The sequence below is a fragment of the Labrys okinawensis genome (assembly GCF_047345005.1).
Taxonomy (GTDB): domain Bacteria; phylum Pseudomonadota; class Alphaproteobacteria; order Rhizobiales; family Labraceae; genus Labrys; species Labrys okinawensis.
In genome coordinates, this window is sequence record NZ_CP178864.1 from 3,121,708 (window position 1) to 3,176,320 (window position 54,613).

General features: G+C 62.8%; 59 protein-coding genes (1 of these 59 cut by a window edge). 14 read left to right on the top strand and 45 right to left on the bottom strand.

Going from position 1 to position 54,613, the window contains the following annotated elements; translation table 11 throughout:
- The 6 genes from ACMDCR_RS14525 to ACMDCR_RS14550 form a co-directional block, all read right to left on the bottom strand.
- Positions 1 to 141 carry the start of an HIT family protein gene (locus ACMDCR_RS14525; protein ID WP_413993189.1) on the bottom strand. 276 nt of this gene lie to the left of the window's left edge, so 141 of the gene's 417 nt are visible here — the first part of the coding sequence; its start codon is at positions 139 to 141; its stop codon lies off the left edge, out of view.
- 4 nt (positions 142 to 145) lie between these two features.
- Positions 146 to 1,396, bottom strand: a complete 1,251-nt coding sequence (locus tag ACMDCR_RS14530) for a GNAT family N-acetyltransferase (protein ID WP_413993620.1) — start codon at positions 1,394 to 1,396, stop codon at positions 146 to 148.
- A gap of 312 nt (positions 1,397 to 1,708) precedes the next feature.
- The gene (locus ACMDCR_RS14535) at positions 1,709 to 2,176 is read right to left on the bottom strand and encodes a RidA family protein (RefSeq protein WP_413993190.1); all 468 of its coding nucleotides are present in this window, start codon (positions 2,174 to 2,176) and stop codon (positions 1,709 to 1,711) included.
- Positions 2,177 to 2,301: 125 nt separating this feature from the next.
- The gene (locus tag ACMDCR_RS14540) at positions 2,302 to 3,513 is read right to left on the bottom strand and encodes an NADP-dependent isocitrate dehydrogenase (RefSeq protein ID WP_413993191.1); all 1,212 of its coding nucleotides are present in this window, start codon (positions 3,511 to 3,513) and stop codon (positions 2,302 to 2,304) included.
- Positions 3,514 to 3,629: 116 nt separating this feature from the next.
- Positions 3,630 to 4,274: a glutathione S-transferase family protein gene (locus tag ACMDCR_RS14545; RefSeq protein WP_413993192.1), complete on the bottom strand. Its 645-nt coding sequence runs from the start codon at positions 4,272 to 4,274 to the stop codon at positions 3,630 to 3,632.
- Between the two features lie 65 nt (positions 4,275 to 4,339).
- Positions 4,340 to 4,588, bottom strand: coding sequence for a hypothetical protein (locus tag ACMDCR_RS14550; RefSeq protein WP_413993193.1), 249 nt, complete (start codon positions 4,586 to 4,588; stop codon positions 4,340 to 4,342).
- Positions 4,589 to 4,798: 210 nt separating this feature from the next.
- Here ACMDCR_RS14550 and ACMDCR_RS14555 point away from each other — a divergent pair, with 210 nt between their 5' ends.
- The 3 genes from ACMDCR_RS14555 to murI all read left to right on the top strand — a co-directional run bounded on the left by ACMDCR_RS14555 (position 4,799) and on the right by murI (position 7,260).
- On the top strand, positions 4,799 to 5,545 hold the full coding sequence (locus ACMDCR_RS14555) for an RNA methyltransferase (protein WP_413993194.1): 747 nt from the start codon (positions 4,799 to 4,801) through the stop codon (positions 5,543 to 5,545).
- 164 nt (positions 5,546 to 5,709) lie between these two features.
- Entirely contained in the window at positions 5,710 to 6,210 is a 501-nt protein-coding gene (locus ACMDCR_RS14560) for a CYTH domain-containing protein (RefSeq protein WP_413993195.1), read from the top strand.
- 228 nt (positions 6,211 to 6,438) lie between these two features.
- Complete coding sequence (murI, locus tag ACMDCR_RS14565; protein ID WP_413993196.1) at positions 6,439 to 7,260, top strand: glutamate racemase; 822 nt, start codon at positions 6,439 to 6,441, stop codon at positions 7,258 to 7,260.
- Positions 7,261 to 7,270: 10 nt separating this feature from the next.
- Here the strand turns inward: murI and ACMDCR_RS14570 are convergent, their stop codons facing one another.
- Positions 7,271 to 7,636, bottom strand: coding sequence for a hypothetical protein (locus ACMDCR_RS14570; RefSeq protein WP_413993197.1), 366 nt, complete (start codon positions 7,634 to 7,636; stop codon positions 7,271 to 7,273).
- 306 nt (positions 7,637 to 7,942) lie between these two features.
- Here ACMDCR_RS14570 and rpsD point away from each other — a divergent pair, with 306 nt between their 5' ends.
- On the top strand, positions 7,943 to 8,560 hold the full coding sequence (gene rpsD / locus ACMDCR_RS14575) for a 30S ribosomal protein S4 (RefSeq protein ID WP_413993198.1): 618 nt from the start codon (positions 7,943 to 7,945) through the stop codon (positions 8,558 to 8,560).
- Positions 8,561 to 8,988: 428 nt separating this feature from the next.
- On the top strand, positions 8,989 to 9,627 hold the full coding sequence (locus tag ACMDCR_RS14580) for a glutathione S-transferase family protein (protein WP_413993199.1): 639 nt from the start codon (positions 8,989 to 8,991) through the stop codon (positions 9,625 to 9,627).
- A gap of 21 nt (positions 9,628 to 9,648) precedes the next feature.
- Here ACMDCR_RS14580 and ACMDCR_RS14585 read toward each other — a convergent pair whose 3' ends face one another.
- On the bottom strand, positions 9,649 to 10,575 hold the full coding sequence (locus ACMDCR_RS14585) for a LysR substrate-binding domain-containing protein (RefSeq protein WP_413993200.1): 927 nt from the start codon (positions 10,573 to 10,575) through the stop codon (positions 9,649 to 9,651).
- An 87-nt stretch (positions 10,576 to 10,662) separates the two neighbouring features.
- Here ACMDCR_RS14585 and ACMDCR_RS14590 point away from each other — a divergent pair, with 87 nt between their 5' ends.
- Positions 10,663 to 11,568 (top strand): DMT family transporter, encoded by a 906-nt coding sequence (locus tag ACMDCR_RS14590; protein ID WP_413993201.1) that lies wholly within the window; start codon positions 10,663 to 10,665, stop codon positions 11,566 to 11,568.
- 132 nt (positions 11,569 to 11,700) lie between these two features.
- Here ACMDCR_RS14590 and grxD read toward each other — a convergent pair whose 3' ends face one another.
- The 3 genes from grxD to purL form a co-directional block, all read right to left on the bottom strand.
- Positions 11,701 to 12,042 (bottom strand): Grx4 family monothiol glutaredoxin, encoded by a 342-nt coding sequence (grxD, locus tag ACMDCR_RS14595; protein ID WP_284316656.1) that lies wholly within the window; start codon positions 12,040 to 12,042, stop codon positions 11,701 to 11,703.
- Positions 12,043 to 12,160: 118 nt separating this feature from the next.
- Positions 12,161 to 12,391: a BolA/IbaG family iron-sulfur metabolism protein gene (locus ACMDCR_RS14600; protein WP_413993202.1), complete on the bottom strand. Its 231-nt coding sequence runs from the start codon at positions 12,389 to 12,391 to the stop codon at positions 12,161 to 12,163.
- A 16-nt stretch (positions 12,392 to 12,407) separates the two neighbouring features.
- Entirely contained in the window at positions 12,408 to 14,630 is a 2,223-nt protein-coding gene (gene purL, locus ACMDCR_RS14605) for a phosphoribosylformylglycinamidine synthase subunit PurL (RefSeq protein ID WP_413993203.1), read from the bottom strand.
- A 182-nt stretch (positions 14,631 to 14,812) separates the two neighbouring features.
- On the opposite strand from purL, the gene ACMDCR_RS14610 reads away from it, so the two are divergent.
- Positions 14,813 to 15,049 (top strand): Lrp/AsnC ligand binding domain-containing protein, encoded by a 237-nt coding sequence (locus ACMDCR_RS14610; RefSeq protein WP_413993204.1) that lies wholly within the window; start codon positions 14,813 to 14,815, stop codon positions 15,047 to 15,049.
- Entirely contained in the window at positions 15,049 to 16,260 is a 1,212-nt protein-coding gene (locus ACMDCR_RS14615) for an FAD-dependent oxidoreductase (RefSeq protein WP_413993205.1), read from the top strand. The genes ACMDCR_RS14610 and ACMDCR_RS14615 overlap by 1 nt, the downstream gene beginning before the upstream one ends.
- A 40-nt stretch (positions 16,261 to 16,300) precedes the next feature.
- On the opposite strand, the gene ACMDCR_RS14620 is transcribed toward ACMDCR_RS14615, so the two are convergent.
- From ACMDCR_RS14620 to ACMDCR_RS14640, 5 genes are all read right to left on the bottom strand, one after another.
- The gene (locus ACMDCR_RS14620) at positions 16,301 to 16,768 is read right to left on the bottom strand and encodes a hypothetical protein (RefSeq protein WP_413993206.1); all 468 of its coding nucleotides are present in this window, start codon (positions 16,766 to 16,768) and stop codon (positions 16,301 to 16,303) included.
- A gap of 219 nt (positions 16,769 to 16,987) precedes the next feature.
- Positions 16,988 to 17,683 carry a phosphoribosylformylglycinamidine synthase subunit PurQ gene (gene purQ, locus ACMDCR_RS14625; protein ID WP_413993207.1) on the bottom strand — a complete coding sequence of 232 codons (696 nt, stop codon included), beginning with the start codon at positions 17,681 to 17,683 and terminating at the stop codon, positions 16,988 to 16,990.
- Positions 17,684 to 17,771: 88 nt separating this feature from the next.
- Positions 17,772 to 18,308 carry a hypothetical protein gene (locus tag ACMDCR_RS14630; protein WP_413993208.1) on the bottom strand — a complete coding sequence of 179 codons (537 nt, stop codon included), beginning with the start codon at positions 18,306 to 18,308 and terminating at the stop codon, positions 17,772 to 17,774.
- Positions 18,308 to 18,547: a phosphoribosylformylglycinamidine synthase subunit PurS gene (gene purS, locus ACMDCR_RS14635; protein ID WP_413993209.1), complete on the bottom strand. Its 240-nt coding sequence runs from the start codon at positions 18,545 to 18,547 to the stop codon at positions 18,308 to 18,310. Before purS ends, ACMDCR_RS14630 begins: the two co-directional genes overlap by 1 nt.
- Before the next feature lie 156 nt (positions 18,548 to 18,703).
- Positions 18,704 to 18,928 (bottom strand): hypothetical protein, encoded by a 225-nt coding sequence (locus tag ACMDCR_RS14640; RefSeq protein ID WP_413993210.1) that lies wholly within the window; start codon positions 18,926 to 18,928, stop codon positions 18,704 to 18,706.
- A gap of 56 nt (positions 18,929 to 18,984) precedes the next feature.
- On the opposite strand from ACMDCR_RS14640, the gene ACMDCR_RS14645 reads away from it, so the two are divergent.
- Complete coding sequence (locus ACMDCR_RS14645; RefSeq protein WP_413993211.1) at positions 18,985 to 20,361, top strand: APC family permease; 1,377 nt, start codon at positions 18,985 to 18,987, stop codon at positions 20,359 to 20,361.
- Positions 20,362 to 20,483: 122 nt separating this feature from the next.
- Here ACMDCR_RS14645 and ACMDCR_RS14650 read toward each other — a convergent pair whose 3' ends face one another.
- Both ACMDCR_RS14650 and purC read right to left on the bottom strand, forming a co-directional pair.
- Positions 20,484 to 21,038, bottom strand: a complete 555-nt coding sequence (locus tag ACMDCR_RS14650) for a hypothetical protein (protein WP_413993212.1) — start codon at positions 21,036 to 21,038, stop codon at positions 20,484 to 20,486.
- Positions 21,039 to 21,146: 108 nt separating this feature from the next.
- Entirely contained in the window at positions 21,147 to 21,911 is a 765-nt protein-coding gene (gene purC, locus ACMDCR_RS14655; protein WP_413993213.1) for a phosphoribosylaminoimidazolesuccinocarboxamide synthase, read from the bottom strand.
- A gap of 356 nt (positions 21,912 to 22,267) precedes the next feature.
- Between purC and ACMDCR_RS14660 the strand changes: the two genes are divergently transcribed.
- Entirely contained in the window at positions 22,268 to 22,591 is a 324-nt protein-coding gene (locus tag ACMDCR_RS14660) for a DUF1476 domain-containing protein (protein WP_413993214.1), read from the top strand.
- A gap of 109 nt (positions 22,592 to 22,700) precedes the next feature.
- A complete protein-coding gene (locus tag ACMDCR_RS14665; protein WP_413993215.1) occupies positions 22,701 to 23,495 on the top strand; it encodes an HpcH/HpaI aldolase family protein in 795 nt (264 codons plus the stop codon).
- 84 nt (positions 23,496 to 23,579) lie between these two features.
- Here ACMDCR_RS14665 and ACMDCR_RS14670 read toward each other — a convergent pair whose 3' ends face one another.
- From ACMDCR_RS14670 to ACMDCR_RS14685, 4 genes are all read right to left on the bottom strand, one after another.
- Entirely contained in the window at positions 23,580 to 24,143 is a 564-nt protein-coding gene (locus ACMDCR_RS14670; RefSeq protein WP_413993216.1) for an RBBP9/YdeN family alpha/beta hydrolase, read from the bottom strand.
- 179 nt (positions 24,144 to 24,322) lie between these two features.
- The gene (gene purB / locus ACMDCR_RS14675) at positions 24,323 to 25,633 is read right to left on the bottom strand and encodes an adenylosuccinate lyase (RefSeq protein ID WP_413993217.1); all 1,311 of its coding nucleotides are present in this window, start codon (positions 25,631 to 25,633) and stop codon (positions 24,323 to 24,325) included.
- A gap of 161 nt (positions 25,634 to 25,794) precedes the next feature.
- Positions 25,795 to 26,472 (bottom strand): ribulose-phosphate 3-epimerase, encoded by a 678-nt coding sequence (gene rpe, locus ACMDCR_RS14680; protein WP_413993218.1) that lies wholly within the window; start codon positions 26,470 to 26,472, stop codon positions 25,795 to 25,797.
- Positions 26,473 to 26,534: 62 nt separating this feature from the next.
- Entirely contained in the window at positions 26,535 to 27,527 is a 993-nt protein-coding gene (locus ACMDCR_RS14685) for a P1 family peptidase (RefSeq protein WP_413993219.1), read from the bottom strand.
- A gap of 180 nt (positions 27,528 to 27,707) precedes the next feature.
- On the opposite strand from ACMDCR_RS14685, the gene ACMDCR_RS14690 reads away from it, so the two are divergent.
- Complete coding sequence (locus ACMDCR_RS14690; protein WP_413993220.1) at positions 27,708 to 28,511, top strand: cytochrome c biogenesis CcdA family protein; 804 nt, start codon at positions 27,708 to 27,710, stop codon at positions 28,509 to 28,511.
- A 302-nt stretch (positions 28,512 to 28,813) separates the two neighbouring features.
- Here the strand turns inward: ACMDCR_RS14690 and ACMDCR_RS14695 are convergent, their stop codons facing one another.
- The 15 genes from ACMDCR_RS14695 to ACMDCR_RS14765 all read right to left on the bottom strand — a co-directional run bounded on the left by ACMDCR_RS14695 (position 28,814) and on the right by ACMDCR_RS14765 (position 44,401).
- Positions 28,814 to 29,935: a branched-chain amino acid ABC transporter substrate-binding protein gene (locus ACMDCR_RS14695; protein ID WP_413993221.1), complete on the bottom strand. Its 1,122-nt coding sequence runs from the start codon at positions 29,933 to 29,935 to the stop codon at positions 28,814 to 28,816.
- Between the two features lie 196 nt (positions 29,936 to 30,131).
- The gene (locus ACMDCR_RS14700) at positions 30,132 to 30,485 is read right to left on the bottom strand and encodes a DUF6867 family protein (protein WP_413993222.1); all 354 of its coding nucleotides are present in this window, start codon (positions 30,483 to 30,485) and stop codon (positions 30,132 to 30,134) included.
- 1 nt (position 30,486) lies between these two features.
- Positions 30,487 to 31,209 (bottom strand): ABC transporter ATP-binding protein, encoded by a 723-nt coding sequence (locus tag ACMDCR_RS14705; protein WP_413993223.1) that lies wholly within the window; start codon positions 31,207 to 31,209, stop codon positions 30,487 to 30,489.
- Positions 31,210 to 31,211: 2 nt separating this feature from the next.
- Positions 31,212 to 32,144 (bottom strand): ABC transporter ATP-binding protein, encoded by a 933-nt coding sequence (locus tag ACMDCR_RS14710; RefSeq protein ID WP_413993621.1) that lies wholly within the window; start codon positions 32,142 to 32,144, stop codon positions 31,212 to 31,214.
- Between the two features lie 14 nt (positions 32,145 to 32,158).
- Positions 32,159 to 33,436, bottom strand: a complete 1,278-nt coding sequence (gene livM, locus ACMDCR_RS14715) for a high-affinity branched-chain amino acid ABC transporter permease LivM (RefSeq protein ID WP_413993622.1) — start codon at positions 33,434 to 33,436, stop codon at positions 32,159 to 32,161.
- 118 nt (positions 33,437 to 33,554) lie between these two features.
- Positions 33,555 to 34,508, bottom strand: a complete 954-nt coding sequence (locus ACMDCR_RS14720) for a branched-chain amino acid ABC transporter permease (protein ID WP_413993224.1) — start codon at positions 34,506 to 34,508, stop codon at positions 33,555 to 33,557.
- Positions 34,509 to 34,936: 428 nt separating this feature from the next.
- Positions 34,937 to 36,553: an NTP transferase domain-containing protein gene (locus ACMDCR_RS14725; RefSeq protein WP_413993225.1), complete on the bottom strand. Its 1,617-nt coding sequence runs from the start codon at positions 36,551 to 36,553 to the stop codon at positions 34,937 to 34,939.
- Positions 36,554 to 36,588: 35 nt separating this feature from the next.
- Entirely contained in the window at positions 36,589 to 37,296 is a 708-nt protein-coding gene (locus ACMDCR_RS14730; RefSeq protein ID WP_413993226.1) for an XdhC family protein, read from the bottom strand.
- A gap of 3 nt (positions 37,297 to 37,299) precedes the next feature.
- Entirely contained in the window at positions 37,300 to 37,641 is a 342-nt protein-coding gene (locus tag ACMDCR_RS14735) for an XdhC family protein (RefSeq protein WP_284316630.1), read from the bottom strand.
- A gap of 24 nt (positions 37,642 to 37,665) precedes the next feature.
- Complete coding sequence (locus ACMDCR_RS14740) at positions 37,666 to 38,886, bottom strand: vWA domain-containing protein (protein WP_413993227.1); 1,221 nt, start codon at positions 38,884 to 38,886, stop codon at positions 37,666 to 37,668.
- On the bottom strand, positions 38,873 to 39,796 hold the full coding sequence (locus ACMDCR_RS14745; protein WP_413993623.1) for an AAA family ATPase: 924 nt from the start codon (positions 39,794 to 39,796) through the stop codon (positions 38,873 to 38,875). Before ACMDCR_RS14745 ends, ACMDCR_RS14740 begins: the two co-directional genes overlap by 14 nt.
- Before the next feature lie 92 nt (positions 39,797 to 39,888).
- Positions 39,889 to 40,452, bottom strand: a complete 564-nt coding sequence (locus tag ACMDCR_RS14750; RefSeq protein ID WP_413993228.1) for an O-acetyl-ADP-ribose deacetylase — start codon at positions 40,450 to 40,452, stop codon at positions 39,889 to 39,891.
- A gap of 62 nt (positions 40,453 to 40,514) precedes the next feature.
- Complete coding sequence (locus tag ACMDCR_RS14755) at positions 40,515 to 41,312, bottom strand: FAD binding domain-containing protein (RefSeq protein WP_413993229.1); 798 nt, start codon at positions 41,310 to 41,312, stop codon at positions 40,515 to 40,517.
- 104 nt (positions 41,313 to 41,416) lie between these two features.
- A complete protein-coding gene (locus ACMDCR_RS14760; RefSeq protein WP_413993230.1) occupies positions 41,417 to 43,786 on the bottom strand; it encodes a xanthine dehydrogenase family protein molybdopterin-binding subunit in 2,370 nt (789 codons plus the stop codon).
- 120 nt (positions 43,787 to 43,906) lie between these two features.
- Positions 43,907 to 44,401, bottom strand: a complete 495-nt coding sequence (locus tag ACMDCR_RS14765) for a (2Fe-2S)-binding protein (protein ID WP_413993624.1) — start codon at positions 44,399 to 44,401, stop codon at positions 43,907 to 43,909.
- Positions 44,402 to 44,749: 348 nt separating this feature from the next.
- Between ACMDCR_RS14765 and ACMDCR_RS14770 the strand changes: the two genes are divergently transcribed.
- Positions 44,750 to 45,352 carry an exopolysaccharide biosynthesis protein gene (locus tag ACMDCR_RS14770; protein WP_413993231.1) on the top strand — a complete coding sequence of 201 codons (603 nt, stop codon included), beginning with the start codon at positions 44,750 to 44,752 and terminating at the stop codon, positions 45,350 to 45,352.
- Between the two features lie 130 nt (positions 45,353 to 45,482).
- Here the strand turns inward: ACMDCR_RS14770 and ACMDCR_RS14775 are convergent, their stop codons facing one another.
- The 8 genes from ACMDCR_RS14775 to ACMDCR_RS14810 all read right to left on the bottom strand — a co-directional run bounded on the left by ACMDCR_RS14775 (position 45,483) and on the right by ACMDCR_RS14810 (position 52,879).
- Positions 45,483 to 45,890, bottom strand: coding sequence for a DUF930 domain-containing protein (locus ACMDCR_RS14775; protein WP_413993232.1), 408 nt, complete (start codon positions 45,888 to 45,890; stop codon positions 45,483 to 45,485).
- 261 nt (positions 45,891 to 46,151) lie between these two features.
- Entirely contained in the window at positions 46,152 to 46,553 is a 402-nt protein-coding gene (locus ACMDCR_RS14780; protein ID WP_413993233.1) for a DoxX family protein, read from the bottom strand.
- 207 nt (positions 46,554 to 46,760) lie between these two features.
- Positions 46,761 to 47,528, bottom strand: coding sequence for a peptidase (locus ACMDCR_RS14785; RefSeq protein WP_413993234.1), 768 nt, complete (start codon positions 47,526 to 47,528; stop codon positions 46,761 to 46,763).
- 215 nt (positions 47,529 to 47,743) lie between these two features.
- Entirely contained in the window at positions 47,744 to 48,556 is an 813-nt protein-coding gene (locus ACMDCR_RS14790; protein ID WP_413993235.1) for an ABC transporter permease, read from the bottom strand.
- On the bottom strand, positions 48,553 to 49,392 hold the full coding sequence (locus tag ACMDCR_RS14795) for an ABC transporter permease (protein WP_413993236.1): 840 nt from the start codon (positions 49,390 to 49,392) through the stop codon (positions 48,553 to 48,555). Before ACMDCR_RS14795 ends, ACMDCR_RS14790 begins: the two co-directional genes overlap by 4 nt.
- A gap of 109 nt (positions 49,393 to 49,501) precedes the next feature.
- On the bottom strand, positions 49,502 to 50,617 hold the full coding sequence (locus ACMDCR_RS14800) for an ABC transporter substrate-binding protein (protein ID WP_413993237.1): 1,116 nt from the start codon (positions 50,615 to 50,617) through the stop codon (positions 49,502 to 49,504).
- Positions 50,618 to 50,712: 95 nt separating this feature from the next.
- The gene (locus ACMDCR_RS14805; protein ID WP_413993625.1) at positions 50,713 to 51,819 is read right to left on the bottom strand and encodes an ABC transporter ATP-binding protein; all 1,107 of its coding nucleotides are present in this window, start codon (positions 51,817 to 51,819) and stop codon (positions 50,713 to 50,715) included.
- Between the two features lie 151 nt (positions 51,820 to 51,970).
- Positions 51,971 to 52,879, bottom strand: a complete 909-nt coding sequence (locus ACMDCR_RS14810) for a LysR substrate-binding domain-containing protein (RefSeq protein WP_413993238.1) — start codon at positions 52,877 to 52,879, stop codon at positions 51,971 to 51,973.
- Positions 52,880 to 53,035: 156 nt separating this feature from the next.
- Between ACMDCR_RS14810 and ACMDCR_RS14815 the strand changes: the two genes are divergently transcribed.
- Positions 53,036 to 54,607, top strand: coding sequence for an amidohydrolase (locus ACMDCR_RS14815; RefSeq protein WP_413993239.1), 1,572 nt, complete (start codon positions 53,036 to 53,038; stop codon positions 54,605 to 54,607).
- The last annotated feature ends 6 nt before the right edge of the window (positions 54,608 to 54,613 follow it).

Genomic DNA, 54,613 nt, shown 5'->3' on the forward strand with positions numbered 1-54,613 from the left:
GGGGATCACCAGCGTGTGACCGTCGACGATGGGCATGATGTCGAGAAAGGCGAGGGTATCCTCGTCTTCGTAGACCGTATGGTTCGGAATCTCGCCGCGCAGGATCTTGGCGAAGATGTTGTCGGGATCGTAAGCGGTCATGCCGCTATCCTTTCTTGAAGGGCGCTGCCTCGTCGAGGGCTTCGTGATGGGCCGCCACCTGTGCACGCTCATGCGCGAGGTAGTCGTCGATCGCGCGGCGCAGGCCGGGATCGGCGATGTAGTGGGCGGAATAGGTTGTAACCGGCCGGTAGCCGCGCGCAAGCTTGTGTTCGCCCTGCGCGCCCGCCTCGACACGCTTGAGGCCGTGCGTGATGGCGAAATCGATGGCCTGATGATAGCAGACCTCGAAATGCAGGAAGGGGTGCTCCTCGATGCAGCCCCAGTTGCGGCCGTAGAGCGTATCGGAACCGATGAAGTTGATTGCGCCGGCGATATAACGCCCTTCGCGCTTGGCCATCACCAGCAGCACATGCTCGGCCATGGTCTCCCCGATCAGCGTATAGAATTTGCGGTTGAGATAGGGCCGGCCCCATTTGCGCGAGCCGGTATCGGTATAGAACGAATAGAAGGCATCCCAGGCTTCCTTGGTGATCGTGTCGCCGGTGAGATGCTCGATGGTGATGCCGTTGGCCAGCGCATCGCGCCGCTCGCGCTTGATGGTCTTGCGCTTGCGCGAGGCGAGGGCGGCAAGGAAATCCTCAAAGCTGGCATAGCCCTCGTTGATCCAGTGGAACTGCTGGTCGGTGCGCTGCAGGAAGCCCTGGTCGCCAAGCCATTGCCAGTCGTCATGGCCGATGAAGGTGGTGTGGATGGACGAACCACCGATCGAGCGCAGCGTCGCCTTGGCGCCGGCGACCAGCGCGGCGGACACCTCTTCCCGATCCTCGCCAGGGCGCAGGAGAAAGCGCCGTCCGGTGGCCGGCGTGAACGGCACGCTCACCTGGAGTTTTGGATAATAGCGCCCGCCGGCCCGCTCATAGGCATCGGCCCAACCCCAGTCGAACACATATTCGCCCTGGCTGTGCGTCTTGCCGTAGGCGGGCATGATGCCGGCGAGGCGGCCGTCCGGACGCTCGGCGACCAGATGCAGTGGAGTCCAGCCGCTGCGCTGGCCGACACAGCCGCTTGCCTCGAGCGCCTGCAGGAAGTCATAGGCGATGAAGGGATTGAAGTGCTCCGCGACCGGATCGGGGGCCGCCGCTTCGCCATCGAAGAAGGCTGTTCCATTGGCGCCACCACGATCCTGCTGCGGCCATGCCCGCATGGGATTGGCGCAGAGGTCCCAATTGTCACGCCCGATGGCTTCGATCGAGGAGGCAACCTTGATCGTAAAGCCGATATCGCTCAAGGCCAGTATCCCTCGACTATTGCTTGCTCACTATAAAGGGCGGCGGCGCGCGGTCGAGGCCGCGGTGCCCCCTTGCCAATCATTTAGGCGTGATCAGGCAAGAGGCAAGATTGGGATGAGAAGAACTGCCTGGCCGCAGGCGCCTCCGTTGCAAGCAGAGGCGCCCGATTGGAGTGGCGGTCTCCGACCGCCAATCTTGGAAACCAAGCGCTTGCTGGAAAGGAAGATGGCAGTCGCAGACTGCCACTCCGCGTCTGGCGCACCTCATCTGACGAAGTCAGCGACCAGGCCGCACTACGCCGGCGCCTACGTCGGTTATCACTCAACCTCGATCAGCGCTTCGACCTCGACGGTCGAGTCGAGCGGCAGCGAAGGCACGCCTACAGTCGAGCGGGCATGGCGGCCTTTGTCGCCGAAGACCTGCACCATCAGATCCGATGCGCCGTTCATTACGACCGGGTGGGTGGTGAATTCGGGCGTGGCGGCGATGAAACCGCCGAGGCGCACCACCCGCACGACCTTGTCGAGGGAACCGACGCTCGCCTTGATCTGGGCCAGAATATTGATGGCGCAGTGGCGCGCGGCAATATGGGCATCCTCAACCGTGACCGTGCCGGTGCCGAGTTTGCCGGTGGCAGCGAGTTTGCCCTCGCGATCGAAGCAGAGCTGGCCGGAGATGACGAGAAGATTGCCGGTGCGCACCGTGCCGACATAGTTGGCAACCGGGGCCGCTGGGGTAGGAAGGGTGATGCCGAGTTCGGCGAGGCGGGTGTCGATGATGGACATGGGGAGTTCCTGGGAGCGCGGACGTCCTCGTCCGCTCTATGAAACGGTGTGTTTAACGACAATGGAAGAGCGGCCGTCGCGACAATTTGCTGCGCAAATTACGCAGCCACGTCCGCGCTCCCAGCTCAGGCCATCGCCTTCTTCAAATTCTCGTCGACCTTGTCGAGGAATCCCGTTGTCGACAACCAGCTCTGGTCCGGCCCGACCAGCAGGGCGAGGTCCTTGGTCATGAAGCCGGACTCCACCGTATCGACGCAGACCTTCTCCAGTGTCGAAGCAAACTTGGCGAGTTCTGCATTGTCATCGAGCTTGGCGCGGTGGGCGAGACCCCGGGTCCAGGCGAAGATCGAAGCGATGGAGTTGGTCGAGGTTTCCTTGCCCTTCTGGTGCTCGCGGTAGTGGCGGGTCACCGTGCCGTGGGCAGCTTCGGCTTCCACCGTCTTGCCGTCGGGGCTGAGCAGAACCGAAGTCATCAGGCCGAGCGAGCCGAAACCCTGCGCCACGATGTCGGACTGAACGTCGCCGTCATAGTTCTTGCATGCCCAGACATAGCCGCCCGACCACTTGAGGGCCGAGGCCACCATGTCGTCGATCAGGCGGTGCTCATAGGTCAGCTTGCGCTTGTCGAACTCGGCCTTGAATTCGTTGGCGAAGACTTCGGCGAAGATGTCCTTGAAGCGGCCGTCATAGACCTTGAGGATGGTGTTCTTGGTCGACAGATAAACCGGGAAATTGCGCGCCAGACCGTAGTTGAAGGAGGCGCGGGCGAATTCCCGGATCGATTCATCGAGGTTGTACATCGCAAGCGCCACGCCGTCGCCGGGGGCCTTGAAGACTTCCTTCTCGATCACCGTCCCGTCCTCGCCGACGAACTTGATGGTCAGCGTGCCCTTGCCCGGAAAGCGGAAATCGGTGGCGCGATACTGGTCGCCGAAGGCATGGCGGCCCACGACGATAGGCTGGGTCCAGCCCGGTACGAGGCGCGGCACGTTCCTGCAGATGATCGGCTCGCGGAAGATCACGCCACCGAGGATGTTGCGGATGGTGCCGTTGGGCGACTTCCACATTTCCTGGAGGTTGAACTCCTTAACGCGGGCTTCATCCGGCGTGATCGTGGCGCATTTGACCGCAACGCCGTGGCGCTTGGTGGCTTCGGCGGCCTCCACGGTGACCTTGTCCCGGGTCTTGTCGCGGTTTTCGACGCTGAGGTCGTAATAATCGAGCTTGAGGTCGAGATAAGGGAAGATCAGCTTGTCCTTGATCTGTTGCCAGATGATCCGGGTCATCTCGTCGCCGTCCATATCGACGACCGGATTGGCCACCTTGATCTTCGCCATCGTGCACGCCTCATTTTTAGGGGAAATATGGCGCGCTATAGCACCGCGTTTGCAGCGGGGGAAGTTGGGCGGCCCTCGGCTGCGGCAATTTTTGCCGCAGCGGTATCAAAAGCGCCTCAATGGGCGGGCTGCGCCTTTTTCATTTCGGCAATCAGGGAATCGTCGATTTCACGCGCCCGAACCGCCGCGGGCCGGTCGGCGAGGCGCTGCCAATAGGCCTGGAACGCCGGGCGCTGCTCGATGGTCTTGAAGGCAAGGCCCGCGCCGATCTGCGAGCCGAAATAGACGTCTGCGGCAGTGAACTGGTCGCCGGCAATGAACTCGTTCTGCGTGACGGCGAATTCGAGCGTGTCCATCACGTCGCCATAGCGGCCATAGCCAGCCATGCGCTCTCGCCCGGCCGGAACTTCGAATCCGAGGGCCTTGTTGGTGACACCGGCTTCCACCGGGCCGGCGGCAAAGAACATCCAGCGGTAGTAGGATCCGCGTGCGGGGCTGCCTGGCGGCGGCGCCAATTTCGCCTCCGGAAAGGCATCGGCGAGATAGGCGCAGATCGCCCCGCATTCGGTAACGATGGTGCCCTTGTGCGCAATGGCCGGTACTTTACCCATCGGATTGAGGGCGAGATAGTGGGCCGATTTCATGCTGGCATTGAAGGCAAGGATCTCGGCGCGATAGGGCTGGCCGACTTCCTCGAGCATCCAGCGGGCGATCCGCCCGCGTGACATCGGATGGGTATAGAGAACGAGATCTTCGCTCATGGCGCCGGTCCTGTGCATGTCGGGGCCGGCAGGGTAGCAGGGAAGGTGGATTTGACCAGCCCGGCTCAGTTGCAGACTTCGCGGGTGCGGTAAACGTAGGTCTGCGAATAATCGTCCCAGACCCGGTAGCTCACCGTCCGGCAATCATAATAGGTGGTGCGGCTGTAGGTCTGGGTCACGCGATGGGAGTTGGAATAGCTGCTGTAGCCGTTCGAATAGCCGTAGTCGCAATCGTCGGCCAAGGACACGGTGGTGGCCGCGGTGAGCGCGCTGGCAGCGAAAGCGAGGGTAAGGAGCATCTTGCGCATCGTCATGGTCCTCCAATTTGCGGGCGTTGTGCCCTCGTCGATGACAGGACCCTATCCCCGCCGATCCGGGGCGACAGTGCGGTATCACACGCCGACCTGGAAAGGCCGGGCAGGGGTGTTTCGCCGGGAACAGGAATGTTCCCGGGAACAGGGATCGACCGCGCCGGTGAAGGGCGGTATGGAGCGGGAATCGCCGTTTCGAACAAGAGAGCAGCCGTGACGCCTCCCGCCGTGATCCTGGTCCGCCCCCAGCTCGCCGAGAATATCGGCATGTGCGCCCGCGCCATGATGAATTTCGGCCTAAACGAGATGCGCCTCGTCTCCCCACGCGACGGCTGGCCCAAGAAGGGAGCACGCCAGGCCTCCTCCGGCGCCTCTGCCGTGCTCGACAATGCGAAGTTGTTCGAGACGACTGAAGAGGCGATCGCCGACCTCAATTATGTCTTCGCCACCACGGCCCGCGAGCGCGGCCAGATGAAGGACATCTTCGCCGCTGACGAGGGAGCCCAGAAGATGCAGGCGCTGGCCGGTGAGGGCGCGCGCTCGGGCATCCTGTTCGGGCCCGAGCGGATGGGCCTTTCCAATGATGATGTGGCATTGGCCGATGCCATCATTTCCTTTCCGGTCAGCCCGGCCTTCACCTCCATCAATCTGGCGCAGGCCGTGCTTCTGGTCGGCTATGAGTGGTGGAAGCTGATCTCAGGCGGCAAGGCGCCCATCGCCCCGACGCGCTCGTCCCCACCCGCGACGCGTGAGCACATGCTCGCCTTCTTCGACTATGTGGAGAAGGAACTCGATGCCGTCTCCTTCTTCTATCCTCCCGAAAAACGCGAAGTGATGGTACGCAATTTCCGCAACATCTGGCATCGGCTGGAGATGACCGAGCAGGACGTCCAGACCATGCGTGGCGCCGTCGCCTCGCTGGTGGGCGGACGGCAGGGCACGCGCATTAAGCGGGACTGAGAGGCCGCAGGCCGGGCGCTTGCTTTGTTCATTGAAGTGACAGAAGCACCCGTCATTGCTTCGCTGCGCCGTAATGACGAACGGAAGCTCCGTTCTCACCCCGCGAAACACCTGTCACAAAGGCTCGCTACCCTGTAGAGCCATCGTCCATCTGCAGGTGTCCCATGGCTTTGGAGATCGAGCGCAAATTCCTCGTTCGCGATGAGTCCTGGCGCGAGCTTGTGCAGGCCTCCGCTCCCATCCGCCAGGGCTATTTCTGCCGTACGCCTTTGCTGCGCGCCCGTATCCGGGTGTTCGGCGAGCAGGGCTTCATCACCCTGAAGAGCGAGCCGGGCGTGATGACACGCCATGAGTTCGAATATGAGATCCCCAAGGCCGATGCGCTGGAAATCATCAAGTGCTTCAGCATCGAACCACTGATCGCCAAGACGCGCTACGATGTGACGTATGAGGGCACGCTGTGGGCGGTGGATGTCTTCACCGGCGCCAATACCGGATTGGTCGTCGCCGAGGTGGAACTGGCGTACGAAGCCCAGAAGGTGGCCATCCCGCCTTGGGCCGGCCTGGAGGTGACGGGTGACCGGCGCTATGGCAATTCCAACCTGGCGCGGTTTCCATATACGACCTGGGGCGATGAAACCCTCATGGCGGAGGCACTGTTGTAAAGTCCGCGGCAAGCGTGCCGCTTTGGGATCAAAAAAAGATCGCGATGGAAACGCTTCATTCACTCATCTGGGCTTTTATGGACGTGCGCCCGGTTGGGTAGTGCGTACGGGCAATTCGATATGCAGCGATTGGACCTTATTGGTTTCGATCAATCGGGAGAGCCCCGCAAAGGCACAGGTCCTTTGGGGGTCGACCTTCTGGCTGGCACGGTTTATGGAGTTGCGGTCATGTCTGGCCGCACTCCAACTGTCCTCGTCTTTGATTCAGGCCTCGGCGGCCTCACCGTCTTTTCAGAATTGAGAACGGCGCTTTCGGGCGCCAATTTTATATATGCCGCCGACGATGCGGTCTTTCCTTATGGCCGGCTGCCCGAGGACGTGGTGATTGCCCGCGTCGTTGAGATCATGGACCGCCTGATCCCGCTCCACCAGCCCGACCTGGTGGTGATCGCCTGCAACACGGCCTCGACCCTGGTGCTGCCGGCGCTGCGCAGCCGCTTCTCCATCCCTTTCGTTGGCACGGTGCCGGCGATCAAGCCTGCGGTGGCGTTGACCCGGACCGGCCGGGTGGCCATCCTTGCGACTCCAGGCACGGTGAAGCGCGACTATACGCACCAACTCATTCAGTCCTTCGCCAAGGGCATCGAGGTCGAACTCGTCGGCGCGACTGGCCTGGCGGCGCTCTGCGAAGCCCATCTCAAGGGATACTCGGTGGAGGACGCTTCGGTAATCGAGGAGATCGCGCCCTGCTTCGTCGACAGGGACGGCAAGCGCACCGATGTGGTGGTGCTCGCCTGCACGCATTACCCCTTGCTGCTGGAGACGATGCAGCGCCTGGCGCCGTGGCCGGTGACCTGGCTGGATCCGGCGCCGGCCATCGCCCGCCGTGCGGCCGATCTTGCCGGACCGGTACCGCCGAGGACGATTCCGGCGGACGCAACGGCCATCTTCACCAGTGGCGCGACGGTCACCGACGACCTGCGACGGGCTTTCCTGGAGCGCGGGCTGCCCACCATGGCCGTCGAGGCAATGCCGCCTCATTGGCACTGAGACGCGTTGTTCACTCCACCGTCACGACAATGAAACGCCTGTAGACATCGACATGGATGAGCGGTGAACCGTTGAGGATTGCTCTCTGGGCGGAGGTGCTGATGCGGCCATTGTCGAGGAATTCCTCCAGCCTTTCCCGGTTCGCCTTGTCGGCAAAGAAACTGTCGCCCTCGTCCTCGGCATCACGGTTGCCATAGACATAGTAATTCGCCCGGTCCTGGCGGATGATCGCGGCCACGCTGGTGAGGCGCTCGCCACTGGAGTTGAAGTGATCCTGCGCGCTCAGGCGGGCGTCATAGCTGGTGAGCGGCTCCTCGGCGGAAGCCATGGTCGTGAGGGCGAGCAGGCAGGCGGCGGACAGGCAGGCGAGTTTCATGGTGGTCTTCCAATTCCTGCCAATGGGATATCAGAGAGGCCGAAAGCATGTCGAGTTACCCCGGATACGCACCAACGGGGGATGGTTCTCCAATTGGAAGGGCGTCGTGTCCCTTTACCGAATTGACACATCCGCCAGTTTCGACTAAGTGACCGCCATCACGCGGGGCCTTTTGGTCCCGCGTGATGTTTTACGCTCCCGCGATATCCGCCAAGCGGATATCTGTCGCCCGGTCTGCCAGCGTTTGCCGGCAGGGGGAGAGGAGGGCGCGTTCCTCATAAACTTCGCAAACCATAGAGGACGCGAATGTCGAAGCGCCACGCCGCTAAGTACAAAATCGATCGCCGTTTGGGCGAGAATATCTGGGGCCGTCCCAAGTCCCCAGTCAACCGTCGCGAATATGGCCCGGGCCAGCATGGCCAGCGCCGCAAGGGCAAGATGTCTGACTTCGGCACGCAGCTGCGCGCCAAGCAGAAGCTCAAGGGCTATTATGGCTCGATCTCGGAGAAGCAGTTCCGCAAGACCTATCAGGAAGCGCTTCGCCTGAAGGGCGACTCGTCCGCCAATCTGATCGGCCTGCTCGAGCGCCGCCTGGATGCTGTGGTCTATCGCGCCAAGTTCGTGCCGACCGTGTTTGCCGCCCGCCAGTTCGTCAACCATGGCCATATCAAGGTCAATGGCCGCCGCGTCAACGTGCCGTCCTACAAGGTCAAGCCGGGCGACGTCGTCGAGGTCCAGGAAGCGTCCAAGCAGCTCGTGCTGGTGCTCGAGGCCGTTGCTTCTGGCGAGCGTGACGTTCCCGATTACATTGAGGCCGATCACTCCAAGATGAGCGCCAAGTATGTCCGCGTGCCCACACTGCAGGACGTGCCCTATCCGGTCCAGATGGAGCCGAACCTCGTCGTCGAATTCTACTCGCGCTGATCTGTCCATCACGAAACATCGCTGAAGGGCCGCCGCGTTGGCGGCCTTTCTTTTTGGAACCCAGCCAGCCAAGTAACGCGTGAAGAACAGGATCTCTTGTCCAGACGGTCAGCAAATCGGGATGGCCGTATTGCAAAAAGATCATGAGACAAGCCGGCTCAGGTGCGTATGGTCTTGCCAGACAAAGCCGGCGAAACAAGCAAGAAAGCGGCAGGGGCTGTCGCGCAAAAACTAAGGCGTTTTGCGATTTGACGGAATCGGTAGGAATCGCAAAGACGCGTTGAAGCAATGAGCTAAGGCAACGCAGCGTTTACGCTTAAGCGCGCTTTGCATTGGCAAACAATACAGCAGGGCGGGAACCGTCGTTGCGCATGCTTGCCGCGGACAGGCTGACGACCTCTCCGGCGGGTCAATGCTAAGAGGTCTGCATGGGTTACACGCTTTGGGGCGAACCGGATTCCGGCTCTTTCATGATCGAGGCCGCCTTGGCCGAAGCGGGGCAGGAGGTTCACCTGATCGATATCGATCTGACCAAGGATGAGCAGCACCACGCTCAATATCTGGCGATCAATCCCCTTGGAAAGATTCCGGCTCTCCGCTTCGAGGATGGCACCACCATCGTGCAGTCAGCCGCCATCCTGATGTCGCTCGCCGAAGCCCACCCCCAGGCCCACCTGCTGCCGGCGCTCGACGCGCCGGATCGACGCCACGCTTTGCGCTGGCTCATCCATGTGGCTGCCGAAATCTACCCGCTCATCGAAGTCTACGACTATCCCTTGCGCTTCGCGCCGCCCGAGACGGCCGAGACGGCCATGCGTTCGCGCGTACGCCACCGGATCCGCGAGCGCTGGCTGCTCGTCGAGCAGGCGGCAAGCTCCGAAGGCAGCTTCCTGCTGTCCGGCTTCTCAGCCATCGATCTCGCCATCGCCGCTATCAGCAACTGGGCCATCGGCGCTGAATGGCGCTCGAAGGAATGCCCCAAGCTGACGCGCATCAGCGAGAATGTCGCCAACCGTCCCCTCGTCGCACCGATCTGGCGCCGCCATTTCGGGGCGCAGGAGAACTGACTGGAAAGCCGGCGCTTCCGGCTACCCCTTCCTCCCCGGCGCGGTGAAGGCCGCGATCGCCGCCTCGTCGTGCCCGGCCTCGCGCAGGAAGCGGCGCGCGAACTCTGCCGCCGGCGCCCGCAGTGCATCATCGGAGCGGATCAGGTGGAAAGCGACGTGATAATCGATCGTTCGGTCGGAAACCGCCACCACCCGCCCGGTTTCCAGCGCCGCTGACGCCAGGGGTGGTCGCGCCAGTGCGATGCCGAGGCCCTGGCAGCAGGCGTCGATGACGATGTTGTAATCCTCGAAGCGCCGGTCCTGACCGCGGGGTGTGTAGTCGATGCCCTCAGGCGCCAGCCAGCGCCGCCAGCCTTCGATGTTCGAATCATGCAGGATCGGCAACTCCAGAAGGGCCTCAGCCGTCATGCGTCCGGCCAGGCGTTTGGCCAAGGTAGGGGTGGCGATCGGAAAGGCCCGTTCGTGCCACAGGTGCTGGCCGCGCACGCCTGCCCATGGCCCCTTCCCGCACCGGACCGCGAGATCCGTCCCTTCGCCGAGATCCGCGAGGCGATGCTCCAGGAAAAGTTCGAGATGAATGTCATGCCCTTCGAGGCGCTGCAGCCGCGGGAAGAGCCAGAGCGAGGCCACGGAGGGTGTCACCGAGAGGCGCACCACCGCCTTGCCGCGCTTGGGGGACCAGCGCTCACCACTGTTGCCGAGCAGGGCGAGAGCCTCTTCGGCCCGTGCGAAAAAGCGCGTGCCCTCGGCGGTCAGGTTGACCCCGCGTGCCGCCCGCTCGAACAGGCGCACGCCCATCCAGCGTTCCAGCCGGGAGACCTGGCGGGATACCGCACCATGTGTGATACCGCTCTCCTCTGCCGCAGCCGAAAAGGAGCCGAGCCGAGCCGCGCGCGCAAAGGTCTCGAGCGTGTCGAGCGGCGGAAGGGAAGGAGAGCTGTGAACCATGCGCACATTTGATCATCGATTGCGGTGCTTTTCAAGCACGCATCCAAGGCCTACCCCAGCGACGACAAAAGGTTGCTGGAGATGACGATGAGTGCTGTTGCGAGCGAGTCGATAGCCGAGAAAAAGAGCGGATTCGACTTCATTGCCTTCGGGGCGATCCTGGTGACGATCCTGTTCTGGGCATCGTCCTTCGCCGTGATCCGCGTCTGCCTTGGGCCGTTGACGCCGATCGAACTCGCTGCCGCTCGTTACGTCTCTGCAGGCCTCCTGGGAGCGGCCTATCTCGTGATTGTGCGTCCGCCTTTGCCGAGCGGACGGGATTTCATTCGCCTCGGCGTTGCCGGCGTGCTGTTCATCACCGTCTATGCCGCGCTGCTCAACACCGGCGAGCAAACAGTGCCGGCGGGGCCTGCCAGCTTCATCATCAACACCATGCCGGTGTTCACGGCGCTGATCGCGCTTATGGTGCTGGGCGAACGCTTCGGCCTGTGGGGCTGGATTGGCACCGCCGTATCCTTCGGCGGTGTAGCGGTGATCGCCGCGGCAGCGGATGGCGATTTCAGTTTCGACCCGAACGCCGTGCTGATTCTGGGCGCCGCCATCTGCGCCGCCGTAGCGAGCATCATGCAGAAACCCTTGCTGAAGCGTCTTCCGGCGCTGGCGGTTACGGCCTGGATCATGCTGCTCGGCTCGATCCCCCTGCTGCCGGCCGTGCCGGAGACGGTGAAGGCCCTGGCCGCCGCGCCGGCGCTAGTGAAGTGGAACGTCGCCTATCTCGTGCTGTTTCCCACGGCGATCGGCTACGTGACCTGGGCAATCGCCCTGAAGCGCCTTCCGGCCGGCCGCGCCGCCAATTTCCTCTATGGCGTGCCGCCGACTGCCACCTTGATCGGCTTCCTATGGCTCGGCGAGGCGCCGACAGTGGCGGGACTGATCGGCGGTGCGATGGCGATCTTCGGCGTGGTGATTGTCAATGTGATGCGGGGGAGGTAGCTGGGAGCGCAGACGTCCTCGTCCGCTCCTGAGCCACAGCACAAAAGTAAAAAGGCGCCAACCGGATCGGTGGCGCCGTTCTTGTTTAGAGCAACGGTTCAAGAGCGGACGACGACGTCCGCGCTCCCAGGATCACACCCGCGCGGGCGCCTTCACCGGGATGTTCTTTTCCTGCAAGTAGGTCACGAGCTCGCCCGACTGGAACATCTCGCGGGCGATATCGCAGCCGCCCAGGAATTCGCCCTTCACATAGATCTGGGGCACCGTCGGCCAGTTCGAGAAATCCTTGATGCCGCTGCGCAGTTCCGGATTCTGCAGGACGTCGTGGTCCTTATAGTCGACACCAAGATAGTCGAGGATCTGTACGACCTGGCCGGAGAAGCCGCACATCGGAAACGCCTTGTTGCCCTTCATGAAGAGCACGACGTCGTTGGACTTGATCTCATTCTCGATGAAAGAGGCGATATCACTCATGGGTCTATCTCGATTTCTTGGGTTCAATCTCGATTGAGGAAGCAATGCTGAGCATGTAAGCATGCCGAAGCGCAATGTCAGGCCTCAGCCTAACATATTTTGCGCCGCGGCATAGACATCAGGGCGCGCTGGTCGAGAGCGCGAGAGCATGCAGCACGCCGCCCATCTTGCCCTTGAGCGCGGCATAAACCATCTGGTGCTGCTGCACGCGGGACTTGCCGCGGAAGGCCTCGGTAATCACCGTGGCTGAATAGTGATCGCCATCCCCCGCAAGATCGCGAATCTCGATCTTGGCGTCGGGGAAGCTGTCCTTGATCATCGCTTCGATATCGGCGGCCGGCATCGGCATACGGAATGGTCCCTTCTCAGGCGGCTGCGCGCTTGGCGCCCATCAATTCGGGCAGGAAGGCCTCGTGGCGTTCGTTGAGCGCCGACACCAGAATGGGCCTGCCTTCGGGCAGGATCAAGGCATTGCCGCCGGTTGTGCCCAGCGCGGTTACGGGCACGCCCGCAGCATCGGCCGCCTTGACGAAGGCCTCGGCTTCGCTCGCGGTCAGGGCCACGACATAACGGGCCTGATCCTCGCCATACCAGAAGGCGTGCGGCTGGTCGCCCTGCGGCGCCTTCGAGAGGTCAGCGCCGATACCCCTTGCCATCGCCATTTCGGCGACGGCGACCAGCAGTCCGCCATCGGAGATGTCGTGGCAGGTCTTCAGAGTACCCGAACGGATCCGGCCGCGGATGAAATCACCATTGCGCTTCTCGACCGCAAGGTCGACCGGCGGAGGGGCGCCTTCCTCGCGCTTCAGGATTTCGTTGAGCCAGATCGACTGCCCGAGCCAGGTGCCCGGCTCACCCACCAGCAAAACCTTTTCACCCTCGGCCCTGAAGGCGATGGAGGCGGTCACCGCGACGTCGTCCACCAGGCCGACACCGCCAATGGTCGGGGTCGGCAGGATGCCGCGGCCATTGGTTTCGTTGTAGAGCGAAACATTGCCCGAGACGATCGGGAAGTCGAGCACCCGGCAGGCCTCGCCGATGCCTTCCAGGCAGCCGACGAACTGGCCCATGATGTCGGGCCGCTCGGGATTGCCGAAATTGAGGTTGTCGGTCACGGCGAGCGGCAGGCCGCCGACGGCCGAAATGTTGCGCCAGGCTTCCGCCACGGCTTGCTTGCCGCCCTCGACCGGATCCGCCTCGCAATAGCGCGGCGTCACGTCGGAGGTCATGGCCAGGCCCTTCGGCCCGTCGTGCACGCGCACCACCGCCGAATCGCCGCCCGGCGTCTGGATGGAATTGCCGAGGATCAGGTGATCATATTGCTCGTAGACCCAGCGCTTGGAGGCGAGCTCGGGCGAACCGACCAGCTTCAGCAACGCCTCGCCAAGGGTGACATTCGCCTTCAGTGTGCTGGCGTCGAGCACCGGCTGCCTCGGCGAGGGGACATGGGGGCGGTCATAGAGCGGAGCCTCATCGCCCAGTTCCTTGATGGGCAGGTCGGCTTTGAGGTCACCCTTGTGGAAGATGCGGAAGCGCAGATCGTCCGTGGTCTTGCCGACAATGGCGAAGTCCAGTCCCCATTTGCGGAATATCGCCTCGGCCTCTTCCTCCTTGCCGGGCTTGAGCACCATGAGCATGCGCTCCTGGCTCTCCGACAGCATCATCTCATAGGCCGTCATGCCGGTCTCTCGCACCGGCACCTTGTCGAGGTCGAGCTCGACGCCGAGGTCGCCTTTGGCGCCCATCTCGACCGCAGAGCAGGTGAGGCCGGCAGCGCCCATGTCCTGGATGGCGATGATGGCATCGGTGTTCATCAGTTCGAGGCATGCTTCAAGCAGCAGCTTCTCGGCAAAGGGATCGCCGACCTGCACGGTGGGGCGCTTCTCCTCCGACTTGTCGTCGAATTCGGCCGAAGCCATGGTGGCGCCGTGGATGCCGTCGCGGCCGGTCTTGGAGCCGAGATAGACGATCGGATTCCCCACACCCGTCGCCTTGGCGTAGAAGATCTTGTCCTGTTCGGCGAGGCCGAGAGCGAAGGCATTGACCAGGATATTGCCGTCATAGCGCGTGTGGAAGCGCACCTGGCCGCCCACCGTCGGCACGCCGAAGGAGTTGCCGTAGCCGCCGACGCCGGCCACCACGCCGGAGACGAGATGCTGCGTCTTGGGATGGTCCGGCGCGCCGAAGGAGAGGGCGTTCATGCAGGCGATGGGACGGGCGCCCATGGTGAAGACGTCGCGCAGGATGCCGCCCACGCCCGTGGTCGCGCCCTGATAGGGCTCGATATAGGAGGGGTGGTTGTGGCTCTCCATCTTGAACACGGCGGCGAGCCCGTCGCCGATATCGATCACGCCGGCATTCTCACCCGGACCCTGGATCACGCATTTTCCCGTGACGGGCAGTTTCTTCAGATGCAGGCGCGAAGACTTGTAGGAGCAATGCTCGTTCCACATCGCCGAGAAGATGCCAAGTTCGGTGAAGGTCGGCTCGCGCCCGATCAGGTCCAGGATCCGCTGATATTCATCCGGCTTCAGCCCGTGCTGGGCAATGAGTTCCGGGGTAATGGCGGGTTCTGCGTGGACGGACATGCCGCGTCGAGCTCCTGATGCTGCGCGCGTGCCTGCGCGCTCGTTTACGGGAGGCGATAGGGGGATCCGCTCCGAATGTAAACCATTGATCGCGTTGAACGCGCTCGTTCCACATTGACACTGCAACTTTGTTGGCATCCCTGTGTTTTCAAGCAGCAAAGAGCAGTCTGGGAGTAGCGGGAATGCGCACATTTTTCGTGCAGATCAAATGCCAGCTCGGCCGCACCTATGAAGTGGCCAGTGCGCTCGCCGAGGCGGAGATCGCCTCAGAGATTTATTCAACTGCCGGCGATTACGACATCCTGGCCAAGTTCTATGTCAACGATGATATCGACATCGGCCATTTCGTTGGCGAGAAGGTCCAGGTCATTCCCGGCATCGCCGATACCCGCACCACGCTGACGTTCCGGGCTTTCTGATGACCGTAGTCACCGCCCAGTGCTGCATCGTTGGCGGTGGGCCAGCCGGCGTGATGGCTGGCCTGCTCCTGGCGCGCGCCGGCGTCGAGGTGATCGTCCTTGAAAAGCATGCCGATTTCCTCAGGGACTTTCGCGGCGACACCATCCATCCCTCGACGCTGGAGCTAATGCATGAACTAGGCCTGATGGAGGCCTTCCTGAAGCTGCCGCATGACAAGGTCGAAGAACTGGCGGGCCAGGTCGGCGATCAGGTGATACCGATGGCGGATTTCCGGCACCTGCCGACCCGTTCCAAATTCCTGGTGCTGATGCCACAGTGGGAGTTTCTCAACTTCCTGACCTCGCAAGGCGAGCGCTATCCGGGGTTCCACTTGCTGTTAAGGACTCAGGCGACTGGCCTGATCGAGAGCAAGAACGGCATCGAGGGCGTGCGTGCCCATGGCCCGCAGGGCGCCTTCGAGATTCGCGCTCCCCTCACCATCGCAGCCGACGGACGTCACTCCATCCTGCGCGATCAGGCGGGCCTTTCGGTGCTCGATATCGGCGCGCCGATGGACGTGCTCTGGATGCGCCTGTCGCGGCGCGACAGCGATCCGGCTCAGACGCTCGGACGCTTCGATTCAGGCGCCATCCTGGTCATGCTCAATCGCGGCGATTACTGGCAATGCGCCTATGTCATTCCCAAGGGCGGCTATGACAGGGTGAAGCAGGCGGGTCTGGCGATGTTCCGCCGGAAGCTGGCCAGCCTCTCAGGCCTGGAGGCACGGTCCGAGGAGATTCGCGGCTGGGACGACGTCAAGCTGTTGACCGTGAGCGTCGACCGCCTCAGGCGATGGCATCGGCCAGGCCTGCTGTGCATCGGCGACGCCGCGCATACCATGTCGCCCGTCGGTGGTATCGGCATCAACCTCGCCATCCAGGATGCAGTCGCCACCGCCAATCTGCTGCATGCCAAATTGCGCGAGGGCGCTGTGACCGATGCCGATCTTGCGGCCTTGCAGCGCAGGCGTGAATGGCCGACCAAGGCAACGCAATGGGGGCAGGTCCAAGTGCAGAACCGCGTCATCAGCGCGGTGCTCTCCAGCAATCAGGCGCTGAAACCACCCTTGTTCCTGCGCCTCCTTGGGCGATTTCCCATCTTGCGCCGCATTCCCGCACGCCTCATCGGCATGGGCGTACGGCCCGAGCATATCGGCTCGCCCGAGAGGTGAGGGCGCCGATGTTTTCGCCGTATCAGGCGCCCAAGCCGGCTCAGCTGCGCGAAACGGCTTCCGGCAGCGTGGTCCACTGCGTCACGCGGGCGCTGTCGGCGCAGCGCTGGCTCGCCTTGGTGCCGGAGATGACATCGCCCGTGCCCGGACCGCTTTTGACGATCAGGAAGACTTGCGCGCCATTGCCCGTATCGGCGCTGACGCAAGCAGCGTAATCGTCGGGATGCTGCTGGGCGGCAGCGGCCGTACGCCAGCCATTCGAAATGCGCGCATCGACAATTTGGCCGGGAACGAGCTGGGTAAGGCGCCGGGCGAGAAGCTCACGGCCGGACTGCGGCACCGGGAACTGCTGGGTGCCGTCGCTGGTCACCACCGCCTGCGGCTGTTCCTGATAGACCGGCTGCGGACCGCTGGTGCGCGAGAGGCTGCAAGCCGCCAGCGCAAGAGAGAGCCCGACGGCGCCGGCCAAACCCCAGGAAAGACGTCCAGAAGAAAGACGATGGCTCATAGGTCTGCTCCAGTGCTTACAATACAGAATCGCACCACTCGGGTGGGCACGCAACCTCGCGCTTGCCGCTGCACGCAGTGAGGTAAATCGAGCGTGAATGCTGTGCGAAAACGCACATCCCGTAACACGCACATGCGCAAGTTCTGCGACAGCGCCTAGAGCCTGCTTTGAGCCGCCTGAATATCGAGCGTAACTGGCAGATCTGTATGAATGTTGCCTTCAGGCGGTCGCCATGCTGCCGATCAAGCTGGCGAACAGGCCGCGGCCGTCGGTGCCGCCAACCAACGGGTCGATCAGGTTTTCCGGGTGCGGCATCATGCCGAGCACGCGGCGATTGGCCGAATAGATGCCGGCGATGTTGTTGAGCGAACCGTTCGGGTTGGTCGCGGCTCCTACCTTGCCATTCGCATCGCAATAGCGAAAGGCCACCAGCCCGTCGCCCTCCAGCTGCGTCAGCGTCTCCGGCGAGCAGAAATAATTGCCTTCGCCATGGGCGACGCAGACATCGATGGCCTGGCCCTTCTTGTAGGCGCTGGCATAGGCCGTGTCCGTACGCTCGACGCGTAGATAGACGCGCTTGCAGATGAACTTCAGGTCGGCGTTGCGCATCAGCACGCCGGGCAGCAGGCCGCCATCGGTGATGATCTGGAAGCCGTTGCAGATGCCGAGCACGAGGCCGCCACGCTCTGCATGCTTGCGGATGGCGTCCATGATGGTGGCGCGAGCCGCGATGGCGCCGCAACGCAGATAGTCGCCATAGGAGAAACCGCCCGGTAGCACGGCGAGATCCGTTCCGGCCGGCAACTCGCTGTCGGCATGCCAGACCGCTTCCACCTTGGCGCCGGCCTGTTTCAGAGCCTTGGCGACATCCCCCTCGCGATTGGAGCCAGGAAAGGTGATGACAGCTGCTTTCATCGATCATACTCGCTGTAGCGGGGGAGGCGGACCGGGGCCTTATGGTTTCTTTGCCGAAGCCGGGTCAAGCAAAGAGTGAGCCAACCCGCTAATTTTGCAGCTCGAATCCGCTGAGCAGCGCCTCGAGGGCGGCAATGTCGGCCTTCGAGAGTTTGGGAGCACCCAGGCGCACCTCCAGCGTGCCGTGGCCCTGGCGAAGCAGCAGGATGATGGCAGCCGTTTTGGCGAGCGCCCGGTCCTCGATGTCATAGACGCCGCGATAGCCGTCTGTGCCGCCGACGGTGACAGGTTCCACCGGGCCGCGGGCGAGGAGACGGGATGCCGGCGTGAGACTTTGCAGGCGCAGATCGACGGAGGCTCCGGTGCCGGCACCAGGACCGAAGGGCGCAAAGCCAGGTGCGATCAGGGGCCGCTCGTCTCGCACGAAGGTGAGGACATTTCCAGGCGAGCAGTCCGGCGCGATACAGCGCAGAGTGAGCAGGGAAGGCGGCGCGGCCGTCTGCCGCGCCCACTGGTTGTCATCGAAGCGGAGGGAAAAGCCTTCACTCTGGGCAAGCCGTGGCGCCGCTGCCGCCATGCTGCCCCAAAGGCAGAGGAGCGCCAGCGTGAGCCACCGCCTGGCCATCAGGCGATTTCGATGGCGTAGTTTTCGATGACCGTGTTGGCGAGAAGCTTTTCGCATGCAGCCGTCAGGGTTTCCCGCGCGGCCTCGGCATCATCCTGGCCGATCTCGATGTCGAACACCTTGCCCTGGCGCACGCCATTGACACCGTTCACGCCGAGAGAAGCGAGAGCGCCCTCGATCGCCTTGCCCTGCGGGTCCAACACGCCGTTCTTGAGCGTAACGATGACACGAGCCTTCATTCAACACCTGCCTTGATGCAATCCTGAACCGATCGTGGATGCGCTTAAAGCAGTCGGGGCGGCGGTTCAATCGCTGCTTCTGCCTTCAGCCCCGGAAATCCATTCCTTCGCCAATGGTGAGAGCGCAGGAGCGACTGTTGGGGGCGCGGAGGTGTCTCAATACGCACTGCGTTCGACGAGCAGGTCTGCCTTACACAGGAATCGGCCCGAATCTTGCATGTCAGGATAGTGCTCCCCTATTGCGCCTCCCAGTAAAATATTTTTAACTGCAGGAAAGCCAGCCGGTGAACGGGTAATTGCGCCCGTCGCAACAGGCCGGTGCGGGGAAGTGACGTCCAGGATGCCTTTGGTGTGAATGCGTAAGAACGTTTCTTTCAACATCGCGGCATCCGGAGGGATGCCGCCAACGCCAGAACCGGCGGTTTGGAGACGAAGGCATGTCTGAACTGAGAAAAGATAGTTTGTCCTTTATCGAGGCGCTGGGGCAGTCGGTGGCGAATGTGTCGCCAACCCTCACCCCCACTATCGCTGTCGCCGTTGTTGCCGGCATGGCAGGCTCGGCCTCCTGGCTGGTCTATGTCCTGGCGACGATCTCCCTGGTGATCGTCGGCATCAATATCGGCAAGCTTGCCGGCAAGATTTCTGCTGCCGGCTCCTTCTTCATCTATGTCTCGCGGGGGCTGGGACCTTCCTACGGGCTGCTCGCGGGCTGGGCCATGCTGGCTGCCTATCTGTTCACCGCAATGGCCCTTACGGCGGCCACGGCGCTCTTCCTCCAGGATCTGGTGGCAAGCATGGGCTTCGCCGCCACGGTGCCCAGCGCGGTGTTCTTCCTGCTGATCTCGGTGGCCGTATGGCTCTTTGCCGTGCGCGACATCCGCATCTCCTCGCGGGTGGGCCTCGGCATCGAAGTGATATCGATGGCCATCATCCTGCTGGTCTGCTTCATTTCCTGGCGCGCCCATGGCTACGCAACCGACGTGAAGCAGGTGCAACTCGATGGCTCCTCCTTCGCCGCTGTTGCACAAGCCATCGTCTTCGGCATCTTTTCCTATGTCGGGTTCGAAAGTGCCGCCACGCTTGGCAAGGAGACGCGCAATCCCAACCGGATCATTCCGCGCGCCGTGATTCTCACCCCCATCATCGCGGGGCTCTTCTTCATCGTGACGACCTATGTCATTTCGCAAGGGTTCGACGACGATGCCTCCAAATTGGGTGCAAGCTCAGGGCCATTGAGCGATCTTGTGGCAGGCAAAAGCGTGCTGCTGACCAATCTTGTCTATGTCGGCGCGGCGATCAGCTGCTTTGCCTGCGCCCTTGCATCGATCAACGCCTTCAGCCGGATGCTGTTCTCCCTCGGACGCTACCAGTTCCTTCACCGGGCCGTCGGCACGATCCACGAGTCGCATCGTACCCCTCATATTGCTGCCACCATTGGCGTGGTCCTGAACTTCATCGTCTGCGCCAGCTTCTCAAGCCAGGCCAATCCCGATCTGCTCGGTTATTTCGGCACCATTGCGAGCTTCGGTTTCATCATCGTGTACATGCTTTGCTCCATCGCAGCCCCGGTGCTGCTGCGCAAGATGGGCGAGGCCAGGCCTATGGACTATGTCATGGGTGGTTTGGGAACAGTGCTGATGATCCTGTCGCTGATCGGCAGCATCTATCCAGTGCCGGCCTATCCCTACAACGTCCTCCCCTACGGCTTTGCCCTTTACATGCTGCTGGGGGTCGGCTGGTTCTTCCTTGTGAAGATGCGTGCACCCCACGCGCTATTGGGCGTGGAGCACGATCTGGAGGTGCAGGCAGCCTGATCTCGGACTTCTCGGCGAAGAAAGCCGCCGTCAGTTGGCAGGATATTCATGCCGATCGACGGCGCCCCCACCATATGCTCGATGCCGCGCTGGCCGGTCGCGTTCGCACACTGGGGCGGCGGTCATTGTGTCGCTTCGAGCACCAGCTTCTTGGCAATATCTTCATGCGCCGCGATCACCACGACGAAGGTGGTGCCATTCTGGTTGCGCTCGCCGACGACGAACGAGTTGAAATGATGCGCCTTCTTGCCACCGGTCATGGCAAACTGGATACCGGTCCATTTGCCGGCAGTAAACGGCTCGGCACTGACCTCGGGCTTGGGTAGGACGCTCTTGGGATAGGGCTTGCCGACCAGGGCGGCGAGTTGGCGAGGCTCGGTGAGGGCCCTTTCCCAGATCGCCGCATCCCGCCCCTTCACCGTGAAACGCTCGATCGCCGCGTCATAGCCGCATTGGCGCACGGTGCACAACTGCATCCCCTCGACTGCGATGTCGTCTCGGGACACGAAGGAGCGCATGGGCAACACGACCCACTTGCCGGAGTCCGGCAGCGAGGCTGCGGGATCGCCATCCCACAAATTCCAATAGGCACAGCCGGCCAGGGCTGTCAGCGCAACGCCAAGCAGGCTGCCGGCAAGCAGCTGACGCTTCCATGGAGCAGGCGCTTGTTTCGACACAGGCTCTTCCTTGTAAACCACGCTGTACTCTTTCAGAGCCTGCTTAACAAAAAGGGCTCGACGCCTTCCAGCGCGAGCCCCCTTTTTCAATATTTACACCCTAACGGGTCATTGGACCAGCTTGGGGCCCTTCACACTTACGTTTTCCATCTCATTCATGATGCCGAGGCGGCGCGCCACTTCGGTGTAGGCCTCCACGAGGCCGCCCATGTCGCGGCGGAAACGATCCTTGTCGAGCTTGTCGTTCGACTTGATGTCCCACAGGCGGCAGGAGTCCGGTGAGATCTCGTCGGCAAGGACGATCCTCATCATCTCGTTCTCCCACAGGCGGCCACATTCGATCTTGAAATCGACCAGGCGGATGCCGACCCCAAGGAAGAGGCCGGACAGGAAGTCGTTGACGCGAATGGCCAGCGCCATGATGTCATCGAGTTCCGGTGGGCTTGCCCAGCCGAAGGCCGTAATGTGCTCTTCCGAGACCATGGGATCGTTGAGGGCATCATTCTTGTAATAGAACTCCACGATCGAGCGCGGCAGCTGGGTGCCTTCCTCCAGGCCGAGGCGCGTGGAGATCGAGCCTGCGGCGACATTGCGCACCACGACCTCAAGCGGGATGATCTCGACCTCGCGGATGAGCTGCTCGCGCATGTTCAGCCGGCGAATGAAATGCGTGGGGACGCCGATATCATTCAGGTTCTGGAACAGATATTCCGATATGCGGTTGTTGAGGACGCCCTTGCCATCAATAATCGCATGCTTCTTGCTGTTGAAAGCGGTGGCGTCATCTTTGAAATGCTGGATCAGGGTGCCGGGCTCAGGACCTTCATAGAGGACCTTCGCCTTGCCTTCGTAGATACGGCGGCGGCGGTTCATCGGGATGTACCGTGGTTTGAGAAAATCCGTCAACGTGCCAGGGCTCCTGGAAATGCGATCCGTGGCCGGCGCAATTGGCGATTCGGCTTGCGGCGGCAAACCGGAGACTTCTCCAACCTACCCGATCACAGCCCTGCGCACAATGCACGCCACGGTGTGATCCGGCCCGGAACCACGAATCCTGCCAAAGTGCATTTGCTTGTGCACCGGGCATCGGTGTATTTTCGAAAGGCCGGATGCGACCCTGGGAGGAGGGCGTTACGGCAGCTTAATTTGATTTGGGGATTGCGCGCCTATATGCAACAGGCATGGCCGGTCCTTCAAGAAAAACCGGTAGCTGAACAGGAAATAACTCAATGACCACGTTTGACAAGCGGGAAGAGGCCTTCGAGAAGAAGTTCATGCATGACGAGGATCTCCGCTTCAAGGTAACGGCCCGGCGGAACAAGCTGCTTGGCCTGTGGGCCGCCGAGAAGCTTGGCCTTTCGGGCGACGAAGCGAACGCCTATGCCAGGTCTGTGGTCATGTCGGACTTCGAGGAGGCCGGCGACCATGACGTGGTGCGCAAGGTTCTTGCCGACTTCGCTGCCGCCAATCTCAGCATGAGCGAGCCGCAGGTTCGCCAGGTCGTGACCGAGATGCTCGGGCGCGCGGTGCAGGAAGTCCAGAGCGGCGTCTGATCCCAGGGCGCATTTTCGCGCCCTATCTTGCCAATACCGACAAGCGGCGCTCTATTCACGGGCGCCGCTTTTATTTGCGGTCCTTGCTTTTGATCGATCGGATATTGCCATGACGAGCCCTACCCTGCGCAACCGCCTCGCAAGAGGCGAGAAGATCTTCGCGGGGTGGATGGCTTCGGCCTATCCGCGCATCGCCGAGGCCCTGGGACGGGCAGGCTTCGATGCCGTCATCCTCGATCTCCAGCATGGCGAGGCCTCCTTCGCCGAGGCGCGCGATGCCATTACCGCCAGCCATCTCGCCGGCAAGCCGGCCGGTGTGCGCGTCGGCCTCGAGGGTTTCGGCGATGCGGCTCGTCTCTATGATGTCGGCGCTGAACTTGCCATCCTGCCGATGATCAACAATGTCGAGGACGCCCGCAAACTGGTCGATACCCTGAAATATCCGCCTGTGGGCGGGCGCAGCTGGGGTGGTACCAGGGGGCTCTCCCTCTATGGCCTCGATGCCGAGAGTTATCGCACCAGCGCCAACGACCAGATCATCGCCCTTGCCATGATCGAAACGCAGCAGGCGGCCGACGCGATGGAGGAGATTCTCGACGTCCCCGGCCTTGATGGCGTCTTCGTCGGCCCGAGCGATCTTTCCATCAGCCTCAGCCGCGGCGAGAAGCTTGATCACCAACTGCCGGAATCGGTGGCGGTGATGAAGAGGTTGCTTGCCGCCGCCAAGGCCCGAAACAAGCTTACCGCCATCTTCTGCAGTGGCGGCGAGGCCGCTGCCCGCAACGCCGCCCTCGGCTTCGACATCATGGCCGTCGGGTCGGACTGGGCTTTCCTGACCGCTGGCGCGCAGGCAGCGCTCAAGACCGCGCGGGGCCATTCAGGTCCAGCGCAGGCGCAGTATTAATCCTGAGATCGCAGCTATCCCGCCCGCTCGTGAACGTGCGGCGCTTGTGGAAGGGAAGCAGGCAAGGATGCCTGCAATCCCGCTCTATTGCGTCCCCAGCTTCAATTTGGACAGGAAGCTCGCCAGACGGAGCAGGCCCTCCGGCCAGGGGCCGTGGCCGGATTCCACATTGATGTGGCCGGCATCGCCGGCGTCCACGAACTCGCTGCCCCACGCCTCGGCAAAGGAGCTGGCGCGGTTGATGTCGCAATAGGCATCGTTCTGGCTGGCGACGAGCAGGGACGGGAAAGGCAGGGCCGTCATCGGAATGGGCGTGAAGTCGAGATCGTAGCCTGGAATGAGGTCCGGCTTGTCCCAGTCGGAGGGCGCCACCAGCATGGCACCGATGACATGGCCTCGCATCTGCTCGGCAGCGAAGACGGTGGCGATCACGCCAATGGAATGGGCGATGATGATGGCCGGGCGGCTCGAGACTTGCACATCCTCCACCAGCCTGTTGACCCAGGCTTCGCGCCGCGGCTGCTGCCAGTCGTCCTGCATGACTCGCCGCGCAGTGGAAAGCTTGGCCTGCCACCGTGATTGCCAATGCTCGGGAGGCGAATTGCCCAGGCCCGGAACGATCAGGATGTCGGTGTCGGAGATGCGCATGTGAAACTCCCGTCCGATTGAGTGGGCACTGTTTCCACGTGCACGCGCGAGGCTCGCCAGGCCCCGACTCAAAGGCTATGTTTCTATTTTATTGCCCTGCCGGCGGATCTGAACCAGATCTTTGTTTTCTCGGCCTGATTCCACACATTTGCGGAACGCCCCCTGCGTGGCGTCTTCCTTCAAAAATTCTTGCCGAACACGCGTTCGAAGATCGTGTCGACATGCTTGAAGTGATAGCCTTCATCGAACATTGCTTCGAGCGTGGCATCCGAAAGCTTGGCCGAAACGTCCGGATCAGCCTTGAGGAAGGCGAGGAAGTCACCTTCGCCGCGCCAGACCTTCATGGCGTTGCGCTGCACCAGGCGATAGGAATCCTCGCGGCTGGCGCCGGCCTGGGTGAGGGCGAGCAATACCCGTTGCGAATTGTGCAGGCCGCCGAGCCGATCAAGATTCTTGCGCATATTCGCGGGATAGACCAGCAGCTTGTCGATCACGCCAGCGAGGCGCGCGAGCGCGAAGTCCAGCGTGATGGTGGCGTCCGGCCCAATCATACGCTCGACCGAGGAGTGCGAGATGTCCCGCTCATGCCAGAGCGCCACATTTTCCAAGGCCGGCGTCACGGCGGAGCGGACGATACGCGCCAGGCCCGTGAGGTTTTCGGTGAGGATGGGGTTGCGCTTGTGCGGCATGGCCGAAGAGCCCTTCTGCCCCTCGGAGAAGAATTCCTCGGCTTCGAGCACCTCGGTGCGCTGAAGGTGGCGTATCTCTATGGCGAGACGCTCGATCGAGGAGGCGACCACGCCAAGGGTGGCGAAGAACATCGCATGGCGGTCGCGCGGGATGACCTGGGTCGAGACCGGCTCGACGGCAAGGCCCATCTTGGCGGCGACATGCTCCTCTACCTGCGGATCGATATTGGCGAAAGTGCCGACGGCGCCGGAAATGGCGCAGGTCGCGATCTCCCTGCGTGCCGCGACGAGGCGCTCGCGGGCGCGCGTGAACTCGGCATAGGCCTGCGCCAGCTTGAGACCGAAGGTCACCGGTTCGGCATGGATGCCGTGGCTGCGGCCGATGGTCGGCGTGTATTTATGCTCAATGGCGCGTTTCTTGAGGGCTGCCAGCACTTGGTCGACATCGGCGATCAGGATATCGGCGGCGCGCGAAAGTTGCACGGCGAGGCAGGTGTCGAGCACGTCGGAGGAAGTCATGCCCTGGTGCAGGAAGCGCGCTTCCGGGCCGACGATCTCGCCCAGATGCGTTAGAAAGGCAATGACGTCGTGCTTCACCTCGCGCTCGATCTCATCGATACGGGCGACGTCGAAGGTCGAATCCTTGGCCTTCTCCCAGATCTTCGCGGCCGCTTCCTTAGGCACTACACCGAGCTCTGCGAGCTTGTCGGTGGCATGCGCCTCGATCTCGAACCAGATACGGAAGCGGGTCTGTTCCGCCCAGATGGCGACCATTTGGGGGCGACTGTAGCGTGCGATCATGGAAGGGTCCCTTTCGGGCCCCTTTTAGGCAGGATCGCCGCGAAAGTGTACCCGAATCTGCGAGAAATATGTGGGAAGGGAACGGAGGCGGGTCTTCAGACCCGCCTTTCGCCTTCTCGGCCCGGTGATGGTTCAGGCCCCTCTGAAGACCTGCCCCCCAACTACCGCTTGGCCGCCGCCTGCGCCGCTTGGCGGATCGCCGCGATGTTGGCCGCATAGGCCGAAGGGCCGCCATGGAAGACGAAGGAGCCCGCAACGAGCGCATTGGCGCCGGCCGCGACCACGAGCGGGGCGGTCTCGGGCGTGATGCCGCCATCGACCTCGATGTCTATGTCCCGATGGCCGACCTTTGCCCTGATAGCCTCGATCTTCGCAACCGTCTCGGGAATGAAGGCCTGTCCGCCGAAGCCGGGGTTGACCGTCATCACCAGGATGAGGTCGACGAGATTGAGAACGTAATCGACGACGTCAGGGGGCGTGCCCGGGTTGATGGCGACGCCGGCCCGCTTGCCGAGCTTTCTGATGTGCTGCAGCGAGCGGTGCAGATGCGGTCCGGCCTCGGCATGAATGGTGATGGTATCGCAGCCGGCGCTCGCGAAGTCGTCGAGATAGGGATCGGCCGGCGAGATCATCAGATGGGTGTCGATCTTGGTCCTTACATGCGGGCGGATGGCTGCTGCGACGCCCGGCCCGATAGTGAGGTTCGGCACGAAATGGCCGTCCATCACGTCATAATGCACCCAGTCGGCGCCAGCGTCCTCGATTGCCCGTATTTCGGCGCCGAGCGACGCGAAGTCCGCGGAGAGAATGGAAGGAGCGATGACGATGGGACGGGTCATGGGTGATCCTGCTGAAAAGGGCCGGGTCCTACCTGCCAGACCGGTGCGAGCATTGCAATCGATCAGCGCGAAATCTCGAAACGCTCGCGCCAGCCAGGTCGGGCCTGTGCGAAGGGCAGGGCGGTCGCCTCGTAGACCGCGCGGGCACAGGCGCGTGCCAGCACATGGGCCGCCTCGGTGCCGAGAGAGATGAGATCGACCGGCGCCTCCGCCAGTGGGACCCGGCCCGTCGCCGCCGCGAAGACCGTGTCGCCGTCGAAGGGGGTGTGGACGGGGTGGATGGCGCGGGCAAAGCCGTCCTGCGCCATCACGGCCAGATGCCTCGCTTGCGCCTTGGACAGACGCGCGTCGGTGGCGACGACGGCAATGGTGGTGTTCTCGGGCCGCTGGCCCTTGTAGCGCAGCTTCAGGGCGTCAGCGGGCCAGGGATGCGGCAGGCCCAGGCCACCGAATTCCGAACCTTGTTCATACGGCGCCGCCCAGAAATGGGGACCCTCGCCAACCGTGACGTTTCCGAGCGCGTTGACAGCCACGAGCGCGCCGATCGTGTAGGGGCCAGATACTGCCGAAGCCGAGCCAAGCCCGCCCTTGAAGCTCGCCGTCGTCGCGCCGAAACCCGCGCCGGCGGTACCCAGTGCAAAATCAAGCCCGGCCTGCGAGGCGGCCTCAAAGCCGAGATCGCGATAGGGCGGAAAGCGACCCCAATGCTTGTTGCCGCCATTGGTGAGGTCGAACAGGATCGCACCGGGTACGATGGGTACAACCGCGTCACCCACCCGAAAACCGCGGCCCTGCGCGGCGAGCCAGGCGGTCACACCGCTCGCTGCCTCCAGGCCGAAGGCGGAACCGCCGGAAAGGACGAGGGCATCGACATGCTCGACCGTGCGTTCGAGGGCCAACAGGTCCGTCTCGCGTGTGCCTGGCGCACCGCCGCGCACATCGACGGCAGCGACTGCAGGCTCGTCGAAGATCACCGCCGTCGTGCCGGAAGCGAGGGTTGCGTCCTGCGCATTGCCCACCTTGATTCCAGCCACATCCGTAATGAGATTTCGCATGAGACCGGCTCCATTGGTCGGGACGCTCAACGTGGTGAAAGGACCTGTAATGTCAATGCTGCGACATCACTTCCGATCACGAGAGCATGAGGAAGGCTGAAACAACTTGGGCAGGACCAAGAGGCGCGCTAGAGCAAGGGTTTCAGGTGCCCCGCCCGATGCGTAACAGTGGATGAGTCGATGGCCGATATTACCGTCCCCGGGGTGTTCCTCGCCGGGCTGTTTTCGTTTCTCTCGCCTTGCGTGCTGCCGTTGGTGCCGCCTTATCTGACCTATCTTGCCGGCACGACGCTGGACGAGATCTCGGGCGAGACCATCGACAGGACCGTGCGCCGGCGCGCCGTGGTCTCGGCGCTCGTCTTCATGGCGGGGCTCGCCACCGTGTTCATCTCGCTCGGAGCCACCGCGTCGCTGGTGGGCTCACTGCTGATCTCGGCGCGCAGGCTCCTTGCCCAGTGGCTGGTGGGGGCGGCCAATGCCGGCCTGCTGCCGATGGGTTGGGCGACCTCCGTCGACCCCTTTGCCCTGCTGGCTGGCGTCATCATCATCACGATGGGTCTGCATTTCCTCGGCGTGTTCCGCATCGCCGTGCTGTTCCGTCAGGCCCGCTTCGAGAGCCGCGCCACGCCGGGCCCCCTCGGAGCCTATCTCATGGGGCTTGCCTTTGCATTCGGCTGGACGCCCTGCATCGGTCCGGTTCTGGCGACCGTGCTGGCCGTCGCCGGCAGGCAGGCGAGCGTCGGCCAGGGCGTTCTCCTGCTGGCGATCTATACGCTGGGCCTTGGTCTGCCCTTTGTCGTCGCCGCCTTCGCCATGAACCCGTTCATGCGTTTCCTGCGCGCCTTTCGCGCCCATCTCGGCACGGTGGAAAAGGTGATGGGCGGCCTTTTGGTCGTCGCAGGCCTCGCCTTCATCACCGGCGGCATGGCCGATTTTTCGATCTGGCTGCAGAGCACTTTTCCCATCCTGAGCAAACTGGGATGAGGTAGAGAACCCGCCTCGGTCAGCTGGAAATAGCTGAGGCTGCCGTCCGTCCCCTTGCACCACTGATGGAGCGCATAGCTCGTCTGCCGCCGGATTGGGCTGCTTCGGGGGTCCCGCCTAAGAAGGCCGGAGCGGTGATCGGCAGCAGGTGCACGGCGAGGATGGAGTGCAAGCGCATCGCAAGCTCGAATCGCAAAGGATTTCTTGCGGAATAGTGGCAAATTGCTCGGAAGCACTCCACTCATGAAAAAACCCGCCCCGGCAAGCCGGAGCGGGTCTGTCACATCAGATTGTGGCGAGGTTTACGACGGATTCTGGAAGTAGTCGATCTTGCCGTCGTCACCCTTCTTCCAGGTGTACATGACGTAGCCGACCTTGGTCAGGTCGCCCTTCTTGTCATAGGCGAGGTCGCCCATGACGGTATGGAAGGGCATGCCGGTGTGCATCTGTTCGGCCATCTTCTGGGGGTCGACCGACTTGGCGGCTTCAGCAGCCTGCTTGAAGATTTCGACCGCAGCATAGGAGAACAGCGTGTAGCCTTCCGGCGTGTAGCCAATGGCCTTGAACTGCTTCACGAGGTCGGCGTTGGCCGGATTGGCTTCCACCTTGGGCGGGAAGGTCATCTGGGTGCCGATCACCGCGTCGCCGCCGATGGTGGCGAAGTCTGCCGAGGTGATGCCGTCGCCCGAGAGCATGACGGTCTTCATGCCCTGGTCGCGAAGCTGCTTGAGGATCAGCGCGGCTTCGGTGTAGAGGCCGCCCCAGATCAGCACGTCGGTACCCTGGGCCTTCATCTTGGTGACGACGGCCGAGTAGTCCTTCTCGCCGATATTGACTTCTTCGATCAGGCCGGGGGTGACACCCGCTTTCTCGAGGTCGGCAACGGCGTTCTTGGCGAGGCCAGCGCCGTAGGTGGTCTTGTCGTCGATGACGGCGACCTTCTTATCCTTGTAGTTGGCCATGAAATAGTCGGACCAGACCTGGGCCTGCTGGTCGTCACGGCCGCAGGTGCGGAACACGTTCCACAGGCCGCGGTCAGTGACCTTCTCGTTGGTCGCCGAAGGCGTGATCATGATGACGCCGTTGTCGGCATAGACTTCCGAGGCCGGAATGGTGACGCCGGAGTTGAAGTGGCCGACCACCATGGTCACGCCGTCACCCACGAACTTGTTGGCGACCGAAACGCCCTGCTTGGGGTCCGACTGGTCGTCGCCGACTTCTACCTCGATCTTCTGGCCGAGGATGCCGCCGGCGGCGTTGATGTTCTTGGCGGCCATGTCGACGCCGTTCTTTAGCTGCGCGCCGAAGGGGGCGTTCGGGCCGGTGATCGGGCCGGCAACGCCGAGCTTGATCTGAGCCTGAGCGGCGCCGGCGAAAACGAGGCCAGCGGCCAGCGCAACGCTCGTCAACAAGAGTTTCTTCATTTGGTTCTCCCAGTGGATGTAACAGAGCCTGCCGACTCTGGCTTAGCGGGATAAAGACACCCCAATGGGACTTATGTTGCCCAGTTTTTGGTGCTTGTCACCCGATTTCGGGGTCTGGAAGGGGACATTACCCTTCCGGAGGATATTTGTAACGTTCGAGGTACGGGCAGACTTTTCCGCCCGGTGAAGCGAGGTTTTATTCAACCGGAGAACGAGCGCTCCAGCCCACGGCGCCCGACTTCTGGAACATCCAGCCATAGCGGCTGACCATCTGGTTCGCCAGCTTGAGGCGATAGGACAGGAGGCCGATGAGCTGGATATAAATGAAGTCGACGACGAAGTAATGGGGCGAGAACATGTCGCCGCCGAACGGTGCCTGATGCAGGAAGCGCACGCCCGCCGTCAGGATCGTCAGGTAGATGAACAGGGTCGGATAGCGGCTCCAGGTCGAAGCGCAGGCCTTGCCCGTCATCCAGGCGGCCCATCCACCCATGATGATCGTGACCAGCACGAATTTGAACGCGTTGTCCTCGTAGAGGAAATGATCCATTTCAGTGCCCTCCTTCCAGATAGGCCGCGCGGACCTCGGGGCGTGCCAGCAATTCCTTGCCGGTGCCCGACATGGTGATCACGCCATTGACCATGACATAGCCACGATGCGCCAGGCGGAGCGCATGGAAGGCATTCTGCTCGACGAGGAAGACCGATAGCTTCTCCGTTTCATTGAGGACGCGGATCGCATCGAAGATCTGCTTGACGATCAGCGGGGCGAGGCCGAGGGATGGCTCGTCCAGCATCAGGAGGCGAGGGCGGCTCATCAGCGCACGCGCGATGGCGAGCATCTGCTGCTCACCACCGGAGAGAGTGCCGCCGCGCTGGGCGGTACGCTCCTTGAGGCGGGGGAACAGCGTATACATGCGTTCCAGATCCTCAGCGAAATGGGTGTTGCCGTCGATTTCGGCACCCATCTGCAGATTTTCATAGACCGTCATGCGCTGGAATATGCGGCGCCCTTCCGGAGACTGCGCGATGCGAAGGCGCGCAATCTCGTGGATCGGCATATGAGTGATGTCTTGGCCGTCGAAGGTGATGGAGCCGGTCCGGCATTTGGGGGAGCCGAAGATCGTCATCATCAGGGTGGACTTGCCGGCGCCGTTGGCGCCGATGATCGTAACGATTTCGCCCCCGTTGATTTCGACATCTACGCCTTTGAGGGCATGCACCTGGCCATAATAGGTCTGGACGCCGCGGACGGCGAGCAAGGGATTCGCCATGCTCAATCCTCCACTTCTTCGTCAGAACCGAGATAGGCCGCGATCACAGCCGGGTCGTTGCGCACCTGTTCGGGTGTGCCGTCGGAAATCTTGGTGCCATAGTTCAGCACCACGACGTGGTCGGAAATTCCCATCACCACCGACATATCATGCTCGATGAGCAGCAAGGAGGTGTCGTGGTCGGCGCGGATCGAGCGCAGCAGCGTGTTGAGGTCGAGACTCTCCCTGGGGTTGAGGCCGGCGGCCGGTTCGTCGAGGCAGAGTAGGACCGGATCCGTGCACATGGCGCGGGCAATCTCCAGTCGGCGCTGGTCGCCATAGGGCAGGGAGCCGGCCGGATCGTCGGCGCGCGCCGTGAGGTTGGTCTTGTCGAGCCAATATTTGGCCTTGTCGATAGCGGCGGCTTCGGCCCGGCCATAACCTGGCAGCTTGAAGATACCGGCGATGGAGAAGACGGAGGCCGACATCAGCGCGTTGTGCTGGGCGACGAGCAGGTTTTCCAGAACCGTCATGCCCGCAAAAAGGCGGATGTTCTGGAAGGTGCGGGCCACCTTGGCTGTACGCGAGACGTGGAAGTCCGGCATGCGCTCCAGGAGGTAGAGGTGGTCCTGGCCGAGGATGAGCCGTTGGTCGGTCGAGGCTGTCAGGGCGTCGAATTCGTCCCAGACGGCGATGCCGCCATGGCGAAGGCCGATACGTCCCTCGGTCGGCTTGTAGAAGCCGGTGATGCAGTTGAAGACCGTGGTCTTGCCTGCACCGTTCGGGCCGATGAGGGCGGTGATGTCGCCACGCCCGCAGTTGAAGGTCACGGCATTGACGGCGGTGAGGCCGCCGAAACGCATGGTGAGCTTTTCAACCTTGAGAAGCGGATCGCTGTGCCAGCGATGTTCGGGATGGGAGTGGGACGCCAGGGAGGGATCGATTGAATCTGTCATTGAAATAGGGGTGCTCATCCGTGACCCTCCTGGACGAGGGCACCCGAGACAACCTTGCGCTCCTTGAGAAATGCGGTAGGCACGCGATTGGAAATGAGGCCGCGTGGTTTCCACAGCATCATGATGACCATGGCGAGGCCGAAGATCAGGCCGCGGTAGAGGCCGGGATCGAAATTGTCGCCGAAGATCTGCTTGAGGAAGTCGAGTTCGCGGAGGATTTCAAGTCCGCCAACCAGGAAGACCGCCGCGATGACGACACCCAGGAGACTGCCGGAGCCACCGAGAACCACGATGGCAAGCACCATCACCGATTCGTTGAAAGTGAAGCTTTCGGGGTTGATGAAGCCCTGCTTGGCGGCGAAGAAAGCGCCGGCGAAACCGCCGAACATAGCGCCGGTGGCGAAGGCGGCCAGCTTGGTCTTGGTGGTGTTGATGCCGAGCGAGCGGCAGGCGATCTCATTCTCTCGCAGTGCTTCCCAGGCCCGACCCACCGGCAGTTTGCGCATGCGGGTGGTGACATAGGCCGTGACCAGCGCCATCGCCAGGATGACGTAGAAAAGGAAGACCTTGGTGTAGATCGGCGAGAACGTCAGCCCGAAAGTGTGGGCGAAGCCTGTTGGTCCCGCCGTGAACGGGATGCCGAAGAAGGAGGGTGGCTTGATCGAGGTGATACCGTCAGGCCCGTGCGTGAAGGCGCGCCAGTTGATCAGCACGACGCGGATGATTTCACCGAAGGCAAGCGTCACGATGGCGAGGTAGTCGCCGCGCAGGCGCAGCACCGGGAAGCCCAGCATGATGCCCCAGAAGGCGGAGAGGATGCCGGCCAGGGGCAGCACTTCCCAGAAGGACAAGCCCCAGTAATAGGACATCAGTGCGTAGGAATAGGCACCGACCGCGTAGAAAGCGACGTAACCAAGGTCGAGAAGGCCGGCGAGGCCCACCACGATGTTCAGGCCCCAGCCCAGCATGATGTAGATCATGATGCCGATGCCGAAGGTGTCGATCCACTTGAGCGAGCCCTTGTCGCCCAGCGCGCCGAGCATCAGCAGCGGGAAGGCGATGGCAAGGCCGGCACCTAACCACATCGCCGTCTGCGACACGCTGAAGCGCGAGAGTGCGGCCGCGACCGGCGAGACCCGATCGCTCTTTTCGCGCTTCGGCCTAAGCAGGACGAAGGCACGAACGGCGACAACGATCGCCACCATCACGCCGGCTTTCACGAAGCCGCCCCAACGGTCATTGAAGGAGAACGCCGCGTTCGTGAAGTTGAACTGCAGGCTGTTGGTGTTCATGTCGGAGTAAGTGGTGAACCCGACAACCGGCACGAAGAGGGCAATTGCCGCAGCCGTCCAGAAAGCCAGATCCTTGAAGAAGCCGATGCCAGAGGTGTTTTCGTTCTTCTGAGCCATCTCACACCTTCTCCACTTCCGGACGACCCAGCAGGCCTTGCGGCATGAAGATCAGGGTAATGGCAAGGATGGAGAACACCGCCACGTCGCGATAGGAAGCGACGTCGCCGTTGAACGAGCCCTCCCACAGCTTCTCCACCAAGCCAATCAGGATACCGCCGATCACCGCACCGGGCAGGGAGCCGATGCCGCCGAGCACTGCCGCCGTGAAGGCCTTCACGCCTGGCACGAATCCGTCGTGAAAGTTGACGGAGCTGTAGGTAACCAGGAACATCAGGCCGGCCACGGAGGCGAGCGCGGCGCCCATGATGAAGGTGATCGAGATCGTGCGATCGACATTCACGCCGAGCAGCGCGGCCATTTTGCGATCCTGCTCGCAGGCGCGCTGGGCGCGGCCGAGCGAGGTCTTGGTGACGAGGTACCAGAAGACGGCCAGCAGAGCTGCCGTAATGATGAAGACCATGATCTGCTTCAGGGATATGGTGGCGTCGATGACCTGGCCCTGTGCATTCGTCTCCGTCCAGATTTCGAACTTGCCGCCGAGCGCCTGATCCACTGCCGCGGGGACTGCCTTGGAGTCGGCACCCTGGAAGATCTGCACGAAGTTCGACAGGGCGATCGAGATACCGATAGCCGAGATCAACGGCGCGAGGCGGAAGGAGCCGCGCAACGGCCGGTAGGCGATGCGCTCGATCGCCCAATTCCAAAGGCTGGTCAGCACCATGCCTACCAAAAGCACGATCAGCAGCGCGACGATCACTGAGGATACGCCGAGCAAGGTGATCAGGAACAGGAAGCAGACGAACGCGATGATCGCGGAGAGCATGAACAAGTCGCCGTGGGCGAAGTTCACCATGCCGATGATGCCGAACACCATCGTGTAACCTACGGCGATCAGACCATACAGTGATCCGACCGCCAGCCCATTGATGAGCTGCTGTATAAAGAAGGCCATCTAGTACATTCCCCTCTGCCGCTGCTGCCCTTTTTTCCCCGGCATCCCCTTCTCGGAGATTTTTGCCTAAGAGACAGGCAGTCATGCGACGATTGCCTGTCATAGCAAGCGCTTTGGCGCCTGACAATCGCGGGGAAGGCCTGTCGGCTCAACTTTATCGATTTTATGAAATTTTTGAGCAGCGGGCCGAAAATTTCAGCGCCGAATGGCAAAAATTACGCCAAATTGGCGCTCGGGACGATCAAAAATGGGTTTGCAGACACCAAAAGCCGCAACCGTCACATGTGTAACGGCTATTAGATTTCGATATAATCCACATAAAATTTTTAGAGACCTTACTCTCTTTCCTTAGCGGAAAGAAAGTTGCTGCAAAATTGCGCACGAGGCGCTGGGCCCATAGTTCCCGGTTCCTTTCGCGCAACAATCGGCTATTGCCATCCCTGTCGCAGATCCGCCAAGGCCTCGGGTGTATCGACATCGAAGCTCGCTTCGGCCGAAGAAACTGCAACCTCGGCCACGGCGTCGGCATTCGCCTTCAGAATCTGGCGGCCTCCCGAGTCGCCCTGCAGGGTCTGCAACTCACCGAAGAAGCGTCGCGACCACAGGACCGGATTGCCCCTCTGGCCACCCGTGACCGGAAGGACGATGTGGGCGCCCTTCCGCGGTTCGAAGGCCTCGATCAGCCGATCGAGCAGGGGCGCGCCGACGAGGGGCATGTCGCCGAGGCCGATCAAGGCCGCGTCGCAATCAGCCGGCAGGGCTGCGATACCAGTCCGCACCGAGGTGGCGATTCCTTCGGCAAAGTGAGGATTGTGCGCGAAGGTGACCGGCAGCCCGGCGAGGGCCGCTCGCACCGCCTCCGCCTGATGGCCGGTGACGACGGTGACCGAGCGCGCCTTTGAGGCAAGGGTCGCCTCAACTGCGTGGCGGACGAGCGGCTTGCCGCGATAATCCTGCAGCAGTTTGTTGGGGCCGCCCATGCGGGTGGAACGCCCGCCTGCCAGGATGACGGCCGCCACCTGCGGGGGATTATCGTTCTCCTCCTCACCGCCGGCGCGGGGTTGCGGGCGGCTGACGATCTCCATCAGCAGGCCGCCGACGCCGAGGCCGATGATATCGGCCTTGGTGACGGGAACACCGGCGAGCAGCCTATTGAGAATCCAGTCGAAGCCGTTCTCCTTGGGGGAACGGGCGCAGCCTGGCGCGCCAAGGACCGACATGGCGCCGAGTTCGCCGAGGAGCAGCAGGTTGCCGGGATCGACGGGCATGCCGAAATGCCTGATGGCGCCGCCGGCATTCTCGATCGCCATGGGAATGACATCCCGCCGGTCGGCGATCGCCGAGGCACCGAAGATGATGGCGAGATCGACCCCCGCCTTGGCAACCTTGTCCAGCGCCGCGGCAAGGGCATCCGCCTGATGCTGCACACGCTCGTCCGCGACGATCGAGGCCTTGGAAGGGGCCAGGCGATCCTGGAGCACCTGCAGGGTCTTGCCGACGACGCTGTCCTTCAGGCCGGGCAGGAGAGTGGAGATCGCTGCGATACGCAAGGGTCGGAAGGGCGCGACACGGATCGCAGGCTGTTCGAGGATGGCGAGCGCGCGATCGAGCACCGCCTTGTCGACCGCAAAGGGAATGATCTTGACGGTGCCGATCATCTCGCCGGCCTTGACGGCTGCGAATGCCGGAAGGGTGGCGAATGTGATGCTCTCGTCCACCTCATTGACGGCATCGATGCGCGCCCGGTCGAGCACGAGGACCCCGGTCTGCTCGGCAAACAGGTTGGCGCGGCCGGTGAAAGGATCTTCCACCCGGACAGCCGGCCCCTTGATCGCCTGGGCGATACGGGCCGCGGCCATGTCTTCGCCGACGTCATCCTTGTCGAGGCGGGCGATCACGATGGTCCCGACGCCCTCGCGGCGCAACGCTGCCACCTCGGCTGCCCTGATCAGGGTGCCCTTCTTGAGGACGAGACTACCCTTGCGGATGGAGTGAACCGCCACGCCACCCATGGCATCGTCAATTGCGATTTCGCCAAAAAACATTCAATTACAATCGGTTTGGAGTAAAGGCTGACAGATCAGGCGATCGGCCTCGGCTTTTTCTCGCCGCTTTCGAGCCTGAGCGCGGCCGTGATCTCGGCAATAATGGAAACAGCGATCTCGGATGGGCTGATTGCGCCAATGTCGAGCCCGATCGGGGCGTGGATACGCGAAAGCGTGTTGTCGCCCACGCCGGCCTCGCGCAGCCTTTCGAGGCGGCGCGCGTGGGTTTTGCGGGAGCCCAGCGCCCCGACATAGAAGCAGTCTCGCTCCAGGGCGTGCATCAACGCGGGGTCGTCGATCTTGGGATCGTGGGTCAGGGCGACGAAGGCCGTGTAGCGGTCGATGCCGAGCGGCGGCAGGGCGACATCTGGCCATTCGGCGATCAGCTGCACTTCCGGAAAGCGCTCCGGAGAGGCGAAGGCAGTGCGGGGATCGACGACGATCGGTTCGTGGTCCAGCAGGCGGGCGAGCGGTACGAGCGCCTGGCTGATATGCACGGCCCCGATCATCACCAGCCGCACCGGCGGTACATGCACGGTGATGAAGTAGCGCTTGCCGTCCTGTTCCACCGTCGCCGACTTGCCTTTACGCAGTTGCTCGGCGAGGGCGGTGGCAAGCGGATCACGGGCGACGTCGGCCTCGCTGACCAGGCGTTCCTCGCCGCTATCGAGAACGGTGACGAGCGCGGCGGCCTTGCGCTGGGTGCGGGCCAGGTTGAGCGCCTGGAGCGTGGCGAGCTTCATCGGTCAATCCAACTTTTCGACATAGACGCGGATGGTGCCGCCGCAGGAAAGGCCGACGCGCCAGGCTGTCTCGTCGGCCACGCCGAATTCGAGCATCTTCGGCTTGCCTTCCTGGATGACGTCGAGCGCCTCGGTGACCACGGCGCCCTCGACGCAGCCGCCCGAAACGGAACCGAGGAAATTGCCGTCTTCGTCGATCACGAGATTGGAGCCGGTGGGGCGCGGCGCCGAGCCCCACGTTTCCACCACGGTGGCGATGGCAACGCCCTTGCCCTGTTCGCGCCAATGCTGGGCAGAGGCGAGGATATCGGCATCGGATGCCAGGTTTGCTGCAGTATCACTCATGAAAATTCTCCTCAAATAAAAGACTTAGCCGACCTTCTTCAGCCACATGCGCGGGTCCGCGGAGGCGTCCGCCTTGCGGTCCAGTGCCTTGACCAGATCGCCCATGCTCTTGAGATTGTGAATGGTCCTGAATTCGTCAACATGCGGCAGCATCGCCTTGATGCCGGCGGCGCGGGCTTCGAAGGCGTCGAAGCGCAGCAAGGGGTTGAGCCAGATCAGGCGCCGGCAGGAGCGATGCAGGCGGTCCATCTCCCCAGCGAGGCCGTCATCGACCTGACGCTCCAGCCCATCGGTGATCAGCAGCACCAGCGCGCCCTGGCCGAGCACGCGGCGCGACCAGTCCTTGTTGAAGCGTTCGAGGCAATGGGCGATTCGCGTGCCGCCGTCCCAATCCTTCACCGCCTTGGAAGCCTGCTCCAGCGCCTCGTCGGGGTCGCGTGTGCGCAGCGCGCGGGTGATGTTGGTGAGGCGCGTGGCGAAGACGAAGCCATGCACGCGCCGGCCTTTTTCCGAGATCGCATGCAGAAAATGCAGGAATAGACGCGAATAGTCGGCCATCGAGCCGGAGATATCACAAAGCGCCACGATGGGCGGATGCTTCTCGCCCACCTGGCGATAGGCGATGTTGACGAGATTGCCGCCGCTGCGCATTGCGGCGCGCAGGGTGCGGCGCAGGTCAATCACTTCGCTGCCACCGGCGACGAGGCGGCGCGTCGGCACGTTGTCGTAGGGCAGGCGCAGTTGCGCGATCTCGCGTTTGGCCGCCGCGATTTCGGCCGCCGTCATCTGGGCGAAATCGCGCTGCTTGAGGATCTCGCGCTCCGACATCGTCAACCGGGCGTCGAACTCGACAAGCTGCCTTTCCTCGACCTCGCGCGGCGGCTCCCTGTAGAAGGCATCGTTGACGCGCTGGGCGCCCGCCTTGGGCTTGGGCGGTTCCCTGGCCGCGATGGCCTGGGGAGACATCATGGCGATGAGCTTTTCGGTGAGTGCGCGCTGGCGCCAGAACATCTCGAAGGCCTGATGAAACAGGATCGACTGTTCGTGCCGGGTGACGAGCACGCTGTGCAGCGTCCAGTAGAAATCCTGCTTGCCCCCGAGCCCCACGGCCTCCACCGCCCTGATGGCATCGAGCACCGAGGCGGGGCCGACCGGCAGGCCGGCATCGCGCAGAAGCCTCGCGAAATAGGCGATGTTGTCGGCGAGCTTGCCGGGGATAATGGCGGGCGACTCACGCGGCGGCATTGCTGCTGGCCTTCACGCCATCGAGCAGCCGCTTGGCCTGGCTGCCGGTCAGGCGGGCGATGTCGTCCTGGTATTTCAGGAGCACGCCGAGCGTGTCGGAAACCAGGGCCGGATCGAGGGCGACAGCGTCGAGCTCGGTGAGGGCCGTGGCCCAGTCCAGCATCTCGGCGACGCCGGGCGCCTTGAACAGGTCCTCTCGACGCAAAGCCTGCACGAAACCGATGACCTCGCGAGAGAGCTTGGCCGGCACATGCGGCACCTTGCGGCGCAGGATCTCGAGTTCGTTCTCGGCGCTGGGATAGTCGACCCAGTGATAGAGGCAGCGCCGCTTCAGCGCGTCATGGATCTCGCGCGTGCGGTTGGAGGTGATGATGACGATGGGCGGCGAGGCTGCCTTTACCGTGCCGAATTCAGGGATGGTGACCTGGAAATCCGAGAGCACTTCCAGGAGATAGGCCTCGAAGGCTTCATCTGTGCGGTCGAGCTCATCGATCAGCAGGACGGGCGCGCCGCCAGCCTGCGGGCGCACTGCTTCGAGGATGGGGCGCGCGATGAGGAAGCGCTCGGAAAAGAGGTCGGATCCGAGCGCCGCCCGGTCGACGCCGCCGCTGGCCTCGGCGAGGCGGATCTCCACCATCTGCGCCATGGTGTTCCATTCATAGACGGCGGAGGAAATGTCGAGGCCCTCATAGCACTGCAGGCGTATCAGCGGCCGGTTCAGCGTCGAGGAGAGCACCTTGGCGATCTCCGTCTTGCCGACACCGGCCTCGCCCTCGAGGAAAAGAGGGCGGCCCATGCGTAGAGCCAGGAACAGGACCGTGGAGAGATCCCGTCCGGCTACATAATCGGCGCTGGAGAGCAAGGTGGCGGTATCGTCGATCGAAGTGGGCAAGGAAGACGGCAATTCAATCTCCTGAAGCTCCCGCCACTATAGGACGAGTCAGGCGGGGGCGAAGCAAAACCTTCTGGCACGCTTCCATCGCGGCAGACGACAGAGGCGACCTAAATCTCCAAATTCGCTTTCTCGAAACTCTGGCGGTAATACGCCGCCGTCGCGGCATCGAAGCAGCAGAAGATGATCTGTGAAGGCGCCCTGGCCAAAGTAGGCAAGGTCTCGACCACCGTGGCGAGCGCGATGTCGGCGGCCAGATCCGGCGGGAAGCGGTAGATGCCCGTCGAGATGGCCGGGAACGCAATTGAGCCGATGGCATTGGCGGCCGCGAGCTCAAGGCTGTTGCGATAGCAGGATCGCAGCTTGTCGGGTTCGCCCGCGGCACCGCCATTCCACACGGGGCCGACCGTGTGGATCACATGCTTTGCCGGCAGCCTGTATCCCCCGGTGATCTTGGCTTCGCCCACCTTGCAGCCGTTCAGCGTACGGCACTCCGCTAGGAGGTCCGGCCCGGCGGCGCGATGGATGGCACCGTCGACACCGCCACCACCCAGCAGCGAGGTGTTGGCGGCGTTGACGATTGCGTCCACTTTGAGCGTGGTGATGTTGGCGACTACGACGTCGAGCCGGGCATTGGGCAATTGCGCGGAAAACTCGACAGGGGGATCGGCCATGATCTCATTCCATATCAAGGACGAAAGCCGCCCGGGCGGCTCCCGTTCTCAATTATCGGCATTCACTTCGCCGCTGCAACCGCCCGCTTGGCGAGCACGCCGATCAGGTGGGCGCGATATTCGGCGCTGGCATGGATGTCGCCGTTGAGGCCCTTGGGCGAGAGCGTCACGCCTTCGAGCGATTTGGCATGGAAGCGGGTCGCCAGCGCCTCTTCGGCCTTGGTGTGGCGGAACACCCCGTCCGAGCCCGCGCCAGTGACGGCTACGCGCACGGCACTGCCTTTCTTGGCGACGAAGACGCCGACCAAGGCGTAGCGCGAGGCGGGGTTGGGGAACTTCTCATAGGCCGCCTTCGCCGGAATGGGGAAGGAGACCTTGGTGATGATCTCTCCCTCCTCAAGCGCCGTGTCGAACAGGCCGGTGAAGAACTCGTCCGCCGGGATCTTACGCTTGTTGGTGATGATGGTCGCGCCGAGGGCGAGGGCCGCCGCGGGATAGTCAGCCGCCGGGTCATTGTTGGCGATCGAGCCGCCGATGGTGCCTCTGCTGCGCACGGCGGGATCACCGATCAGGCCGGCGAGGGCCGCGAGTGCAGGGATCGCCTCTCCCACCGCCGCGCTGGTGGCCACCTCGGCATGCGTGGTGGTGGCGCCGATCACGAGATTGCGGCCCTTCACCTCGATGCCACGCAGGGCTTCGATCCTGGTGAGGTCGATCAGTGTGGAGGGGCTCGCAAGGCGCAGCTTCATGGTCGGCAGCAGCGTGTGGCCGCCGGCGAGCAATTTGCCCTCTTCCGCCTTGGAGAGGGCGGCGACGGCCCCACGTACGGAGGTGGGGCGCTGATAGGTAAAGGGATACATGGATCATCTCCTGAGGGAGGAAATTGGAGTGGCGGTCTCCGACCGCCATCTTGGAAACGCGATGTCTGCGGAAAGATCGATGGCGGTCGGAGACCGCCACTTCATCATTCCGCCGCCTTCTTCATCTTCGCGGCGCGCTGCGCGGCCTGCCACACCACTTGCGGCGAGGCCGGCATCGGTATGTCCTCCAGGCCGATAGCATCGGTGATGGCGTTCATCACCGCAGGCGGGGCTGCGATCGCGCCGGCCTCGCCGCAGCCCTTGATACCAAGGGGATTGGAGGGGCAGACGGTCTTGGTGACGCCGACGTTGAAGGAGGGCAGATTGTCGGCGCGCGGCATGCAGTAATCCATGTAGGATGCCGTCAGGAGCTGGCCATCCTTGTCATAGATCGCGCCCTCGAGCAGGGCCTGCCCGACGCCCTGCGCGATGCCGCCATGCACCTGGCCCTCGACGATCATCGGGTTGATGAGTTCGCCGAAATCGTCCACCGCCGTCCAGCGGTCGATGCTCGTGACGCCGGTCTCCGGATCGATCTCCACCTCGCAGATATGGACGCCGGCCGGGAAGGTGAAGTTGGTCGGATCGTAGAAGGCGCCTTCCTTGAGCCCCGGCTCGAGGTCCTGGCCCGAGAACTTATGGGCGATATAGGCCTGCAGGGCGACTTCCCCAAAGGCGAGGCCCTTGTCGGTACCGGCCACCGAGAAGCGCCCGTCCTTGAACTCGATATCGCCTTCGGAGGCTTCGAGCACATAGGAGGCGACCTTCTTGCCCTTGGCGATGATCTTGTCGACCGCCTTGACGATGGCTGACATGCCGACCGCACCGGAGCGCGAGCCGTAGGTGCCCATGCCGAACTGCACCTTGTCGGTGTCGCCATGCACCACCGAGACGGAGTCGATGGGAATGCCGAGCCGGTCGGAGACGAGTTGGGCGAAGGTGGTCTCATGGCCCTGGCCGTGGCTGTGCGACCCGGTCAGCACTTCCACCGTGCCGACCGGGTTGACGCGCACCTCCGCCGATTCCCACAGGCCCACGCCGGCGCCGAGCGAGCCGACGGCCGCCGAGGGCGCGATGCCGCAGGCCTCGATATAGGCCGAGTAGCCCAAGCCCCTGAGCTTGCCGGCACGTTCGGAGGCACGGCGGCGGGCGCCGAAGCCCTTGACGTCGTGCATCTCCATCGCCTTGTCGAGCGCGGCATTATAGTCGCCGGCGTCATACATCATGATCACCGGCGTCTGGTGCGGGAAGGATCTGACGAAGTTCTTCTTGCGGAACTTGGCCGGATCCAGGCCGAGTTCGCGGGCGGCGACCTCAATCAGACGCTCGACCACATAGGTGGCCTCCGGCCGCCCGGCGCCGCGATAGGCATCGACGGGTGCGGTATTGGTGTAGACGCCGTCGACCTCGGCGTAGATCGCGGGGATGTCGTACTGGCCCGAAAGGAGAGGTGCGTAGAGATAGGTCGGCACACAGGAGGAAAAGGTGGAGAGATAGGCGCCGAGATTGGCGATGGTGTGGACGCGAAGCCCGGTGATCTTGTTGTTTGCATCTACGGCGAGCTCCGCCGTGGTGACGTGGTCGCGGCCATGGGCGTCGGCGAGGAAGGCTTCCGAGCGGTCGCCTGTCCACTTCACCGGCCGGCTGATGCGCTTGGCTGCCCAGACGCAGATCGTCTCCTCGGCGTAGATGAAGATCTTCGAGCCGAAACCACCGCCGACATCCGGGGCGATCACGCGCAATTTATGCTCGGGCGCAATACCGACGAAGGCGGAGAGCACCAGCCTCGCCACATGCGGGTTCTGTGAGGTGGTGTAGAGCGTATAGGTCTCGGTGCCTGAGTCATAGTCGCCGATGGCCGCACGTGGTTCGATGGCATTGGGCACCAGCCGGTTGTTGACGATTTCCAGCCTGGTGATGTGCTTGGCCGCCTTGAAGGCGGCGTCCGTTGGCTCTTTCTCGCCGAGATGCCAGCGGAAGACAGTATTGTCCTCGGCTTCGGCGTGCACCTGAGGAGCGCCCTTGGCCTGCGTCCTGGCGGTATCGGCGCTGGCGGGCAGAACTTCATAGGCGATGTTGATCGCCTCGGCGCCGTCCTTGGCCTGCGCCAGGGTCTCGGCCAGCACTACCGCGACATGGTCGCCGACATAGCGTACCTTGCCTTGGGCGAGCGCCGGATGGCCGCCGGCCCTCATCGGCGAACCGTCCTTGGAATGGATCATCCAGCCGCAGATCAGGCCGCCGATCTTGTCCTCGGCGAGATCCTCGCCCGTGAGGACCTCGATAACCCCGGGCAGCTTGCGAGCCGCTGCGATGTCGATGGACTTGATGGCAGCATGCGCGTGTGGCGAGCGCAGGAAATAGGCATAGGCCTGGCCTGCGCGGTTGATGTCGGCGGTGTAATTGCCCTTGCCGGTAATGAAACGGAAATCTTCCTTGCGGCGCACCGGTGCGCCCACGCCCGTGGCGGTCATAGCGTTCTCTCCACATCGTCGTTGTTGACAGGACGAAGCCGCTTCATCGGCGGCCTTAATGTCGTCGGCAAAGCGCGCTTCGCCGAAGAAACGAGCGGGAACCCAACAGAAGAGGGCGGCTTACTCGGCCGCCTGTTGCATCCCGCTTCCTGTCATGGCCTTGGCGCCGGCCGCGACGGATTTGACGATGTTGTGGTAGCCGGTGCAGCGGCAGATATTGCCTTCCAGCTCATGTCGGATGGTCGCCTCTTCAAGCTCCCCGCCAAGACGGTTCACCATATCAACGGCGGTCATGATCATGCCGGGGGTGCAGAACCCGCATTGCAAGCCGTGATTGTCGCGGAAGGCTTCCTGCATGGGATGAAGTTGGCCGTTGTTGGCCAGGCCTTCGATGGTGGTCACCGCGCTGCCCGAGGCCTGGACGGCGAGAGTGGTGCAGGATTTGACGGCCTTGCCGTCCATATGCACCACACAGGCGCCGCACTGGCTTGTATCGCAGCCGACATGCGTGCCGGTGAGCCTGAGATGCTCACGCAGGAACTCAACCAATAAAGTACGTGGATCGATATCAGCCGTAATCTCTCGTCCGTTGACGAGAAGCGACACGGAAGCCATAGGGTCCTCCAACCGGTTCGCGACCTGTTGTCCCTTCTGGTGTCCCGTACCCGTCATTGGGCCTGCGGAACGAGAGACTCTCATAAAGCAGATCGGAATGATTCCAGTCTGGACCCCGGTTTTTAGGCGGTCAAGTGACAAGCTCGAAAAGATGGGGTGCGATTTCGCGGCTTTTTCAGCCATTTTGGGGAACTTTGGCTGCAGCCGAAAGCCGGTGCGGCAAATGCGCAACATCTGCCTGAAATCACGGTCCTGACACGCGGGAATGGTAGCCATTCCCATAATCATCTCGAAATTGTCGTAGAGTTTGACTATAAGCGCGCCAACGAAGCCTTGAGTTTGCCCATTTTGGAACCACGTACCCCCCGAACCTCCGAACTTCTTGCGGCGATCGCGTCGGCGGAGGGGGAGGAGCGCATCTATTTCGGTGACCTTACGGTCGCTATGCGGAACCGCGCCTTCGGCATCCTCTTCCTGCTGTTCGGCATTCCCAATTGCCTGCCCATGCCGCCCGGCATTCCGGTCATCTGCGGTATCATCGTGGCGCTCATCGCGGCGCAGATGGTGATGGGGCGGGACAATCTCTGGCTGCCGCAATTCCTGGCGCGGCGCAGCTTTGCCCGCAAGGATCTGCAGCGCATCGTCACCAAGGCTGAACCCTGGATCCAATGGGTGGAGCGCTTCGCCAAGCCCCGCTTGTCCGTCTTCGCCGATGCCCGCTCGCGGCGCATCGTCGGCATCGTCGGGCTGATTCTCGGCCTGGCGCTGCTCCTGCCGATCCCGATCATCGGCAATATTCCGCTTGGCATCCCGATCTGCATTCTCGGCCTCGGCCTGGTGGAGCGGGATGGCGCGGTGATCCTGGCCGGCTATGTTGCCACGAGCCTCGGCCTGCTGATCACCGCCGGCCTCGGCTACCTGATTTTCCAGGGCGCGCTGGCGATCTTCTGAGCAGCACACCGGGCACTTCGCGAGCGGTCAGGCAAGGGGAAGCGGCCGCGATCCCGCTCCGGACCAAGGCGTATTGCTGGTCCCGGCAAGACCGTTCCGGCCCGAATCTGCTGCTCGTCAGGCGTCTTTCTCAATGGATCGACAGCCCGTGTGCGTCCCATTCGTCACGCGGCACGGCCTGGCCGACCTTGTAGTCCAGCGAGATCACCTTCATGCGGTCGGGCGTGGCCGAGCAGGTGAAGGAATATTGATACCACATGCCGCCACTGCGAAAGGCGCCGCCATCGCCCTTCAGCACGTCGCCTGAAATGGCGGGGTCGCCCAGGGCATAGGCGATGACGCTGTCCGGCTTGTTGTAGGGCTGTCCCGCCCGACGCAGGCGCTCCATCAGCTCGATGTCGCAGACCTGCTGGAAGCGGTCCGATGGCGCGAGCTTGGCTAGGCCGGCTTCGGTCTTGCTTTGCCGATTGGTCTGACGAGCGAGGACGGGGGAGACAGCAACGGCCAACAGGGCAATCGAAACCAGTATTCTTTTCATTCATCCAGTCCGGCAAACAACAACATCGCTCTTGGCGCCATGGATCCCAAGCGGCCGATAACCCCGACAGCCTCGATCTACCCTTGAATTGCGCCTTAATCCCGATGGAGGCTTATGCGCTCCCGGCAAGATCAGAGCAGAGCCGGTCCCCGGGACCGATTCTGCCGCGCAACCTAATGTCAGGCTTTGATATTGTCGATCTGATATTAGGGAGAGGCCGCCATGGGAAGGGCGTGCGTGAGCCTACGTCTTTGTGCGTGTTCAACCCTCGCGTGCTGCGTCCACGCTGTAAGGACCAGGGCCGGCGAAGACCAGATAGAGGAAGAAGAAGCAGTACAGGATCGCGGCGTCGCCTCCGTTCAGGGCGGGGAAGAACGACCTGGGAAAGTGAGCCATGAAATAGGCGAAGGCCATTTCGCCCGACAGGATGAAGGCCACGGGACGGGTAAACAGGCCTAGCGCGATCAGGAGCCCGCCAAGCGCTTCAAGCGCGCCCGCAAACCACAACAGGCTAAAGGCCGCGATCACGTGATCGCCGGCAGGAAAGCCGAAGAGTTTCTGGGTGCCATGCTCCATGAAGGCCAGGCCGACAACGACGCGCAGCACGGAGAGGATGGTGGGAGCATGCAGGTGCAGCCCTGTTTCCGAAGATGATTGCGGCATGGGTAACTCTTGGTGTTGTGGTTGCATGTCGGGATAGTGGGACAAGCCGCCTTGCGCCAGACAAGGTGGGTCCGGTTCGGGATCACATCCGATCACGAAACAGTGTGCCTTCCCTGGGATCGCAGGCATCCTTGCCTGCCTCTTCCTTTGCTTGGGGCGTTGTCATTTCCAAGAAACAGGCAAGGATGCCTGCGGTCCCAGGATCTCTCACTCCACGTCCAAGACGCCGCTCTTTCCCGTGGCATAAGGCGGGCGTGGGATGGCGATATGGGCGGCGCGCAGAGCCGCGGACCAGCGTTCGCGCAGGTCGTGGTAATAGGGTTCGCCCGGCTCGATGCGGTGGTTGATCTCGGCCTTGAACGCGTCGCGCCGCGCCACAAGGATGTCGATCGGCATGCCGACGCCGAGATTCGAGCGCATGGTCGAATCCATCGAGATCAAGCCCACCTTCAGGGCGTCACCGATATCGGTATTGTAGTTGACCGCGCGATCGAGGATCGGCTTGCCATATTTATGCTCGCCGATCTGCAGATAGGGCGTGTCGACGGTCACCTCGATGAAGTTGCCGGCGGAATAGATCATGAAAAGGCGCATCTTCCCGCCCTTGATCTGTCCGCCGAACAGGAGGGCAACGTCGAAGCGGCCATTATGCTCCTCCAGGCTCTTGCCGTCCGTGGCGTAGACGGTGCGGATGGCGCGGCCGATCAGCTGCGCGGCCTTGAACATGCTCGGCATGGTCAGCAGCGTATCGAGCGCGCCCGTGTCGGGGTTCTCGATGCCTTCCTGCAGATAGTTGAGCACCGCCTGGCTGACGGAGAGGTTGCCGGAGGTGCACACGACCATGATGCGCTCGCCCGGTTCCTCGATGACATGCAGCTTGCGGAACGTCGCGATATTGTCGATGCCGGCATTGGTGCGGGTGTCGGCGATCATCACCAGGCCCTCGCGAACCGAAATTCCCACGCAATAGGTCATCGACTTAACTCCAAGCCCGCCACTATAAACCCCGCCACCATGAATTCCGCCACCTTAAGCCCGCCGAAGGGCGACACGGCGTGAAACCGAGCCGGGATAGAGCACTCATGCGCGGCGGCCATCCCATAGAACAAGATTCGAAGGGCGCAAACCGGCAAATGGCGCAGGACGGCGGAATATCCAAGGTGCGTTGTTGGTTGCAGGACGGGAGCGGCTCAATGCCCCTGTCGAGCCCGGACGCTTGAATAGATCATGCGGATTATCAGGATGAGCGTGGTCAGCGTGATGAGCACCACCGAGATCGAGGCAATGGCCGGATCGATATTGTCCCGCACGCCGCTCCACATCAGGCGCGGCAGGGTGATGGCGTTGACGCTGGTGATGAACAGCGTGACGCCGATCTCCTCCCAGGACAGGACGAAGGAGAGCATGGCTGCCGTCAGCAGGCCGAACTTGATGTTGGGCAGGACGATTTTCGTGGCGCGTTGCCAGACGGTCGCGCCCATGCCGCGGGCGGCGAGATCGATGCGCCGGTCGACCTGGCTGAGCGCGACCAGGATCAGCACCACGCAGAAGGGCACGATCATCACCACATGGGCGAGCGCCACGCCGAGCCAGGTGTCGTAGCCGACGAGATTGCTCACCTGCGACAGAGCCGTGAGCAGGAAATAGAGCGTCATCGCCGAAACCACGGGCGGCACGATCATCGGAAGCAGCACGAATCCGACGATCGCGGCCGTGAAACGCGGGCGGAACATCCAGATGCCCAGGGCGAACAAAGTCGCCAGCGTGGTCGCGATGACGCTCGAGACCACGCCGATGCGAATGCTGAGCAAGATGGAATTGCCCCAGTCGGGATTGGTGAAGAGTTGCTGGTAGTGCACCAGCGAATAATGGCCGTTGGGCATGGAGAGATAGCGAGCCGGCGTGAACGACACCGGCACGACGGCGAGCAGAGGCATCAGCAGGAACACGGCCACGAGAACTGCGGCGGTGAGGGCGATCAGGCCGGGCCGGTGTGCCGTCATCGCGAGATCCCCGTGTCGCCGAGGCGGGCATAGCGGAAGAGCAGGCCCATCAGGCCGGCGACGATCACGACCAAGGTGACGCTGATGGCGGCGCCGAGGCCCCAGTCGGGGCTCTGGAACATGCGCAGATAAATAAGCTCAGCCGCCATGATCGAGCGCCCGCCACCAAGGATCGCCGGCGTCACGAAGAAGCCGAGGGCGAAGACGAAGACGATCAGCGTAGCGCCGATAATGCCGGAAAAAGTCATCGGCACGAAGACCGACCAGAAGATGCGGGTGGCGCCGGCGCCCATGCCGCGGGCGGCCAGGAAGACGCGTTCATCCAGGCTTCGCATGGCGGAGGCCAGCGGGAAGACCGCAAAGGGAATAAGGAAATGCGTCATGCCGACGATGACGCCGAATTCGTTGCGCACCAGCGTCAGCGGTTCGCTGATGAAGCCCAGACTCTGCAGCCAACTGTTGATCAGGCCGCGACTGGAGAGCAGTGCCAGCCAGCCGAAAGCACGTGTAAGCACCGAGATCCAGAAGGGGATGAGGATGCACAGTTCCGCGATGCGCTGCTGCAGTGGCGTGCCGCGCACCCAGACATAGGCAATCATATAGGCGGCGATAACGGTCAGCACCGTCACGGTGGCGCAGATGCGAAAGGTGCGCACGAACACGGAGAGGACGAGGGGATCGCCTGCCAGGCGGCCATACTGGTCCAGGCCCGGTGAGGGCAAGGTGACGCTCCACTCCGCCACGCCCAGGAAGGGAATAATGTAGACGAGCGTCAGGAAGGCCAGCAGCGGGCCGGTGAGGGCAAGGAAGGAGAAGACCGTGGTGGGCTTTGGCACACGTTGCCTCAATCGAGAAACTTCGAGTGCACGAGCACCTTGCCCGTTCTTCCGCTACCGCGGGCGCGGCTGCTCAAGAACGGCCAAGATGCCCGTGCACCCGCAGTGATCACGCCGAGATGATCTTGGTATAGGCATCCAGCGCGGCACCGTAATTGTCGGCGTACCAGTTCATGTCGAGCGCCACCTGCTTTGTAATATTGGCGGGATCGACTGGGTTGATCCGCTTCTTGTCGTCCGGGATGAGGGCGTCGGTCGCCGGGTTCGCCGGGCCCTGGCCGAGCATGTCGAACATCACCAGCTGCTTCTTCGGATCCTGGGAGCTGGCGATGAACTTCATCGCCGTGTCCTTGCCGCCGGGATTGTTCTTGATCACCGCCATGGCGCCGGGAGAGATCAGGCCCTGGTCCCAGATGAACTTGATCTGGCCATTGGAATCCTGCTCCATGACCGAGGCTCGGGTCGACCACACGAGCGCCATCGAAGCGTCGCCGTTCATCAGCACCTGCTGGCTCTCGGCGCCGCCGCCCCAATAGGAGACGATATTGTCCTTGAAGGCGGCGATCTTGTCGTGGGCGCGCTTGAGGTCGAGCGGGTAGAGCTTCTCGGGAGCCACGCCATCGGCGAGAAGGGCAGCTTCCCACATGCCGGCGCCCCATTTGTACAGTGAGCGCTTGCCCGGGAATTTCTGCACATCGAAGAAATCGGCCATGCCGGTGGGCGCCTTGTCACCGAATTTCGAGGAGTCATAGGCGATCACATAGGAGAAGAAATAGGTCGAGGCGGCGTAGTCCCAGCCAAAGCCTGGGCGGAATTTCGACTTGTCGACGACCTTGTAGTCGATCTGCTCGATCATGCCCTGCTTGCCGAGCGATATGGCGGAAAAGGGATCGGCGTCGACGATATCCCAGGTCGGCTTGCCGCTCTTGAACTGGGCAGTGATGCCGCCCTCGGTCGGTCCCGTGCCGTCCTGCTTGACGACAACGCCGGTTTCCTTCTGGAAGGGCACGCCATAGGCCTGGTCATAGGCCTTGACCGCATCGCCACCCCAATTGACGAAGACGAGCTGGCCGCTGTCAGCGCGGGCCGGGCCGGCGCGCAGGGCGAAGGGGGCGCCGGCGAGGACCATGGCGGCGAGTTGGGCGAAACGGCGGCGGCTGATTTCGCCGCGCTCGACCTTGGAGGCGAGAATTTCGAGACAGTCTTTCTGGAACGCTTCGTTCATGGCCTGGATCCCCTGTTCTATGGTCTGGATGTAGATGTTTAGATTGCTATTCTATCTCTTTGTTATCATTTGTTTAGGTCTGCTCTTTGGTGGAGTCAGGCCTCCTCGGGCAGCAGGAAACCCTTGTCCTTGGGCCAGGTGACCCAGAGCTGCGGTCCCTCGCGCAACGCCTCGGCGGCGCGGTCGGTGGGCAAAGTGAGGCTGAGCGGGGTGCCGCTGCTCGTCGTCAGCGAGATCTTGGTCGCCGGGCCCAGATAGGTGGAGGAGGTGACGGTGCCGGCGAGGCAGTTCAGGCTGCCCGTGGTCGGCGTGGCGCCAACATCCATGTGCTCGGGGCGGATCGCGAGAATGCCGGTCTGGCCCGCATGGCTTTGCGAGGGCACGTCAAGCACGCTGCCGTCACAGGATCCGCGGGCGCTGTAGTTCTCGCGCCGGACGTCCTGCAGGGGCAACAGGTTGATCTCGCCCAGGAACTCGGACACGAAACGGCTGGCCGGCCGCTCGTAGACGTCCTGGGGCGTGCCGACTTGAAGCAACTGGCCGTGGTTGAAAATTGCCACCCGGGATGAAAGCGACAGCGCCTCGCTCTGGTCATGCGTGACAAAGACGAAGGTTGTGCCGAATTCCTGGTGCAGGCGCTTCACCTCTTCCTGCATCAATCCGCGCAAGTGCTTGTCCAGGGCCGAAAAAGGCTCGTCGAGCAGCAGGACGGGCGGCTCGAACACCAGGGCTCGGGCAAGCGCCACGCGCTGCTGCTGGCCGCCGGAGAGCTTGGCGGGAAGCTTGCGCTCATGCCCAACGAGGCCGACCCGCGCCACCATGTCCGCGACGCGCTTACGGATCTCCTCGGCGGGCACTTTGCGGATGTTGAGCGGGAAGGCGATGTTCTGCTCCACCGTCATATGCGGAAAGAGGGCATAGCCCTGGAACACCATGCCGAAGGCACGCTGTTCGGCGGAGAGATTGGTGATGTCGGCACCGTCGCGTGTAAGGCGTCCGTGCGTCGGGCGCTCGAAGCCGGCGAGGATCATCAGGAACGTCGTCTTGCCCGAACCGGAGGGTCCGAGCAGCGTCAGGAATTCGCCGCGCCCGATGTTAAGCGACAGGTCCCGCAAGGCCCGGAAGGTGCCGAAGGTCTTGCCGATGCCCTCGGCGCGGATTTCAGCGGCAGCATGCCCGGTGGCCGCCGGTCCGGCCGCCATGTCAAGCGCTGCTCCTCCGCCCTGCGCCATGCATATACCTCCATCTTGATGCGAAAGCCTATGCGTGATTTTCGTTCACGACAATTGAATGTTGTTGCCTCCCAGGAAAAATTCCATTCACCCCAATTGCACAAGGGACGGGCAGATTACGTCAGGCATAAGCGGGTTTGAAGGCAGGGCTCGTCTGTGAAAGGCAGGCCTTCAGCCAGTCGGCAAAGGCTGTTGAGACCGCGTGTCCGGTCTTGGCATGCTCCATCACCAGAAAATACGAGCGCGGAGACTTGATGGCCCGATCGAAGGGGCGAACCAACTGTCCGACCATCATGGCGGTGCGACAGGTCAACTCGTCGCCCATCGCAATGCCCTGGCCCGCGATGGCTGCTGCAAATACCAGGTTCATGTCGGAGAATATGATACCGCATTCGGTATTGGGGTGCTCGACATTTGTGAGGGCGAGCCAGCGTGTCCAGTCGTCGAAATCGTCGAGATGGAGAAGGGGAGCGCGCAGCACGTCGGGCGGTTCGTTGAGGCCGCCGATCTTGTTGAGCAGCGCCGGGCTGCACAGCGGCGTGAACTCCACCTCGCAAAGAAGCGCCACCGCCCGGTTGGGCCAGTTGCCGTCCCCGAACGCAATGAAGATGTCGACGTCGGGATTGCTGACGTCATCGAGCTTGCGCGGCGTAACCAAGCGCAGCGAGACATCCGGATACATGTCCTGGAACTCCGCGATGTGAGTGCATAGCCACAGCGAGGCAAAGCCGGGCGTGCAACTCACGGTCAGCGAACCACCGATGCCCTTGTTGCCATATTGCACCGAGGCATCCCCAATGACCGTCAGCGCCTTGCGCACTTCATTAGCATAGTGGCGGCCGCGCGCGGTGAGGATGATGCCCTTGCCATGGCGCTCGAGCAGATCGAAGCCGAGGTCGCGTTCGAGCAGGCGTAACTGGTGGCTAACGGCGCTGCGCGTCAGGAAGAGCTCTTCGGCGGCGCGCCAGACGCTGCCGTGACGAGCAAAGCTGTCGAGGGCCCGCAGGGCCTGGGTGGAGGGAATGCGCAAGACAACTCCTGAAGCGGCGGCACCTCTGTCGGGCAAACAGCGTGCCAGATATGGTTGGAATTTGGCGTGAATGGAATTTGCCGAAACAGCCAATACATATCACTTTCTGTGAGCTGCATTCACCGCTTATCCTTCGCTCAGCGGAGGAGGCAAGGCGTGACAAGCGCGGCCCAGTCAACGGCTCTTCAACATGTCGAGGCCAGCAAGGCCGATCTATCGGCCTGGACACGCACGATCTTCGATTTCGGCGAGACGGCCTGGCGCGAGTACCGGTCGGCCGCCTGGTATGTCGAAACCCTGCGTCGGCATGGCTTCAGCGTCGAGGAAGGTTCGGGCGGCATGCCCACTGCCTTCTGCGCGCACTGGACCAGCCCCGCCGGCAGCGGTCCCACCGTCGGCATGTATGCCGAATATGATGCGGTGCCGGGCAATTGCCAGGATGCCGCGACCGTCAAGCGCCCGCGCCCAGGCCTCAGCGAGCATGCCGGCGGCCACACCGATCCCCATTCGGGACTGGGCATCTCCGCCCTTGGCGGCCTGCTCGCTACCCGGCATGCGATGGAGCGCCACGGCCTTGCCGGAACGCTGCGCTTTACCGGCGAGCCGGCCGAGAAGGTGAGGGGCTCCAAGCCCATCCACGCCGCCAAAGGCTACTATGACGGCCTGGACGGCATGCTTTCCTTCCATCCCTTCTACATGCTCCCGCTCTGCAATACGGTTCGCTGGGATACCCATTGCGGCGCCGCCTATGCGATGATCTACCGCTTTGTCTGCGACGAGCCTGAAGCCTGGACGCGGGCGGCCGGCGCGCCGATCCCGCAATCGCACTCGGCTATCCGCGCGCCTGGCGCGAACGATGCGCTGATGATGATGTACATGGCCTCCAAAGCCCTCCGGGACTCGATGCTGACCCATCAGGGCGGCTGGTCGATCAGCGAGGCTATCCTCACGGCCGGGCAGGCGACGGCGGACAACCTGCCCGCGGGGCTAGCCGAGATCCAGTATATGATCCGCGTGCCCGACCTCGACATGGCCGAGCAGGTCACCGCCATGCTCGACCGCAATGCCGACTTGGCGGCGTCCATGACAGGTTGCCGGGTGGAGCGGCACTGGGTCTGCAAGTCGCGGCCCGGCCTTGCCAATCACGCCATGGCCGGCCTCGTCTGGGATTCTCTCAGGACTGTGGGTGCCCCGCTCTGGGGCGAGGAAGCACAAGGGATTGCCCGGCAGATCCAGGCCAATCTTGGCGTCGAGCCGATGGAATACCCCTTTCTTGACGAATGCGAGCGCCTGATCGAACCTGTGGCCGCCGAGGCCATCCTGCGTCGGGACTTGCCGCCCTCGCAGCTCAATTCCACTTCTGACGATTATACCGACATGAGCTGGCATGCCCCGACAGCGCGCTTCTACGTGGCACGGCCGGCCCTGCGCGCGCCCAAGGGCTTCACCTATCCCGGCTGGGTGATGAACGCTCTCGGCGGCATCCCCGAGACGATCGATCCGATGGTCGTATGCGCGGCCAAGACGCTGGCACTGTCGGCTCTCCGCCTGATCGAGGACGGTGAGGCGCGATCCATTGCCTGGCGCGAATTCGAGGAGCGTACGGGCGGCGGCATCGGCGGCTCGAACTGGATCGCGCCGCTTGCAGACTATCCTCCACCCATCGGTTTCCGATGGCCCGAATACATCACCACCATTCGCGGGCGTGAATGGTGGATCCCCACATGATCGAGA

Excerpts from the sequence above, each read along its gene's own strand:
- ACMDCR_RS14760 (WP_413993230.1), bottom strand. The coding sequence starts at position 43,786 with ATGACCGCCACGGGCGTGGGCGCACCGGTGCGCCGCAAGGAAGATTTC.
- purS (WP_413993209.1), bottom strand. The coding sequence starts at position 18,547 with ATGAAGGCTCGTGTCATCGTTACGCTCAAGAACGGCGTGTTGGACCCG.
- purC (WP_413993213.1), bottom strand. The coding sequence starts at position 21,911 with ATGAACCGCCGCCGCCGTATCTACGAAGGCAAGGCGAAGGTCCTCTAT.
- ACMDCR_RS14765 (WP_413993624.1), bottom strand. The coding sequence starts at position 44,401 with ATGGCTTCCGTGTCGCTTCTCGTCAACGGACGAGAGATTACGGCTGAT.
- ACMDCR_RS14600 (WP_413993202.1), bottom strand. The coding sequence starts at position 12,391 with ATGCCGATGCCGGCCGCCGATATCGAAGCGATGATCAAGGACAGCTTC.
- ACMDCR_RS14805 (WP_413993625.1), bottom strand. The coding sequence starts at position 51,819 with ATGGCGGCCGGACCGGCGGCCACCGGGCATGCTGCCGCTGAAATCCGC.
- ACMDCR_RS14695 (WP_413993221.1), bottom strand. The coding sequence starts at position 29,935 with ATGAAGAAACTCTTGTTGACGAGCGTTGCGCTGGCCGCTGGCCTCGTT.
- ACMDCR_RS14755 (WP_413993229.1), bottom strand. The coding sequence starts at position 41,312 with ATGTATCCCTTTACCTATCAGCGCCCCACCTCCGTACGTGGGGCCGTC.
- ACMDCR_RS14725 (WP_413993225.1), bottom strand. The coding sequence starts at position 36,553 with ATGTTTTTTGGCGAAATCGCAATTGACGATGCCATGGGTGGCGTGGCG.
- ACMDCR_RS14665 (WP_413993215.1), top strand. The coding sequence starts at position 22,701 with ATGACGAGCCCTACCCTGCGCAACCGCCTCGCAAGAGGCGAGAAGATC.
- ACMDCR_RS14585 (WP_413993200.1), bottom strand. The coding sequence starts at position 10,575 with ATGGTTCACAGCTCTCCTTCCCTTCCGCCGCTCGACACGCTCGAGACC.
- ACMDCR_RS14690 (WP_413993220.1), top strand. The coding sequence starts at position 27,708 with ATGGCCGATATTACCGTCCCCGGGGTGTTCCTCGCCGGGCTGTTTTCG.
- ACMDCR_RS14720 (WP_413993224.1), bottom strand. The coding sequence starts at position 34,508 with ATGGCCTTCTTTATACAGCAGCTCATCAATGGGCTGGCGGTCGGATCA.
- ACMDCR_RS14630 (WP_413993208.1), bottom strand. The coding sequence starts at position 18,308 with ATGGCCAGGCGGTGGCTCACGCTGGCGCTCCTCTGCCTTTGGGGCAGC.
- ACMDCR_RS14645 (WP_413993211.1), top strand. The coding sequence starts at position 18,985 with ATGTCTGAACTGAGAAAAGATAGTTTGTCCTTTATCGAGGCGCTGGGG.
- ACMDCR_RS14570 (WP_413993197.1), bottom strand. The coding sequence starts at position 7,636 with ATGAAACTCGCCTGCCTGTCCGCCGCCTGCCTGCTCGCCCTCACGACC.
- ACMDCR_RS14670 (WP_413993216.1), bottom strand. The coding sequence starts at position 24,143 with ATGCGCATCTCCGACACCGACATCCTGATCGTTCCGGGCCTGGGCAAT.
- ACMDCR_RS14750 (WP_413993228.1), bottom strand. The coding sequence starts at position 40,452 with ATGGCCGATCCCCCTGTCGAGTTTTCCGCGCAATTGCCCAATGCCCGG.
- ACMDCR_RS14700 (WP_413993222.1), bottom strand. The coding sequence starts at position 30,485 with ATGGATCATTTCCTCTACGAGGACAACGCGTTCAAATTCGTGCTGGTC.
- ACMDCR_RS14590 (WP_413993201.1), top strand. The coding sequence starts at position 10,663 with ATGAGTGCTGTTGCGAGCGAGTCGATAGCCGAGAAAAAGAGCGGATTC.
- ACMDCR_RS14610 (WP_413993204.1), top strand. The coding sequence starts at position 14,813 with ATGCGCACATTTTTCGTGCAGATCAAATGCCAGCTCGGCCGCACCTAT.
- grxD (WP_284316656.1), bottom strand. The coding sequence starts at position 12,042 with ATGAGTGATATCGCCTCTTTCATCGAGAATGAGATCAAGTCCAACGAC.
- ACMDCR_RS14620 (WP_413993206.1), bottom strand. The coding sequence starts at position 16,768 with ATGAGCCATCGTCTTTCTTCTGGACGTCTTTCCTGGGGTTTGGCCGGC.
- purL (WP_413993203.1), bottom strand. The coding sequence starts at position 14,630 with ATGTCCGTCCACGCAGAACCCGCCATTACCCCGGAACTCATTGCCCAG.
- ACMDCR_RS14800 (WP_413993237.1), bottom strand. The coding sequence starts at position 50,617 with ATGAACGAAGCGTTCCAGAAAGACTGTCTCGAAATTCTCGCCTCCAAG.
- ACMDCR_RS14560 (WP_413993195.1), top strand. The coding sequence starts at position 5,710 with ATGGCTTTGGAGATCGAGCGCAAATTCCTCGTTCGCGATGAGTCCTGG.
- ACMDCR_RS14785 (WP_413993234.1), bottom strand. The coding sequence starts at position 47,528 with ATGACCTATTGCGTGGGAATTTCGGTTCGCGAGGGCCTGGTGATGATC.
- ACMDCR_RS14790 (WP_413993235.1), bottom strand. The coding sequence starts at position 48,556 with ATGACGGCACACCGGCCCGGCCTGATCGCCCTCACCGCCGCAGTTCTC.
- ACMDCR_RS14775 (WP_413993232.1), bottom strand. The coding sequence starts at position 45,890 with ATGAAAAGAATACTGGTTTCGATTGCCCTGTTGGCCGTTGCTGTCTCC.
- ACMDCR_RS14615 (WP_413993205.1), top strand. The coding sequence starts at position 15,049 with ATGACCGTAGTCACCGCCCAGTGCTGCATCGTTGGCGGTGGGCCAGCC.
- purQ (WP_413993207.1), bottom strand. The coding sequence starts at position 17,683 with ATGAAAGCAGCTGTCATCACCTTTCCTGGCTCCAATCGCGAGGGGGAT.
- ACMDCR_RS14705 (WP_413993223.1), bottom strand. The coding sequence starts at position 31,209 with ATGGCGAATCCCTTGCTCGCCGTCCGCGGCGTCCAGACCTATTATGGC.
- ACMDCR_RS14540 (WP_413993191.1), bottom strand. The coding sequence starts at position 3,513 with ATGGCGAAGATCAAGGTGGCCAATCCGGTCGTCGATATGGACGGCGAC.
- livM (WP_413993622.1), bottom strand. The coding sequence starts at position 33,436 with ATGAACACCAACAGCCTGCAGTTCAACTTCACGAACGCGGCGTTCTCC.
- ACMDCR_RS14685 (WP_413993219.1), bottom strand. The coding sequence starts at position 27,527 with ATGCGAAATCTCATTACGGATGTGGCTGGAATCAAGGTGGGCAATGCG.
- murI (WP_413993196.1), top strand. The coding sequence starts at position 6,439 with ATGTCTGGCCGCACTCCAACTGTCCTCGTCTTTGATTCAGGCCTCGGC.
- purB (WP_413993217.1), bottom strand. The coding sequence starts at position 25,633 with ATGATCGCACGCTACAGTCGCCCCCAAATGGTCGCCATCTGGGCGGAA.
- ACMDCR_RS14780 (WP_413993233.1), bottom strand. The coding sequence starts at position 46,553 with ATGCCGCAATCATCTTCGGAAACAGGGCTGCACCTGCATGCTCCCACC.
- ACMDCR_RS14580 (WP_413993199.1), top strand. The coding sequence starts at position 8,989 with ATGGGTTACACGCTTTGGGGCGAACCGGATTCCGGCTCTTTCATGATC.
- ACMDCR_RS14535 (WP_413993190.1), bottom strand. The coding sequence starts at position 2,176 with ATGTCCATCATCGACACCCGCCTCGCCGAACTCGGCATCACCCTTCCT.
- ACMDCR_RS14550 (WP_413993193.1), bottom strand. The coding sequence starts at position 4,588 with ATGACGATGCGCAAGATGCTCCTTACCCTCGCTTTCGCTGCCAGCGCG.
- ACMDCR_RS14660 (WP_413993214.1), top strand. The coding sequence starts at position 22,268 with ATGACCACGTTTGACAAGCGGGAAGAGGCCTTCGAGAAGAAGTTCATG.
- ACMDCR_RS14730 (WP_413993226.1), bottom strand. The coding sequence starts at position 37,296 with ATGAAGCTCGCCACGCTCCAGGCGCTCAACCTGGCCCGCACCCAGCGC.
- ACMDCR_RS14710 (WP_413993621.1), bottom strand. The coding sequence starts at position 32,144 with ATGACAGATTCAATCGATCCCTCCCTGGCGTCCCACTCCCATCCCGAA.
- ACMDCR_RS14640 (WP_413993210.1), bottom strand. The coding sequence starts at position 18,928 with ATGTTGAAAGAAACGTTCTTACGCATTCACACCAAAGGCATCCTGGAC.
- rpe (WP_413993218.1), bottom strand. The coding sequence starts at position 26,472 with ATGACCCGTCCCATCGTCATCGCTCCTTCCATTCTCTCCGCGGACTTC.
- ACMDCR_RS14545 (WP_413993192.1), bottom strand. The coding sequence starts at position 4,274 with ATGAGCGAAGATCTCGTTCTCTATACCCATCCGATGTCACGCGGGCGG.
- ACMDCR_RS14740 (WP_413993227.1), bottom strand. The coding sequence starts at position 38,886 with ATGCCGCCGCGTGAGTCGCCCGCCATTATCCCCGGCAAGCTCGCCGAC.
- ACMDCR_RS14735 (WP_284316630.1), bottom strand. The coding sequence starts at position 37,641 with ATGAGTGATACTGCAGCAAACCTGGCATCCGATGCCGATATCCTCGCC.
- rpsD (WP_413993198.1), top strand. The coding sequence starts at position 7,943 with ATGTCGAAGCGCCACGCCGCTAAGTACAAAATCGATCGCCGTTTGGGC.